At 47.5% G+C, this 57,671-nt stretch carries 61 protein-coding genes (2 of these 61 running past the window's edge); 49 read left to right on the forward strand and 12 right to left on the reverse strand.

What is annotated here, in order from left to right; all coding sequences use genetic code 11:
* The 3 genes from AC3RCI_RS11510 to AC3RCI_RS11520 form a co-directional block, all read left to right on the forward strand.
* Positions 1-366, forward strand: the 3' portion of a protein-coding gene (locus AC3RCI_RS11510; protein WP_492472410.1) for a hypothetical protein. It extends 288 nt beyond the left edge of the window; the window shows 366 of its 654 coding nt (coding positions 289-654); its start codon lies off the left edge, out of view; it ends in the stop codon at positions 364-366.
* A 37-nt stretch (positions 367-403) separates the two neighbouring features.
* On the forward strand, positions 404-1,423 hold the full coding sequence (locus AC3RCI_RS11515; RefSeq protein WP_154893558.1) for an acrylyl-CoA reductase family protein: 1,020 nt from the start codon (positions 404-406) through the stop codon (positions 1,421-1,423).
* 77 nt (positions 1,424-1,500) lie between these two features.
* Positions 1,501-2,058 carry a hypothetical protein gene (locus tag AC3RCI_RS11520; protein WP_492529021.1) on the forward strand — a complete coding sequence of 186 codons (558 nt, stop codon included), beginning with the start codon at positions 1,501-1,503 and terminating at the stop codon, positions 2,056-2,058.
* Between the two features lie 97 nt (positions 2,059-2,155).
* Here AC3RCI_RS11520 and AC3RCI_RS11525 read toward each other — a convergent pair whose 3' ends face one another.
* Entirely contained in the window at positions 2,156-2,674 is a 519-nt protein-coding gene (locus tag AC3RCI_RS11525) for a MogA/MoaB family molybdenum cofactor biosynthesis protein (protein WP_095287682.1), read from the reverse strand.
* 170 nt (positions 2,675-2,844) lie between these two features.
* Between AC3RCI_RS11525 and AC3RCI_RS11530 the strand changes: the two genes are divergently transcribed.
* From AC3RCI_RS11530 to AC3RCI_RS11560, 7 genes are all read left to right on the forward strand, one after another.
* On the forward strand, positions 2,845-3,903 hold the full coding sequence (locus tag AC3RCI_RS11530; protein WP_492529023.1) for a CobW family GTP-binding protein: 1,059 nt from the start codon (positions 2,845-2,847) through the stop codon (positions 3,901-3,903).
* Positions 3,904-3,970: 67 nt separating this feature from the next.
* Complete coding sequence (locus AC3RCI_RS11535) at positions 3,971-4,306, forward strand: four-helix bundle copper-binding protein (RefSeq protein WP_095287680.1); 336 nt, start codon at positions 3,971-3,973, stop codon at positions 4,304-4,306.
* 623 nt (positions 4,307-4,929) lie between these two features.
* A complete protein-coding gene (gene argS / locus AC3RCI_RS11540; RefSeq protein ID WP_492529025.1) occupies positions 4,930-6,657 on the forward strand; it encodes an arginine--tRNA ligase in 1,728 nt (575 codons plus the stop codon).
* A gap of 6 nt (positions 6,658-6,663) precedes the next feature.
* Positions 6,664-7,731, forward strand: a complete 1,068-nt coding sequence (locus tag AC3RCI_RS11545; RefSeq protein WP_492529027.1) for an ATP-binding cassette domain-containing protein — start codon at positions 6,664-6,666, stop codon at positions 7,729-7,731.
* The gene (locus AC3RCI_RS11550) at positions 7,728-8,438 is read left to right on the forward strand and encodes a hypothetical protein (RefSeq protein ID WP_492529029.1); all 711 of its coding nucleotides are present in this window, start codon (positions 7,728-7,730) and stop codon (positions 8,436-8,438) included. The genes AC3RCI_RS11545 and AC3RCI_RS11550 overlap by 4 nt, the downstream gene beginning before the upstream one ends.
* A 100-nt stretch (positions 8,439-8,538) precedes the next feature.
* Positions 8,539-9,093, forward strand: coding sequence for a hypothetical protein (locus AC3RCI_RS11555; RefSeq protein WP_492529031.1), 555 nt, complete (start codon positions 8,539-8,541; stop codon positions 9,091-9,093).
* On the forward strand, positions 9,086-9,733 hold the full coding sequence (locus AC3RCI_RS11560) for a YdcF family protein (protein WP_492472403.1): 648 nt from the start codon (positions 9,086-9,088) through the stop codon (positions 9,731-9,733). The genes AC3RCI_RS11555 and AC3RCI_RS11560 overlap by 8 nt, the downstream gene beginning before the upstream one ends.
* 51 nt (positions 9,734-9,784) lie before the next feature.
* Here the strand turns inward: AC3RCI_RS11560 and AC3RCI_RS11565 are convergent, their stop codons facing one another.
* The 5 genes from AC3RCI_RS11565 to AC3RCI_RS11585 form a co-directional block, all read right to left on the reverse strand.
* A complete protein-coding gene (locus tag AC3RCI_RS11565; protein ID WP_186811973.1) occupies positions 9,785-9,958 on the reverse strand; it encodes a hypothetical protein in 174 nt (57 codons plus the stop codon).
* Between the two features lie 17 nt (positions 9,959-9,975).
* The gene (locus AC3RCI_RS11570; protein WP_154893551.1) at positions 9,976-10,776 is read right to left on the reverse strand and encodes a DUF4097 family beta strand repeat-containing protein; all 801 of its coding nucleotides are present in this window, start codon (positions 10,774-10,776) and stop codon (positions 9,976-9,978) included.
* Complete coding sequence (locus AC3RCI_RS11575) at positions 10,773-11,468, reverse strand: TetR/AcrR family transcriptional regulator (RefSeq protein WP_336779676.1); 696 nt, start codon at positions 11,466-11,468, stop codon at positions 10,773-10,775. The genes AC3RCI_RS11570 and AC3RCI_RS11575 overlap by 4 nt, the downstream gene beginning before the upstream one ends.
* A 229-nt stretch (positions 11,469-11,697) precedes the next feature.
* Complete coding sequence (locus AC3RCI_RS11580) at positions 11,698-13,788, reverse strand: ABC transporter ATP-binding protein (protein WP_492529033.1); 2,091 nt, start codon at positions 13,786-13,788, stop codon at positions 11,698-11,700.
* 12 nt (positions 13,789-13,800) lie between these two features.
* Positions 13,801-15,546, reverse strand: a complete 1,746-nt coding sequence (locus AC3RCI_RS11585; protein ID WP_154893548.1) for an ABC transporter ATP-binding protein — start codon at positions 15,544-15,546, stop codon at positions 13,801-13,803.
* 494 nt (positions 15,547-16,040) lie between these two features.
* Between AC3RCI_RS11585 and AC3RCI_RS11590 the strand changes: the two genes are divergently transcribed.
* A complete protein-coding gene (locus AC3RCI_RS11590) occupies positions 16,041-16,337 on the forward strand; it encodes a HesB/YadR/YfhF family protein (protein WP_095358555.1) in 297 nt (98 codons plus the stop codon).
* A gap of 125 nt (positions 16,338-16,462) precedes the next feature.
* Positions 16,463-16,912, forward strand: a complete 450-nt coding sequence (locus AC3RCI_RS11595; protein ID WP_492529035.1) for an NUDIX domain-containing protein — start codon at positions 16,463-16,465, stop codon at positions 16,910-16,912.
* Positions 16,913-16,995: 83 nt separating this feature from the next.
* On the opposite strand, the gene AC3RCI_RS11600 is transcribed toward AC3RCI_RS11595, so the two are convergent.
* The 3 genes from AC3RCI_RS11600 to AC3RCI_RS11610 all read right to left on the reverse strand — a co-directional run bounded on the left by AC3RCI_RS11600 (position 16,996) and on the right by AC3RCI_RS11610 (position 19,139).
* Entirely contained in the window at positions 16,996-17,508 is a 513-nt protein-coding gene (locus tag AC3RCI_RS11600; protein ID WP_095287670.1) for an ADP-heptose synthase, read from the reverse strand.
* A 183-nt stretch (positions 17,509-17,691) separates the two neighbouring features.
* On the reverse strand, positions 17,692-18,135 hold the full coding sequence (locus AC3RCI_RS11605; RefSeq protein WP_095287669.1) for a DUF441 domain-containing protein: 444 nt from the start codon (positions 18,133-18,135) through the stop codon (positions 17,692-17,694).
* A gap of 5 nt (positions 18,136-18,140) precedes the next feature.
* Complete coding sequence (locus tag AC3RCI_RS11610; RefSeq protein ID WP_095287668.1) at positions 18,141-19,139, reverse strand: YpdA family putative bacillithiol disulfide reductase; 999 nt, start codon at positions 19,137-19,139, stop codon at positions 18,141-18,143.
* A 170-nt stretch (positions 19,140-19,309) separates the two neighbouring features.
* Between AC3RCI_RS11610 and AC3RCI_RS11615 the strand changes: the two genes are divergently transcribed.
* The 6 genes from AC3RCI_RS11615 (at position 19,310) to AC3RCI_RS11640 (ending at position 24,495) form a co-directional block, all read left to right on the forward strand.
* A complete protein-coding gene (locus AC3RCI_RS11615) occupies positions 19,310-19,903 on the forward strand; it encodes a DUF2087 domain-containing protein (RefSeq protein WP_095358552.1) in 594 nt (197 codons plus the stop codon).
* A 512-nt stretch (positions 19,904-20,415) separates the two neighbouring features.
* Positions 20,416-21,507 carry a ribosome small subunit-dependent GTPase A gene (gene rsgA, locus AC3RCI_RS11620; RefSeq protein WP_492529037.1) on the forward strand — a complete coding sequence of 364 codons (1,092 nt, stop codon included), beginning with the start codon at positions 20,416-20,418 and terminating at the stop codon, positions 21,505-21,507.
* A 55-nt stretch (positions 21,508-21,562) separates the two neighbouring features.
* The gene (locus AC3RCI_RS11625) at positions 21,563-21,901 is read left to right on the forward strand and encodes a L,D-transpeptidase family protein (RefSeq protein ID WP_154893546.1); all 339 of its coding nucleotides are present in this window, start codon (positions 21,563-21,565) and stop codon (positions 21,899-21,901) included.
* Between the two features lie 114 nt (positions 21,902-22,015).
* Complete coding sequence (locus tag AC3RCI_RS11630) at positions 22,016-22,561, forward strand: GNAT family N-acetyltransferase (RefSeq protein WP_492472398.1); 546 nt, start codon at positions 22,016-22,018, stop codon at positions 22,559-22,561.
* Positions 22,562-22,664: 103 nt separating this feature from the next.
* Positions 22,665-24,140, forward strand: coding sequence for an aldehyde dehydrogenase family protein (locus tag AC3RCI_RS11635; protein WP_492529039.1), 1,476 nt, complete (start codon positions 22,665-22,667; stop codon positions 24,138-24,140).
* Between the two features lie 202 nt (positions 24,141-24,342).
* Positions 24,343-24,495: a hypothetical protein gene (locus tag AC3RCI_RS11640; RefSeq protein ID WP_170948036.1), complete on the forward strand. Its 153-nt coding sequence runs from the start codon at positions 24,343-24,345 to the stop codon at positions 24,493-24,495.
* Between the two features lie 99 nt (positions 24,496-24,594).
* Here the strand turns inward: AC3RCI_RS11640 and AC3RCI_RS11645 are convergent, their stop codons facing one another.
* Positions 24,595-24,834: a hypothetical protein gene (locus AC3RCI_RS11645; protein ID WP_095287663.1), complete on the reverse strand. Its 240-nt coding sequence runs from the start codon at positions 24,832-24,834 to the stop codon at positions 24,595-24,597.
* Positions 24,835-25,255: 421 nt separating this feature from the next.
* Here AC3RCI_RS11645 and AC3RCI_RS11650 point away from each other — a divergent pair, with 421 nt between their 5' ends.
* The 11 genes from AC3RCI_RS11650 to AC3RCI_RS11700 all read left to right on the forward strand — a co-directional run bounded on the left by AC3RCI_RS11650 (position 25,256) and on the right by AC3RCI_RS11700 (position 39,884).
* Positions 25,256-25,576, forward strand: a complete 321-nt coding sequence (locus AC3RCI_RS11650; protein WP_062326145.1) for a hypothetical protein — start codon at positions 25,256-25,258, stop codon at positions 25,574-25,576.
* Positions 25,577-25,631: 55 nt separating this feature from the next.
* On the forward strand, positions 25,632-29,636 hold the full coding sequence (gene essC / locus AC3RCI_RS11655) for a type VII secretion protein EssC (protein WP_492529041.1): 4,005 nt from the start codon (positions 25,632-25,634) through the stop codon (positions 29,634-29,636).
* A 16-nt stretch (positions 29,637-29,652) separates the two neighbouring features.
* A complete protein-coding gene (locus tag AC3RCI_RS11660) occupies positions 29,653-30,483 on the forward strand; it encodes a hypothetical protein (protein WP_492529043.1) in 831 nt (276 codons plus the stop codon).
* A gap of 6 nt (positions 30,484-30,489) precedes the next feature.
* Positions 30,490-31,038 carry a WXG100 family type VII secretion target gene (locus AC3RCI_RS11665; protein WP_095287660.1) on the forward strand — a complete coding sequence of 183 codons (549 nt, stop codon included), beginning with the start codon at positions 30,490-30,492 and terminating at the stop codon, positions 31,036-31,038.
* A gap of 197 nt (positions 31,039-31,235) precedes the next feature.
* Positions 31,236-31,511 (forward strand): WXG100 family type VII secretion target, encoded by a 276-nt coding sequence (locus AC3RCI_RS11670; protein WP_017689071.1) that lies wholly within the window; start codon positions 31,236-31,238, stop codon positions 31,509-31,511.
* A gap of 156 nt (positions 31,512-31,667) precedes the next feature.
* Positions 31,668-33,761 carry a protein kinase family protein gene (locus tag AC3RCI_RS11675; RefSeq protein ID WP_492529045.1) on the forward strand — a complete coding sequence of 698 codons (2,094 nt, stop codon included), beginning with the start codon at positions 31,668-31,670 and terminating at the stop codon, positions 33,759-33,761.
* A 33-nt stretch (positions 33,762-33,794) separates the two neighbouring features.
* A complete protein-coding gene (locus tag AC3RCI_RS11680; RefSeq protein WP_095287658.1) occupies positions 33,795-34,547 on the forward strand; it encodes a vWA domain-containing protein in 753 nt (250 codons plus the stop codon).
* 20 nt (positions 34,548-34,567) lie between these two features.
* Entirely contained in the window at positions 34,568-35,398 is an 831-nt protein-coding gene (locus tag AC3RCI_RS11685; RefSeq protein ID WP_492472463.1) for a protein phosphatase 2C domain-containing protein, read from the forward strand.
* 209 nt (positions 35,399-35,607) lie between these two features.
* Positions 35,608-36,414, forward strand: coding sequence for an SDR family oxidoreductase (locus AC3RCI_RS11690; protein WP_095287656.1), 807 nt, complete (start codon positions 35,608-35,610; stop codon positions 36,412-36,414).
* A gap of 114 nt (positions 36,415-36,528) precedes the next feature.
* The gene (gene hrpB, locus AC3RCI_RS11695; protein WP_492529047.1) at positions 36,529-39,048 is read left to right on the forward strand and encodes an ATP-dependent helicase HrpB; all 2,520 of its coding nucleotides are present in this window, start codon (positions 36,529-36,531) and stop codon (positions 39,046-39,048) included.
* A 233-nt stretch (positions 39,049-39,281) separates the two neighbouring features.
* Complete coding sequence (locus tag AC3RCI_RS11700; protein ID WP_492472391.1) at positions 39,282-39,884, forward strand: general stress protein; 603 nt, start codon at positions 39,282-39,284, stop codon at positions 39,882-39,884.
* A 190-nt stretch (positions 39,885-40,074) separates the two neighbouring features.
* On the opposite strand, the gene AC3RCI_RS11705 is transcribed toward AC3RCI_RS11700, so the two are convergent.
* Complete coding sequence (locus AC3RCI_RS11705) at positions 40,075-40,479, reverse strand: YidH family protein (RefSeq protein ID WP_127536190.1); 405 nt, start codon at positions 40,477-40,479, stop codon at positions 40,075-40,077.
* A 63-nt stretch (positions 40,480-40,542) separates the two neighbouring features.
* Here AC3RCI_RS11705 and AC3RCI_RS11710 point away from each other — a divergent pair, with 63 nt between their 5' ends.
* From AC3RCI_RS11710 to AC3RCI_RS11730, 5 genes are all read left to right on the forward strand, one after another.
* Positions 40,543-41,691: an acyltransferase gene (locus tag AC3RCI_RS11710; protein ID WP_492472390.1), complete on the forward strand. Its 1,149-nt coding sequence runs from the start codon at positions 40,543-40,545 to the stop codon at positions 41,689-41,691.
* Positions 41,692-41,998: 307 nt separating this feature from the next.
* Entirely contained in the window at positions 41,999-42,373 is a 375-nt protein-coding gene (locus AC3RCI_RS11715; protein ID WP_095287651.1) for a replication termination protein, read from the forward strand.
* A 2-nt stretch (positions 42,374-42,375) separates the two neighbouring features.
* Positions 42,376-43,380, forward strand: coding sequence for a Gfo/Idh/MocA family protein (locus AC3RCI_RS11720; RefSeq protein WP_492529049.1), 1,005 nt, complete (start codon positions 42,376-42,378; stop codon positions 43,378-43,380).
* A 177-nt stretch (positions 43,381-43,557) separates the two neighbouring features.
* Positions 43,558-44,835 carry an MFS transporter gene (locus AC3RCI_RS11725; protein WP_492529051.1) on the forward strand — a complete coding sequence of 426 codons (1,278 nt, stop codon included), beginning with the start codon at positions 43,558-43,560 and terminating at the stop codon, positions 44,833-44,835.
* Between the two features lie 108 nt (positions 44,836-44,943).
* On the forward strand, positions 44,944-45,588 hold the full coding sequence (locus AC3RCI_RS11730) for a helix-turn-helix domain-containing protein (protein ID WP_492472387.1): 645 nt from the start codon (positions 44,944-44,946) through the stop codon (positions 45,586-45,588).
* A gap of 133 nt (positions 45,589-45,721) precedes the next feature.
* On the opposite strand, the gene AC3RCI_RS11735 is transcribed toward AC3RCI_RS11730, so the two are convergent.
* On the reverse strand, positions 45,722-46,288 hold the full coding sequence (locus AC3RCI_RS11735) for a TraR/DksA C4-type zinc finger protein (RefSeq protein WP_153978078.1): 567 nt from the start codon (positions 46,286-46,288) through the stop codon (positions 45,722-45,724).
* Positions 46,289-46,542: 254 nt separating this feature from the next.
* Here AC3RCI_RS11735 and AC3RCI_RS11740 point away from each other — a divergent pair, with 254 nt between their 5' ends.
* From AC3RCI_RS11740 to AC3RCI_RS11810, 15 genes are all read left to right on the forward strand, one after another.
* Positions 46,543-46,920 (forward strand): DivIVA domain-containing protein, encoded by a 378-nt coding sequence (locus AC3RCI_RS11740; RefSeq protein WP_095287646.1) that lies wholly within the window; start codon positions 46,543-46,545, stop codon positions 46,918-46,920.
* 41 nt (positions 46,921-46,961) lie between these two features.
* Entirely contained in the window at positions 46,962-47,396 is a 435-nt protein-coding gene (locus AC3RCI_RS11745; protein WP_336779689.1) for an Rrf2 family transcriptional regulator, read from the forward strand.
* A gap of 33 nt (positions 47,397-47,429) precedes the next feature.
* On the forward strand, positions 47,430-47,927 hold the full coding sequence (locus AC3RCI_RS11750) for a metallophosphoesterase family protein (RefSeq protein ID WP_127536183.1): 498 nt from the start codon (positions 47,430-47,432) through the stop codon (positions 47,925-47,927).
* Between the two features lie 267 nt (positions 47,928-48,194).
* Positions 48,195-49,085, forward strand: a complete 891-nt coding sequence (locus AC3RCI_RS11755; RefSeq protein ID WP_492529053.1) for a sugar phosphate isomerase/epimerase family protein — start codon at positions 48,195-48,197, stop codon at positions 49,083-49,085.
* Complete coding sequence (locus AC3RCI_RS11760) at positions 49,082-50,254, forward strand: Gfo/Idh/MocA family protein (RefSeq protein WP_492529055.1); 1,173 nt, start codon at positions 49,082-49,084, stop codon at positions 50,252-50,254. The genes AC3RCI_RS11755 and AC3RCI_RS11760 overlap by 4 nt, the downstream gene beginning before the upstream one ends.
* A gap of 66 nt (positions 50,255-50,320) precedes the next feature.
* Positions 50,321-51,403, forward strand: a complete 1,083-nt coding sequence (locus AC3RCI_RS11765; protein WP_492529876.1) for a Gfo/Idh/MocA family protein — start codon at positions 50,321-50,323, stop codon at positions 51,401-51,403.
* Positions 51,404-51,714: 311 nt separating this feature from the next.
* Positions 51,715-51,966 carry a hypothetical protein gene (locus AC3RCI_RS11770; RefSeq protein WP_492529057.1) on the forward strand — a complete coding sequence of 84 codons (252 nt, stop codon included), beginning with the start codon at positions 51,715-51,717 and terminating at the stop codon, positions 51,964-51,966.
* Between the two features lie 34 nt (positions 51,967-52,000).
* Complete coding sequence (locus AC3RCI_RS11775; protein ID WP_492529059.1) at positions 52,001-52,498, forward strand: GNAT family N-acetyltransferase; 498 nt, start codon at positions 52,001-52,003, stop codon at positions 52,496-52,498.
* 243 nt (positions 52,499-52,741) lie between these two features.
* Positions 52,742-53,305: a GNAT family N-acetyltransferase gene (locus AC3RCI_RS11780; protein WP_492529878.1), complete on the forward strand. Its 564-nt coding sequence runs from the start codon at positions 52,742-52,744 to the stop codon at positions 53,303-53,305.
* Between the two features lie 67 nt (positions 53,306-53,372).
* Complete coding sequence (locus tag AC3RCI_RS11785; RefSeq protein ID WP_492529061.1) at positions 53,373-53,945, forward strand: rRNA adenine N-6-methyltransferase family protein; 573 nt, start codon at positions 53,373-53,375, stop codon at positions 53,943-53,945.
* A 236-nt stretch (positions 53,946-54,181) separates the two neighbouring features.
* On the forward strand, positions 54,182-54,607 hold the full coding sequence (locus AC3RCI_RS11790) for a GNAT family N-acetyltransferase (RefSeq protein WP_492529063.1): 426 nt from the start codon (positions 54,182-54,184) through the stop codon (positions 54,605-54,607).
* 56 nt (positions 54,608-54,663) lie between these two features.
* On the forward strand, positions 54,664-55,545 hold the full coding sequence (locus tag AC3RCI_RS11795) for a class I SAM-dependent methyltransferase (RefSeq protein WP_492529880.1): 882 nt from the start codon (positions 54,664-54,666) through the stop codon (positions 55,543-55,545).
* Positions 55,546-55,563: 18 nt separating this feature from the next.
* The gene (locus AC3RCI_RS11800; protein ID WP_492529065.1) at positions 55,564-56,058 is read left to right on the forward strand and encodes a P-loop NTPase family protein; all 495 of its coding nucleotides are present in this window, start codon (positions 55,564-55,566) and stop codon (positions 56,056-56,058) included.
* A 50-nt stretch (positions 56,059-56,108) separates the two neighbouring features.
* The gene (locus AC3RCI_RS11805) at positions 56,109-56,654 is read left to right on the forward strand and encodes a GNAT family N-acetyltransferase (protein WP_492529067.1); all 546 of its coding nucleotides are present in this window, start codon (positions 56,109-56,111) and stop codon (positions 56,652-56,654) included.
* Between the two features lie 398 nt (positions 56,655-57,052).
* A protein-coding gene (locus tag AC3RCI_RS11810; protein ID WP_246058076.1) for a phosphate/phosphite/phosphonate ABC transporter substrate-binding protein crosses the window boundary here: on the forward strand, positions 57,053-57,671 show its 5' portion. Its footprint extends 302 nt past the window's final position; only the first 619 of its 921 coding nucleotides appear in the window; it begins with the start codon at positions 57,053-57,055; the stop codon falls past the right edge of the window.

Here is a 57,671-nt window from a genome sequence, read left to right on the forward strand (position 1 = left end):
TGGTCTTCACCAAAGCGGAGTAGACGGGGAACGGAACATCTTCATTTTGGCTATCGCCGCAGCTCGATAATTGGGCGGATTGCAGGACACAAACTGACTCATGGTATACTTTTATTGTTGACGGTGGGTACGGCATGCTACGGATTCATTCAAGGCCATCCGGCTGTATATATGGAAGCATTCAGGCAATCTTCCTTTGTACATATTATGACGATTGATTTTGTTGTGCTGACACTGTTGTCCGTTATTGCAATCTATAGGGATGCCGTGTTCAGTCGCAGATCGCGTATATGGGCGTTAACAGGGTTCGTGCCCCTGATTGGACCACTCGTGTATTTGGTAGTGGATAGAAGAAGTGCAGCTTAAGATCAGAAAAATCAAAAATCATAAGGAGAGGATTTACATGGAGAATACGTTTCCGGCATATGTCATCCGAAGTCAAGAACAAGGCGGAGTTAAGGCATCTGTAGAACAGTTGAAAAAAGAAGATCTACCGAATGGAGATGTGACTGTACAAGTACAGTACTCCAGTGTCAATTATAAGGACGGACTCGCTACAATCGAAAAAGGGGGAGTTGTTCGTGAATATCCCATGGTACCTGGGATCGACCTGGCAGGTATGGTAGAAGAGTCCGTAAGTGGACGATTTGCTCCGGGGGACCGGGTGATCAGCACAGGTTTTGAGCCAGGGGTGTCCCATTTTGGAGGCTACAGCAGATACGCTCGTTTACGGAGCGAGTGGCTGGTTCCGCTGCCACCGGGTCTCAGCGAGAAGGAAGCGATGGCAATCGGTACAGCTGGTTTTACGGCAGCTATGTCGGTTGATGCTTTACTTCAGGCAGGGGTTACACCAGACATGGGCAAGATTTTGGTTACGGGGGCAACCGGCGGCGTTGGGAGTATGGCCGTGGCCATTTTGGCGAAGCTTGGCTTTGAAGTAACGGCTAGTACTGGGAAAAAGAAAGAGCAGGAGAAGTTGCTTATAGATCTGGGCGCCTCACACGTTATTACACGCGAAGAAGCTGACGCCCCGGCCAAAGGGGCGATGGGCAAACAGCTGTGGGCAGGGGTTGTTGATCCTGCCGCAGGCCCTGCACTGGCCGAACGCCTCAAGCAGGTTCAATATGGAGGTGCAGTTGCCGTATCCGGATTGACTGCTGGATCCCGGTTTGAATCTACCGTTTTTCCGTTTATCATGCGGGGCATTCAGTTAATCGGGATTGATTCAGTGTATTGTCCAATGGAGAGACGGGAACGCTTGTGGAACCTCCTTGGCGGGGATTGGAAGCCGGATCGCGCGCTGGAGCTGGGCATTCAGGAGATCACCTGGGCACAGCTGCCACACACGCTGGAGAACATTTTGCAGGGTGGCGCGGTCGGTCGTACTGTGGTAAATACGATGGCAGACATACCAACCGAATAAGATTCTATTCACCTAGACATGCTAATCCTACCTAAGATTGCCACGAAGCAAGAAGTGGTGTGAAAGGAAGGAAACGTATGCGTGTTGGAAGAAAAGGAACGCAGTGGGTATTAGGACGAGGTTCGAGGTCCTTGTTTGCTGGAGTTATGATCGTAATATGCCTGGGATCACTTGTTGCTTGTTCAAATGAATCTGCTCAGCAGGAGCGAAAGGTGTACAGCGGGCAAGCGACGGAAGAGGGCAATATGAGAGCCAAGAGTCAGGGACACGGCTTAAATGGCCCACTGATACAGGAACTGGATAAAGCTTTTGCCGCCAAAGACATCAAGTTAATGAACAACATGTCCGCAGATGATGGCGAAGGTGGAATCTCCTATATGTACCTGCTGAATGGCAGCGGCCGACATATTGTAAAGGTTCACATTTTTGGTGATCCGGACATACGAACCGCACGAATGAAAGAAATGTACGGTATTTCTGACGAGCAGGCAGTGATTGAAAATGCACTTGGCCAAACAACGGTTCGGAGCAAAGGGTATGTGTCACTTGTATACACCGCTTCAGGTGGGGAGAAGGACATTTATGGAGAAAAGGTAACCCAGGTGTTCCAGCATGTGCTGAATCAGTTGAACTGATCCCAGAGGCAGGAAGCAGCAGCATCGTTAAAACTATTTGTTCATTCATGGGATGAATTAAATAAATGAATAGAAAACGACAAACCCGTCTGATGATTCAGACGGGTTTGTATATTTCACGCATCACATGCCGCAGCTCTGGAATAATGATTTTTTCCATTGCCAGCTTGACTGCACCTTTGGAGCCCGGCATGGAGAAAACAGCTGTTCGTCCAATCGTTCCCGCTACGGCTCTGCTCAGAATCGCAGCTGAACCGATATCCTCTGTGTAACTGAGGAAACGAAAGATTTCACCAAAGCCGGGCAGTTCCTTGTCAAGCAGAGAGGATACGGCTTCATACGTTGTATCTCTGGGAGCGATCCCGGTACCCCCACTGAGCAGGACGGCTTCAATATCATCCCGTACGGCTGCATCCTGCAGAATGGTGCGGATACGCTCGGTTTCGTCTGGCGTAATGATATATTCGGCAATTTCATATCCTGCCTCGGTCAGCAGTTGATGCATGAGTTGTCCGCTGGTATCCGTGTCCTTGGTGCGGGTATCGGATACGGTGACAATCATGCAAGAGACCTTGTCCGGTGCTTCTTGACGATGTTGTTCCACTGAGTTGGTCATGAGACATCCTCCTAATCCATATTTTCTCATAGCATAGACCATTCGTCAGTTTCAGGCAATGCGCCGGAGAGAATTGCTCCGTATTGCACATTGAATGCAGGATGGTGTACACTCGCTAAATATAGAATTAGAATGATTTATACAATGGTCAGCCAGAGAGGTGTATAGCAATGAGCGTAACGAGTGAAAAAGAAAAGTCGATACCAGTATATATATTGTCAGGTTTTTTGGGGAGCGGAAAAACGACGCTTCTTGTGCAATTGATTGAACATTGGCAGCAAGCAGGCTTGCGTCCTGCAGTAGTCATGAACGAGCTCGGTGAGGTAAACCTCGATGGTCAGGTGGTAGATGCTGAAGTACCCATGACCGAAATGCTCGGGGGCTGCATCTGTTGTACGGTTCGAGGCGACTTGGGTCTTCAGCTTGCTGATCTTGTACAGGAGGAGTCGCCGGATGTCATTGTCATTGAAGCGACGGGAGCGGCCAACCCAATGGAAATTCTGGATGCCGTGACGGAGACGTCCTTGTATATGCGTCTTGAGCTGAAAAGTCTCATTACCGTTGTGGATGCAGCACATCTGTCAGGCTTGTACCAAGAGCAGAAGGGGCAGACGTTCAAGCTGATGCAGGAGCAGATTCGCTGTGCCTCGGTACTGATTCTGAACAAAACAGACCGAGTCGGTGAACAGGAAATAAGTGATCTGAGGCAGCTGCTCACGAAGTGGAACGGTTTTGCCCCGGTTATTCAAGCCGTGAGATGTGAAGTCGACATGGATATGCTGCTTCAGAGTGGGGATGGAGTGCATGCCTATCAGGCTGCAGCTGAATCGGATCATCAAGAGGCTGCGACAGAGCACGTCCATACTGAGGCATGTTCAAAGCATGGTTGTGGTCATAGTCATGAACATCATCATGAACATCACTCCCCGCACGCATCACATGAGCATGTTATGGTGTATACGCATTATTTTAACCAGCCGGTGAACAGCGAAGCTTTTGAGCGGTTTATAGCTGGATTGCCGCGGGATGTTTACCGAGCCAAGGGTATTCTCTCCTTTAGTGATACAGCTAGCCGTTTCTGGTTTCAGTATGCGTATCGGGAATCGGACTATATGAAAATCAAACCTCAGGGAGACGTGCCCAATGTGGCTGTGTTCATAGGTGAGCATTTTGACCAGGCTGTCATTCGCCATCAATTGCTGGAAATGGAATCCATAAATCAGGCTTGATGATTCAAGGTTCCTCCGAACTGGGTATTAAGAAGCATAGCAAACTTTGCCTGGGAGGTAACTTTAAATGACACAACAACAATATCAACAATGTATTGATGCTTGCCTGGAGTGCATGAATGCTTGCAATGTATGTTACATATCCAGCTTGAAAGAATACGATCTGGCGATGCTACGGGACTGTATCCGACTGGACCGCGAATGTGCCGAAATCTGTGGATTCGCTGCTCAAGCTATGACGCGTGGAAGTGATTTCATCGCTGAAATTTGCGAACTTTGCGTAAAAGCTTGCGAAGCATGTGCAGCGGAATGCAGCAAACATGAACACGATCACTGTCAGGCATGCGCTGAAGCTTGCCGTAAATGTGCAGAAGCTTGCCGTTTGATGGCAGCAGTAGCTTAAATAGATGCATGAATGAGCGGCCAAATGGATTTAAATAGGATTGGCGCAATCCCCTCTTGAAATTAACGCAGAGTACATCAAACCAGATGTGCGGATACGTTGCAATCAGGAGGGGATTTTTGCGATGACGAGCACTTGAAAGCATGCACCTCAAATGGGATGCCTACAGAACAGGTTAATAGAAGCGGGGCTGCCTTCATCGGGGAATGTTAATTTTCTACAGGTTGCCAAAGTCAGAAGCGATATGTATAATGATGGCAATGAATTGAAACGATGAATATCCGTGATCGGGAGAGTAACCAGAATCATGCTTAACAGCGAGCCGGAGCAGGTGGAAGCCGGTATGACATGACCTGTGTGAACCGCACCCGTGAGATGGTTATCCGAAGTGATGCTTTTTTGGAGTGAAAGACGAAGCATCTTCATGAGGGTAATCCGGCATGCGGCCGTTATTCGCACCAAGCGGAGCAGCTTCGGGCGCCATATGACATGTGGCAGTACGAGGTTGTTCACCTAGAGTGGTACCGCGGGAACTGTCAGATCAGCTCTCGTCTCTTTTATAGAGACGAGAGCTTTTTTATTTTTATATTTTGTTAATCCATATCAGCAAAGGAGTGTTTATTATGTTAATGAAACAAGCGGCAGCACATCTTGCTCCTCTTACGGGGCTGGAGGAAGAAGAGGTTCTCAAGCTTTTGGAAATCCCGCCACAACCGGAGCTGGGGGATGCAGCATTCCCTTGCTTTGTACTCGCCAAATCACGCAAGAAAGCACCTGCAGCGATAGCTGCGGAGATCGCCGGCGAACTGAAGACAGCAGACTTTACAGCTGTAGCAGCAGGGCCTTATGTCAATATCCAGTTTAACCGGGAAAAGTGGTTCTCGGCATTACTGGAATGGGTGGGCCAACCTTCGTTCGGTAAGCTCAAGATCGGCAAGGATGCACGTGTATTAATTGATATGTCATCTCCCAACATCGCGAAACCGTTCGGAATTGGACATCTTCGTTCAACGGTTATTGGTGCAGCGCTATATCGGTTATACAGTGAAGCGGGATATGTCCCGGTGAGTGTTAATCATCTTGGAGATTGGGGAACCCAGTTTGGGAAACAAATTGCTGCCTACAAACGCTGGGGTAACGATGAAGCGCTTCAGGCAGAACCTATCCGCACCTCCCTTGAACTTTATGTACGGTTCCACGACGAAGCGGAGAATGACCCAACCCTGGAGATCGAAGCCCGTGAGTGGTTCCGCAAACTGGAGCAGGGAGATGAAGAGGCCAGACGGTTATGGACGTTCTTTGTTGAGGTGAGCATGAAGGAATTTGACCGGATGTATGAACGTCTGAATGTGCAGTTTGACCATACTCTCGGCGAGAGCTTTTACAATGACAAGATGGGAGCCGTTGTGGAAGATCTCAAAACCAAGGGTTTGCTGGAAGAGAGCGACGGAGCGTTAGTCGTGCGTTTGGAGGAAGAAAATATGCCGCCTTGCCTGATAATCAAAAAGGACGGAACAACCATCTATCCGACACGGGATTTGGCCACAGCCGTTTATCGTCATGATGTGATGAAGGCAGATAAGCTGTTATATGTCGTTGGGGGAGAGCAAAAGCTGCATTTCAAACAGGTATTTGCCGTACTGTCCCGGATGGGATATGAGTGGGCTGCGAACTGTGAGCATATTCCGTTCGGGTTGATGCGCTTTGAAGGACGGAAGATGTCCACCCGGCGCGGTAAAGTCGTCTTTTTGCAGGAAGTGCTGGATGAAGCGGTTGCTCGGGCTTTACAGATCATTGAAGAGAAGAATCCCCATCTGGACAACGCGCAGGACGTTGCGGAAGCCGTAGGTGTAGGGGCGATTGTTTTTGGTGATTTGCGCAATAACCGGCTGAACGATGTGGATTTCTCTTTGGAAAGTGCGGTCAGTTTCGAAGGGGAGACAGGGCCTTATGTGCAGTACACCTATGCTCGGATCAACAGTGTACTTGCCAAGGTCAAGGACACGAACATTAGTAGTGAGAATGGCCAAGCGACTAGCTCGAATGATCCAAAGATCAATACTGGCGCAAGTCACACAGCAACCGTTGGAGACGCCTCTTGGACGCTGCTTAAGTTATTGGCTGATTATCCGCAATATCTTGAAAAAGCCGTTGAGCGCAATGAACCTTCGGTGATTGCCAAGTATGCAATTGATCTGGCTCAGGCATTCAACCGTTTCTATCACGCTGAACGGATCGCTGATGCCCCCGCTGAAGTACGGCCGTTCCGGGTGAGTCTAACCAAGTGCACAGCTGAACGTATTGTCCGCAGTCTCTATTTGCTCGGCGTCCGGGCACCTGAGCGGATGTGATGTCCTGTGAAATGGGGGAAGCGTAAAACTGGCTGTGAAGCAGATGGTACTAAACTTGATGAAGCAGGCAAGCTGCCCGAAGGGATCTCGCTTCAGCATGTGAGTAAACGTCTCGGAGGCGTATCCATATTGAGTGGGATTAATTTACATGTGGAAGCTGGAGAATGCGCTGTGTTGGTGGGCAGAAATGGTTCAGGTAAAAGCACCTTGCTGCGCACCTTGGCCGGATTCCTGGTTCCTGATCATGGTGTGGTGTGTCAGACGATAAAAGAAAAGAAGATGTACGCACTCGACGGATTGCCACGTTTGCCATTCACTTCAGCCGAATATTTGTGGGAAATGGGCCGGATTCGTGGCATCCGACCTGCGCTGCTGCGACAACGTATAAACGAGCTGAGTGAGATCCTTTTTCTTGGGTCTGCGCTCGATCAGAAATTATCCCTGTTATCCAAAGGAACGCTTCAAAAGGTCAACTTGATTCAAGCGATGCTGCCAGGTCCAGATGGGCTCATGCTGCTGGATGAGCCATTATCCGGCCTGGACCTTCCTGCCCAGGAGGCGGTCGTAACCCTGCTGCAGCAATGGAAAAAGGAAGGTACCTCCATTGTGACAGCTTGTCATGAACCGCTATTTATTGAGCGAATGGCCGATCAGGTCTATGTGCTTCAAAATGGTCGTGTATTACGGCATTGGAAACGCGATGATCTAAAAGAGTTGGGAGAGCCCATTGTCCAAATCCAGAGTTTAATGAAAGGATCGAATAAGGAGCTGCTAAATACATATTCGAAACTTGTTGAACAGGAAGGTGTTTTACAGATCCATCGTCATGGGGAGATGCAGGATCGCAACGAAGCAGTATGGGACTGGAAAGTTGAACGAAGTACCACGGATCATGTGATCCATGAAATTATTGCGGCTGGTGGTTCGATTGTGTCTGTTTTGCAAGAGGAAAGCCGAGTACATATGGAGCGTTTGCTGGAAGGTCATCATCCGGCCGATCATCGGAAGAAAAGCGCCACCGTACCTGCTTCCTCCCATTCTCGGTTGGACACGATGGAAGGAGAAGCTACATGATTCATCTAACCCGGTATTTGCTCAGACAGTACATCCGTTCACAGAAGTATTTTGCACCCGTGATGATGTACATCATCGCCATGCTCCTAATCTACTCATATCAGCCGAACCCGGTGGCGGACAGTTATAGTGTTACGGCCATGCTTCTATTTTTTGGGTCTGCCTGGCTGGGATTGACCGTAATGAACGCAGAGCCAGCAGGGCAAATTCAATTGCTTGTTCTGCATGCAGGGAATAGACGAAAAGTTATCCTAGGCCAATTATGGTGCACCTCGTTGATGCAATGTGCGCTTGTGGTGATCACCGTGCTGTATCCTGTGATGTTTGGTATGTTTGAGAGACCGCCGAGTGGCGGAGAGTGGATGATGGCGTGGTCGGGACATTTGGCATTATCTCTACTGGGTTTAGCTGTAAGCCTGTTCTTTCAAAAATCGTATATTCCCCGGCTTAGTCGCAGTCTCCCTGGATTGATTGTTATGCTGCTTCTTTCATTTGTTCAGGGTTCACTCGCAAGTCATTTGCCAGACTGGCTGCAATGGTTAAGCAAAGTCCTGCCCCCAGCTTTCTATCTTGTGCGTGAAATGATGTTATTTGAAGAAGCGAAGTGGGTAACTGTCTTATTGCCAATCCTCTGGGCTGTAATATACGCATTCGTCCTGTTCTCCGTTCATATATGGCTGGCTGAAAGAAGGGATTTGCGGAGTTAGAAGCCGTTAATCCCTACGACTTGAATGTTGCTCTTTCTTTAGTTACGATAGAGGAACATAAAACGGGAAATGGGTACGGGAATGAAAGGGGCGCTCGCTTTTGCAAAACTCAGACATGCAGCATGGTGACATGCTGGATAGCGAACACTCCAGAGAATTGTTTGCATACTATGGATTAGCTGTTTACTATGGACAGGCTCTTGAGCAGCAGCTCGTCAATCTGATCCTGTTGATGAAAATGTCTCAAGGCAAAGTTGTATCCGATGAAGACCTGGAAGATCTGTATGAGCGGAAAATGAGCAGTTCACTTGGGCAGCTTATTCATGAGGTTAAGCATCACTTTACGTTTTCAAATGAAGAAACCCGTCAATTGAATGAATTGTGGAAGCAGCGGAACAGCATTGTGCACCATTACTTCAAGGAACGAATCCACGAAACCTTTAGTCCTGAGGGACGATCGCGCATGATCAAGGAACTGGAGGATTTCAAAGACCGTGCTCAGGAGCTGGAGATCAGCCTACAACAATACACGGGCGCCTGGATTGCACAGCTAGGATTAAATGCTGAGTCGGCTGCGGCGCTGCGGCGACTTGAACATATGCATTCTGAGAGCTCGCATGCCCAAAGCATGGAAGAGGAGAATCAGCTTGATTGAAGGCAAGGTAGGGGAACGAAAACGGAAAAGAAGAGGAAAGCGAAGCTGGCTGGTCATTGCCATTACATCCTTGGTGCTGATAGGAATTCTCTGGGCCCTAGTTACGGCTTGGCTGATCACGGATTACACATCTGACCAATCGACCAGACAAAGTGATGCAGCTGTCATTCTTGGTGCTGCTGTGGACGGGGATCGTCCTTCACCTGTATTTCGAGAGCGAATTGAACACGCTATTGCATTATATCGTCAGGGTATAATACCCATACTCATCTTTACCGGTGGTTCTGGACGTGATGGGGAGCGCTCTGAGGCGGAAGTGGGAAGGGATTATGCAGTTGAACATGGTGTAGATCCAAGTGATATTCTGATCGAAACACAATCGAGAATCACAGAGGAGAACCTGGTTAACACCATTGCGATTGGAGATCAGGCAGGATACCAAAATTATACAATTATAAGTGATCCGCTGCATATGAAACGGGCCATGAAGCTGGCAAGCGAGCTAGGCATGGATGCTGTTCCATCTCCAACACAAACGACAGCCTATCAGACCTGGCGCAGCCAAATTCCATTTTTGGCACGAGAGACTGTGTTATACATGGGGTATACGGTAAAAGGATGGATAGACAATCTGCAGTAGCCTTCAGGCGAATTGTGGGTTGTCTTTTCTTTTTGCACAACTGGGCAGCTGCTATGTCCCCGGATAATTAATGGCTGCACTAACTAGCGCTGCTACGCCAAATCCGATAAACCACCAGGGCCAGCGCACGATATTGCCTTTGCGTCTGCTAAGAATTAAACAGATAATCCCCATCAATAATACGGCAGTAGCCAAGCTGCTGCCTACAATCCAGCCGATGCTCATGCGTAAATCCCTCCTGTTTATGATAGATGTGCTGAATATTTCCCGACGAGAAATGATCCGCCTCTAACTTTTACTTGAAATGGATACGTACCGTGACCATAAATACGTTGATCGCCGTGATTCTGTAAAACAAGATCACTTTTGAAGCGTCCTCCAGTTTCCTTGAAGTGTAGTTTGAATCCTTCGTCATTGTCCGGAATTTGGACGTCTATATGGCTGCTGGTAGAGACATGGTCCAACGAATGTAGCATAGAGGAAGACTGGATCGTAAGTGTTCTGCCAGTTGTTCGCGAATGAACATAAGTAAATTGTCCATGTAGATGGATGGGAGAAGAGGTCGCATGCAGCATGAGTTGATTGGAATGCAGGTTGACACCATCTATCCGACTGCCGATTGCACGCAAATGAAAGTGTCTTGTATGACCCGATAAGTTCAGCTTGCTTGATGTACAGCGACAATCCAGGTGCTGCGCATCGATGTTGTCAACAGTGATCCGTGTCCCGACGGTTTTCAGAGATATTCGTTTCATTGTGTGGGGAGGGAGAAGGATGCTCAGTGATGTGCGCTGAAAGTTTATGCCCAGCGGGAATGCATTTTTGCATCCGTCGATAATGTGAAGCGTGTTGTCACTAATCCTAGCCTCATAACACCGAGACAAAGGAAAGCGGACACTAGCCCGTTGGACAATGCGAATAAAATCATCCTTATCTGTACCAGTGGCAATATGCACACTACCATGCATCCAATTCAGATTGAGAAAATGAACAGGTGTCTCCAACTTCATTTCTTTACAAATGATAAGTCCATTACGTTTCAATCGTACGCCTCCTCATTTTTTGACCCCCCCTCATTCTCATCGTGTACAAATGCACCAATCTCCTCATGATGTGCCAGAATCCGTTTAATTAATTCATTGTTCACGATGTCTGCCCCAAGTGATCTCATGAGCGTCTGCAAAAAGTGGAGGCGCTGCTTCGTATCTGCGAAGGTGCGGCCAAAGATCGCAGGATTGATCCAGATGTTAACTAGCATCATAAATACTTCGGCCGTTGCCTCGGGATCAGCCGTGCTAATCGATCCATCCGCAATACCCTCTTTCAGGATGTCAGCAATAACGGGTGCGTCGAGTTGAACGGCCTGTTGGATGCCCCTGACAATAAAGAGTGGATTTTTGATCTGAGTTTGAAGAACTCGATCCAGGGAATGGGCCTGTGAATCAGAAAGAACCTGTTCCAGGATATGAACTAATTTTTCTCGTGCTGTGGCTGCATGGGTTTCAATCACCAATTGATCCAGCATGCGCGCCGAGTAGTCAAACTGTTGCTCCATAACTGCATTCAGGATTTCATCCTTGGATTTAAAGTGGTGATATATCGCGCCTTTGGACATACCGAGGGCATCAAGGATATCCTGAATACTCGTCTTCTCAAATCCTTTGTCAGTGAACAGTTGCGCAGCCACGGACAGAATGTGCTGAACGGTCTGTTCAGGGTGTTTGTTCCTAGCCATAGTAACCTCCTAACTCATGATACCGACCGTTGGTATGTATAATAAGGCTAAATAACCCGAATGTCAATAAGAGGAAATATAAAGTGCAATCTAACGAGAGCAGGAAATGCACTTCGCTTTGTTTACAATAGAAAAACGCCCTGTGCGCAGACCGGAAAGTCTGCGCACAGGGCGGGAATAAGAGAACTTTGGACATTGTATAGTCAATGAATGTCTAATGAATAAAGAGTTATAGATTACCTCCAGCCAAGGAAGGGGTTGTAGGAATAACCTGACCTGAGCTGCTGCTCTCATTTCCTCCGCCAACCGCTTGTGCGCCTTGTTGAAGCTGATACATCTGATAATATCGTCCTTGAAGTTCCATCAGTTCATCGTGAGCACCCTGTTCCACAATGCGACCGCGGTGCAGAACCAGAATCTGGTCAGCTGAACGAATCGTTGAGAGGCGGTGAGCGATGATGAATGTGGTCCGTCCTTTTTTGAGGACCTCCAGTGCATTTTGAATCAAGGCTTCCGTTTCGGTATCGATATTGGCCGTTGCCTCGTCGAGAATAAGAATAGCCGGATCGAAGGCGAGTGCTCGGGCGAAAGAAATCAATTGACGTTGTCCGGCAGATAGCGTACTTCCTTTTTCGATAACGGGTTCATCGAATCCCTGAGGCAGATGTGCCAGGATCCGTTCTGCTCCCACGTCACGAAGCGCCTGCTCGATCTGTGCGCGAGTGATACGTTCATCTCCAAGACTTACGTTAGACGCAATGGTGCCGGTGAACAGATATGGATCCTGAAGCACGATCCCCATATGCTGCCGAATCCACTGTTTCGGAAGCTCCTTGACGTTCTGACCGTCGATGGTAATCTTGCCTTTTTGCGGATCATAGAACCTGAATAACAGGTTAATAATTGAGCTTTTACCCGAACCGGTATGACCAACCAAGGCAACAGTTTGGCCCTGGGAGGCTTTGAACGAAATATTGTTCAGCACAAAGTCCTTTTTATATGCGAAGGATACATCGTCAAACACCACATTTCCCTTATACCTCGGCATCGAGCCATCGGTTACAGGTTCTCCCTGTTCGTCCATGAGCTCAAAGACACGTCCAGCGGATACGAGGGAGGAATCCAGGTTCGCCAGTTGGTTGACCATGCCGGTGATCGGCTGGAACAAACGGCCCAGAACATCAACGAATGCATACAGAACACCCAGTGAGATGATACTGGTTCCGCCCAGCACACTGGAACCGAAGTACCATAGAACAACGGCAAATGCGATATTCCGAAGTACATTTACCAGGTTGTGAGAAGTAAAGGCGTTTAAGTTCAGCATTTTGTTCTGATGTTTCATATAATCGTCGTTCAGATCTTCGAATTCCTGTTTGGTCTGCTTCTGGTGACGGAATACGCGAATAATGGACATCCCTTGGATGGATTCATTAATGATCGCATTGATCTCACTCAGCCGTGAACGAATAATGGTATTGTAACGGGTAGCGAATTTACGATAGAGCACAATCCACAGAATCAGCATCGGCACAACGAACAACGAGATCAGTCCGAGGCGGAAATCCAGCAGGAAGAGGGCGACATATACACCTGTAATCGTAATGATCCCTGAGAAAAAGTTCGATAGCACGGCAACGAACAGATCCTTAACGGCTTCCGTATCGTTTGTGACTCTAGAAACGACTTTACCTGCGGGAAGATTATCAAAAAAGTGCACAGGCAGCCTTTGAATATGGGCGTAGACATCATTACGAAGCCTTTGAATAACCTTATTTGCTGAGGATTGCAGCCAGTAGGTTTTACCAAACTCCATAATGACCGAGATCACGAGAAAGATCATGTAATACACAATTAATTGATAGATGCTTGGCATTTCAGGTTTGTAAAAAGCGAAGAGTTCACCAGCGGAAAGCGGCTCTGCCGAATATTGGCCGGTCACTTCACCCGCACGCGTAACCGTTAAAGTTCCATTCTCATATGAACGATCTCCATCGGGTGCAGTTACGGGTTCATTGACGAAATAAAAGCTTTTGCCAGCCTGCAGTACTCTGACTTCGGCACCTTTCACTTCATCGGCTTCGAATCTGCCTTCTCGTTTGTAATTCTTGCCGTTGTATGCAGCGGCTTCGGATGAAGCCTCCGTCTCATAGAACGGCTGTTCAATGGCTAGCAGATGATTGTCAATCATCGACTTGGCGATGAACGGACCGGCGAGCTCAGCGGCTACACCGATCGTTAACATGATTAATGCCGCAATAAAAGTACCTTTGGCTTTCAGGGCATATTGAAGCAGCCTTTTGCCTGTATTCGACTTCAAAACGTTGACCTCCTACGTGGACAGATTGGATTCCACCTGCTGCCGTTCATATTGTTCACGGTACCAGCCGTTCATGGCAAGCAGTTCCTGGTGGGTTCCTTCTTCCGTAATTTTCCCGTGCTCCAGTACGATGATCCGGTCTGCGTGTTCAATGGCGGACAGGCGGTGCGTTGAGATCAGCGTGGTTTTGCCCGAGCGTTTGTTGCGTATATTTTCAATGATTTTGGCTTCCGTTCTTGCATCGACTGCAGATAAGGCATCATCCAGGATCAGAATATCCGGATCGGCAATAAAGGCACGTGCCAGAGATACCCGCTGTTTCTGTCCCCCCGACAGGGCAATCCCCTTCTCACCAACAAGGGTATCCAGTCCATCGGATAATGTACCCAAATCTCCATCAAAGGCTGCGGTACGGATGGCTTCCATAATGACTTCATCACTTGCACCCGGCTTGCCGAATTGAATGTTCTGACGAACCGACTTGGAGAACAGCACCTGCTCCTGCGGAACGTAACCGATCCAGCTGTGTAAGTCATCCTTGGCGATCTCCTGAATCGGATGTCCGGATATGCTTAGTGTACCGGAACCGGCAGGGTATTCATGAAGCAGCTGTTTGAGCAGGGTGGACTTACCGCTTCCCGTACGTCCCACAACACCGAGTGTCTGCCCACGGCGAAGCGAGAAGCTGACATGGCTAAGATTATCGACAGTGGAGCTTGGATAGCGGAATGTCACATCCTGCATCGAAATCTCTTCAGGATTCGTAATATGTGCTGGCTGATCAACGTCCTGGACAGCAGGTTCTACAGATAACGTTTCGTTAACCCGGTCCAGTGAGGCGCTGCCACGCTGCATGAGGTTAATCAGTTCGCCAATGGCAAACATAGGCCAGATCATCATCCCCAGATACATGTTGAATGATACGAGATCTCCGAGGGTAATTTCATTGTGAAACACGAGATAAATCCCGTAGGCTAACGCAATTACATAACTGAGACCGACACACAGCCGAATCGTAGGTTCAAACAGTGCATCCATCTTGGCAACAGCCAGGTTTTTGCGATAAACGTCTTCGGTGACATCAGCAAACCGCTTCTGATCCAGACGTTCCTGAACATAAGCGCGAACGACACGAATACCCGCGATGGATTCAAGAACCTGATCATTCATATCCCCGAACGCATCTTGTGCCAAGGTATAACGTTGATGGACGGCTTTCCCGTAGATCATCATGGCAATGGCGATAAATGGCAATGGCAGAATTGCAGCAAGGGTTAGTTTCCAGCTCACCAGAAAACCCATCGCGAACAATACGGTAGCCAGAAAGGCAGTTGAATCCGTTAGTGTCAGCATGCCGAAGCCTGCTGTGGTAGCAATGGAACGAAGGTCGTTGGTCGCACGAGCCATCAGATCTCCCGTTCTGTTCTTCTCAAAGAAGGGCGGTGTCATCCGCAGCAGGTGATCCATGAAACGCGATCGCAACAAGCGTTCAACCAGATTCGCACCACCAAACAGTTTGTGCATCCATATGTACGTGGTCAGATAGATAATAACGACTGTTCCTAGAATAAGTAAAATGTAACGTGTGAGTGAGGCGCCAGTAATGGAACCGCGCACAATCTCGTCAATGGCATTGCCTAGCAGACGAGGGGGGAGCAGTTCGGCTACACCCACGAGAATGAGCAAAATGACACCAATCAGGTATCGTTTGCGTTCCAGCCGGAAGAACCAGGCCAGGTTTTTGAGTACAGAGAACAAGTGGTATCCCTTCCTTTCAAGTGTCAGTGAAATACGTTATCTACTCATGTGTACCGGTTTCTACCCACAAAAAAAGACATACCGCACGCAGGCGGTATGTCTTGGATATCAATCATACGGCGCATGGCTCCGAGAGCAGAGCCACCGCTGAACATAAGTATCGAAAGTGTGCGCAGCAGTTAACCTTATTCAGGATTACTGCAGTGCTGACTTAAGTACGGAATAACGATTTCGAGGGCGCTCCGGTATTTAATTGTGAGCTAAATAGACCATCCATATGAATGTTAAACACCGTAATCACCCTTTCTGTTTTGGAAATAAATTGAATGTGGATCTCGTATGTTTGCATCTTAACACCGCCTTTTGGGATCTGTCAAACTTTTTTCACAATTGCATGAGCAGCTCTTTTTGTTTAATTCTGTGGTGTAATGTTTGAACTCAAGCCCATCAAGCGATATGATGTAACATATATATAGAGAAGGAGCTGACATCAAATGAGTACCATACATGTATCTGACCGCGCTGCCCGCTGGTATAAAGAGGAACTAAACTTGAACGAAGGAGACAGCATCCGATTCTTCGCGCGTTATAGCTCCGGCGGAGGTCTCCACCCTGGTTTTTCACTGGGAATCGCTGTTGAGGAACCGCGTCACCCGGCTGAACAAACAGAAGTTTCGGGGATTCGCTTTTTTATGGAAGATCACGATTATTGGTACCTGAAAGGCCACAAGCTGCATGTCGATGTAGTGGAAGAAGGACAAGATATCGAATATCGTTATACTGAGGTCTAATCAGGGTTGTTCTCACGATACCTTCAGTTCGACCTGTGTAACGAGGTGAAGGAACTGAATTGAAATGTGTCTAAGCATGGATTGTACCGCTGGCTTCTGCCGGCTTCGAACAGGAGGGATAGGAATTGAATCCGCCAGCCCGAGATTTGGCCCAATATATTGCACATCGCTCCCATATTGTGGTGAAGGCTGCAGTTTGGGCTGAAAACGAACGAGGTGAATTGTTGTTGATCCAGCACGCCGAGCAAGGTCATTGGCGTATTCCCGTTGGACAGATGCGTCCTGGCGAAGCGATTGAAGATACAGCTCATCGGGAATTGTGGGAGGAGACGGGATGGACAGCAAACAGCATGACACTTGAAACACTGCATTCGGGTCCTGACCTGAGACAGCTGCATTCCAGCGGGGATGAAGATTATTACGTCATCGCCCTGTTTCGAGCCCGAATCATTCAGGATCGTCTGGTGGAATCACGAGTAAACAGCGAGGCAGGGTTGAAGTTTTTTGACCCGAGATCACTTCCGGTGCTGAACAGTCTAAGTCGTATGTTGCTTGAACGTAAAATATTGGATTAAACGGCAAGACCAAAGAAGCCTTTCCAACGGGAGAAGGCTTCTTTGGCCTATATCACATGCGCATACAGAACTCTTCAGATCAGCTAGACCTGATCGAGCGGTTCTTCGTCCATCGCAAAATCAAAGTCATCAATATCAAATACTTGCACAGGGGCCGATGACTCTATAATTCGTGCGATCAGTTCAACCTGATCCGTGAGAATTGGGATGCTCAGGCGCTGTGAAGTGAGCAGCAGCTCTGTCTCAATCGGATCGAAATACTCTCCATACTGTGCTGTATCCACCGCATTGATAATGGCGATGGACACCTGATCACCAAACAGGATGGACGGGCTTTTTGCCCAAGGGACGGATAGGGCACGTTCGATCTTCTTCTTATTCAGCGGTTCTTCAAAATAAGAAATGATCTCGTTAATTTTCGATTTTACATGCTGATCATCAGCAGGGTTATCCATCAAAGGATCCGGGCTGACCTGAAATTCATATAACTCCAAGACGGTGGTATAAGGAACAATATATTCAACAGGCGCGGGCGGCGCGAGCAATTGACCGTAAATAGCCACCATCACGGCTTCTGTAATAAACTGACGTGACATGGTACCTGAATCCTCCTGCGGCCATTAATAATTGCGAGGTGAATCAATTTGGTTATGCAAACGAATACAAATTAAATTGATTTCTCTGCTATGGACATGGATGCATGAATTGCATGAATAGTAGTATATCATACAACGGTGGGAAATACAGCCAGTCAGTAGAATGTCAAGTCCCAACTTTAATCAGGATTTGCCGAGCAGCAGGGACAGTATGCCTGCCGCAATCAGTGGTCCTACAGGGACTCCTTTGAATAAGGCAACCCCAAGTACGGTTCCAATAAGTAACCCAGCAACAACTGTTGGCTGCGTACTCATAAGCGTAGCGCCCCGTCCACCCAGATAAGCCACAAGTAAGCCCACACCTATGGCGAGCAGCGATTTCCAGTGAAGGAAAGACTCCCCAATCGTCTGCAGACTCATCTTGCCGCTGGCAAGGGGCGCCATGACCCCGATTGTCAAGATGATAATGCCAAGCGTAAGTCCGTATTTTTCAAGCCAGGGAAAGGCTTGGTTCACATTCAATACACGTAACAGGAGCAGAAATACCATAGCTACAGTCACAGGTGTATTGCTGCTGATAATACCAAGTGCTGCAAACACGAGCAACAGCAAAGAGGTCATATCCATGGATTTCAATTCCCTTCAGCCTGCCCGCGTTGCCGACTTACGATATGCTCCGCAATATATTTTCCATGCCAGCGACCGGATTCGATGAATACTTCATTGGCATTTCGTCCTGAGGCGATGACTCCGCCAACGTAAACTCCTGGTACGCTGCTTTCCATCGTTTCCACATTATACACAGGTTTGTCCAAGTCATCTGACATTTCAACACCGACGGAAGAAAGCAGTTTGCGGTCTGGACGGAAACCGGTCAAAGCCAGAACGAAGTCGTTATCAAGTTCACTTGTTGATCCATCTGCATGAAGCAGGCGAATGGAATCATCCAAAATCTCATTAACCCGTGCACCGAGATGGAGCGTAATACGGCCTTTCTGAACCATGCTCTCAAATAGAGGGCGTACCCATGGCTTGATATGCTCGGACAGACCCGTACCCCGATATACCATGTCAATGTGGGCGCCTACACGGACGAGTTCCATCGCTGCATCCACGGCGGAATTGCTGCCTCCGATGATTGCAACACGCGTACGTGTGTAGGGATGTGCTTCCCGGAAATAGTGAGTAACTTTATCTTTGTCTTCTCCCGGAATACCGAGGTAATTCGGGTGGTCGAAGTAACCTGTTGCAACAACGACATTGCGTCCCTGATGAACAATGCTTTCCCCGCGGCGGTTGACCGTATGTACTTCAAAGGTTGCATCGTCTCTACGTTTGATTTCGCGGGCTTCCTCATAATTATGAACACGCAGGCCGAAGTGTTCGGCTACTTTGCGATAATAGGCGAGTGCCTCGTAGCGGAAAGGTTTGTCGTTTGGCGAACTGAACGGGACATTTCCGATCTCGAGCAGTTCCGCTGTGCTAAAAAATTGCATATGGGTTGGATACAGATAGATGGATTGTACAATATTGTACTTCTCTACAATGACAGCTGACAGACCCAGCCGTTCACATTCGATGGCAGCAGATAGACCACAAGGTCCTCCACCAATGATAATTACATCTTCCATGTTCTTACTCCTCCTTCATTCAAGCAATATTATCCTACCGTAAATAGTCATGTAATGCCAGTTCACGCCAGGAATTGACGGAAGAAAATTCCGAATAACAGGTTTGACTTTATAGAGAGAAAAGATTAACATCAAATTAGATATTTATCTAAATGAAAGAGGCGACGCCTATGCAACTGGAGAAAATTGTGGCTTACCACAAAGCCTTGGCTGATCCTACTCGGCTTCGTATGCTGTTATTGCTGTCTGAGGGTGAACTGCACGGACAGGCACTTGCCGAGAAGCTGAATCTGTCACAGCCCACAGTTACTCATCATGCATCCAAGTTGAGAGAAGCAGCATTGATCAAGGAACGGAGAGAGAAAAATACGGTGTTTTTCTCTCTCAACCCATCCTTTATACGGGAGCATGCTCAAGCTTCCGTTGACTTTATTTTCAAAAGGGAGGAGGTAGCCGATATGAGTGATGTGAACGAAACGCTAAAAGCATCGGTCATGCGAAATTTCTTTTCCAAAGATGGACGCTTGCGTCAAATTCCGGCCCAGTACAAGAAGAAGCTGATCGTGCTTGGTCATCTGGTTGAACAGCTTGAATTCGGACGCAAGTATACGGAGAAAGAAATCAATGAATTTATACGTACGTACCATGAGGATTTTGCCACCATTCGCCGTGAGTTCATCATGCATCAATTTATGTATCGGGAAGATGGGATCTACGAGCTTAATCCGAAGGAAATGTGGACACGCTGGGATCAGGTAAAATAACGATTATCATATAAGATATGAAAGCAATGAAATTAAAACAGGCAGGCAATATATAATTAGGCTTGACAAAAGCAGAGTGCAGTGTGTAACATGTTGGATAAATCTACAAGGGAGGCGATGTTATATGACAAACCTAACGGCAGTATACGTTAATTTGAATATGGACAGCGTCTCCGGAACGGATCAAAGCATGTAAATGTATGTGGATTGGACAGGTATGTCCACATTCGCATAGAGTATAATTACATGTGCAGATGAAGTCACGGGTGGCGCACCCGTGGCTTTTTTTGATTACCGGAAAAGAAGGGTGTCCTGTATTGCATGCTGCAGGTTGTTAAACTTAACGTTCTGCGGATAGTGCTTATAGGAGAATCTCGATTCTGTTAACTACGAATTGCCACGGGTGGTTTATCACTCGTGGTTTATTTTATTTGCGTTTAATCCGATCTGGAGGGCTCGTTCACATCATGGGTAGGTAGTTATAAAAACATAATTTAGGAGGAAATTCTAATTTGAACAATCACTTGGAGAAGTATGGCTGGTCTGCTAAATGGCAGGAGTTTTGGCAGCAATCAGGAATAGAACAGCAAATGAGAAAACCTGCGCGAGTCATAGCTGACCACGGACAATTGCAGCGTCTTATTACAGCCGGTGGCGAATGCTGGGGAAGGGTATCGGGACGTATGCGTCATGACAACCTGGAGACTGGGACACTTCCTGCAGTAGGGGATTGGGTAGCAATTACGGGTGAGCCCGGAGAAGAGGCTACAATTCACAGTATTCTCTCAAGGAAGAGCCGTGTATCCAGGCAGGCTGCCGGGTCCGTAACGAAAGAGCAGCTGATTGCTGCAAACGTAGATACGTTGCTGATCGTCGCAGCGCTTAATCATGATTTCAATCTTAGACGGTTGGAGAGGTATATCATGATGGCTTGGAATGGAGGGGTTAGACCTGTCATCGTTTTGAGCAAGAGTGATCTGTGCACTGAAGTTGAGGAAAAAAGGGCTATGGTAGAAGGGATTGCCCCAGGCATTGAAGTACTGGCGCTGTCAGCTGCCCAGGATCATGGAAAAGCTTCACTTGAAACCTATCTGCAGCCAGGGACCACAGTAGCCTTGACGGGTTCTTCAGGAAGCGGCAAGTCTACTCTTGTCAACTGGATGATGGGACGGAATGTACAGCTTACCCAATCCGTCCGGGAGGACGATAGCCGTGGAAGACATACGACAACCCATCGGGAGATGTTCGTTTTGCCGCAAGGGGCTGTACTCATTGATACACCTGGTATGCGTGAGCTGAACCTGTGGGACGAGGGCAATGATGGACTTTCCCAGGCGTTTGGTGAAATAGAGCAACTTGCTGAAGCCTGCAGATTCGTGGACTGCAGTCATACACGTGAAGCGGGCTGTGCTGTTACCGAAGCCATTCAAAATGGGTCTCTGGAAGAAAAAAGGCTAAACAATTACCTGAAAATGCAGAAGGAATTGCAGTATCAGCAGCGGAAAGAAGCAGTTGCTTCCAAGCGGCGGACTGCTACAAGCAAACCTGCAAATTCACGTAAACCCAAACATGCCCGGAGAGTAAACGATTGGGAAGAGCACTAAATTAGGCGGGCATCCTTATGGCTTCAGCATAGAATAGGTCAGGAGGGATGTCATAATGCCGGATTACAGAATTATTGTAGATCTGTCGGATCACATGTTATATCTTCTGGATGGCAATCAGGTAATCAAGGGCTATCCTGTGGCAACAGGCAAGATGCTCACTCAGACTCCGAGCGGGGAATTTACCATTGTCAATAAACAAGCCAATCCGGGTGGACCCTTTGGTGTGCTGTGGATGGGGTTATCTCTACCTCATTATGGCATCCATGGGACGAATGAACCTTCGTCCATCGGCAAGTCTGTATCACATGGATGTATCCGTATGTACAATCCAGACGTGCTGGATCTCTCTTCAAAGGTATCTATAGGCACAAGAGTAACGATCCGGCCATAGTGCCAGATCGTTACTCTCTCCTAAATTGGACATTATGGATGGATTTGGAATATGGAATCATCACGCTTATAATAATGTACAATCGCTACAATCTGAGAGGTAGGTGAGTGCTCGTTGATACAGATCAGACAAGCCCGTGAAGGGGATGCAGAAGGAATTGCCCATGTACATACTGAGAGTTGGAAGACGACATATCGCAATATTATACCGGATGATTTTTTGGATCATTTGACTACGGAGACAAGAATATCCCAATGGGAGCAAACCATACGCTCTGACGAAAAAAATCAGATTCTGATGGTGGCTGAACAGCCGGACGGGAATATTGTCGGATTTGCCTGCGGAGGAAGGGAGCGCGAAGGTAAGCTGCCTTATGATGCAGAGTTATATGCCATTTATTTGCTGGAAGATGTACAACAAAAGGGAATTGGTCAGCAACTGGCCGTGCAAGTTGTTCGGTATCTTCATTCTCTGGACATGAAGCGTCTGTTGATCTGGGCATTGGAGCGAAATTCGGCATGCCGTTTTTATGAAAAGATGGGTGGAAGTCCTGTCCATACACAACCCATACGAATAGGAGGGCAAGATCTGATTGAGATAGCCTACGGCTGGGAGAAGCTGAATGATTTTGCCCGACAGGAGGCACCTCCATCCGAATAGTAGAGTCTGAGTGACGCGTTTGCGTAATCTTTAATCAGGTTAATGAAGTACTACACTTCTTATAGAAGAAGAACATCTAATCCTGATTAGGAGGCGCATCCAGATGACTTTAATGGAGAAAACATCTGCAACCTGGACCAAACAGTATATTAATGGCGATTGGGTAGAAGGCTCCGGTGAGAAAACGATGGAGAACATGAACCCTTATACGGGGGAAGTGATTGCAACCTGGCGTTCTTCCAGTAAGACGGACATAGATCGGGCATACGAAGCCGCCCAAAAAAGCTCATTGGAATGGAGAAAGTCCCTGCCAGGTATAAAAGAAGGCATATTGCGAAAAGTGTCATCCTTGATGACCGATCGCAAAGAAGAAATATTGAATCTGCTGATTACAGAATCGGGTAGCACGCGTATTAAGGCAGAATCGGAGTTTGCCGCAGCGAAACGTATCGTGGATGAAGCAGCTTCGTTTCCCTACAGAATGAAAGGTGAGCTGATTCCTTCAAACACACCAGGCAAAGAAAACCGAGTCATTCGCGAACCCAAGGGTGTGGTTGGAGTCATTGGACCATGGAACTTCCCGCTCCATTTGTGTCTTCGCTCCGTTGCTCCGGCCATTGCACTTGGAAATGGTGTAGTTATTAAGCCGGCATCGGACACGCCAATTACGGCAGGCTGGTTGATTGCGGATTTATTTCATCAAGCCGGATTACCTAAAGGTGTCCTGAATGTGGTTGCCGGAAGTGGTGGGGAAATAGGAGATTATTTTGTTGCTCATCCCATTCCCAAGGTAATTTCCTTTACAGGATCGACCAAAGTCGGGCAGGGGATCGGGAAGCTGGCAGGAGAACATTTGAAAGAAACAGCACTTGAGCTTGGCGGCAATAATGCAATGGTGGTACTCGAAGACGCAGACATTGAGCGAGCCGCCGAGGCTGCGGTTTTTGGCAAATTTCTTCATCAGGGGCAGATCTGCATGGCACTCAACCGGATCATCATACATGCCGATGTATATGACCAATTTGTTAAATCGTTCGTGGACAAAACGAAGCGCATACGGACAGGCGATCCCGCAGATTCAGAAACGATGGTAGGTCCCCTTATTCGTGAAAAAGAAGTACAGCGCTTGTTGGAATGGATCCAATCGGCTCAGGAAGAGGGGGCGCGTTTGCTTCATGGCGGATCAGGTAAGGGCAGTGTGTTGGAACCGACGGTGCTTGTGGATGTCAAACCTGAACAGGATATTGTCCAACAGGAACTGTTTGGTCCTGTGGCCGTCCTAATGCGTGCAGAGGACGAGCAAGATGCTGTCCGTCTGGCAAATGATACACCATACGGATTAAGTGGATCTGTATTTACGAGCAATCTGGAGAGGGGTTACCGGGTAGCCCAGAACATTGAATCCGGTATGGTGCATGTGAATGACCAATCTGTAAATGATGAGGCACATGTCATGTTTGGAGGCGAAAAGTCTTCCGGGATTGGCCGCTTTGGCGGCGATTGGGCCATCGAGAAATTCACACGTACCCGTTGGATCAGTCTGCAGCACCAATACCGGGATTTCCCTGGCATCAATTAAACAGATCGTTCGAGATAGATCGACAAGGAATGCGAAAGTCCGCTCCTGCCTTGAGGTGACGGGCTTTTGCACGTTTTTACATCATGATTTTGGACGTGAAGAAATCCGAGGAAAAAGCTGTTTGGGGCTCGTTCAATCTGGTTATTTATGGATACACGGGAGTACCGATCCGTAAATCCAAAGGTAAAGGGGCTTGAATTCCATGTCCATTGACCGTTTTATTCTGAGAAAATTGAACACTTGTCAGGAAGAGCATACACGTGCAAATCTGGTTCGGCTGTTTGTCATTCGTATCCGCAGAGCTGAGATCGCTGAGGAGCATGAGACTACTTATGCTGTCAGCAAAGTGCATTAAAATAGATAGAGGAATCTTGCCTTCATCAAAAAAAGGAAGCTTGTCTTCATGGACAGCTTCCTTTTTCCTTGCATATGCAACTTCTTTACCGACTCTGCTTTAATACAGCGACAAGGCTAGAGAGTCATTTTCACTGCGGCTGTGCAGAATGGCCTCACAACCGACAATCTCAATGCTAATCAAAGAGTGCAGACATTTTTGCAAAGCGCGTTTACCATTACTGATTTTATGCTCAAGGGCACTGCTGAGCAGTCTTAATGTCTTTTGCATAGGTTGTTTGTTTTCTTGATTGAAATATACAGGGATTGATTTGTTTTGAAAAGTTATTAGTGTTCTCACTAGAAATCACCTCACGAGAGTTATTTCATACTGGTTATATTAAATTCCAATGCTTAAAATTACCTTAAAATCAGCTTATGAAAACATAAAGGTGGGCAATGTTTGAAAAGTGTTCACAATTTGATTGTGGACGAAGGAATAGGAAGTCCCGAATACAGAATATTCTCTCCCATTTATATGGAAGAAAAAGAGGTGTTTTCGCATCCTCGCAATAATTAACGTGAATAATGCCTCAAAAGTTCTGAGTCCATTGGACGATATTTTAATAATTATGTGGGTCATATGTAACAAAAATACAGGATGTACATTGCAAACAGGGTGTTAATGTAAGAAAATAGGGTTGGAATAACGATTCATCTGTATTTTTTTGATTTAATTTGACATTAGGACAATTTACATATGAGACCATGGAGGGATTATGATGATTCTTACCGTGTATTCCGGCCGGGAGGAAGGTGAATGGTTCGACATTGAAGTCCCGGATGAGTGTACGATTGAACATTTAAAAACATTACTGGGGGTGCGGATCTTTGGACAGGCGCCTGGTGATGGTATCCAATACATCCTTGAAGCCAAATTTCCCGAAGGTCTGTGGTTCTCTCCGCAGAACTCGCAGCAGCTGATGGAAACGGGTCTGCGGCAAGGAAGCTGTGTACGGGTTCAGCGGGCATTCTCCACCACTACGGAAGAAGCGCCTGTATACGGAAGACGTTCGTTATTTCAGCAGGACAGCAACGAATGAGTCCACTTGACGTATACATTCATTATCGAACCAATTATAAGGAGGTCTTCTCTTCGTGAATGTGTTATATCAACGTTCTCCAAGAATGACACCGGTTCTTAAGGAAGAAAGGCTGGAAATTCTCAGACCTCCAACGGAGCCGAGCAAACCTACGTTTTCAATGATTTCTATTATAATACCGATCATGATGACGATGGTCAGTATTGGATTCTACGTATATATCAACATGACGGGCAAAATGGGCAACAGCAGCTATATGATGTTTCAGATGATGACCGTCATGATGATGCTTACGTCATATACGATTCCGTTCTTTGTGTATCTGAGTAACAAAAAGACGTATCGCAAAAAGATCGAAGAACGTAAGGCCATGTACCGAGCCCAACTGGATAAGCACCGTGAAGAGCTTAAGGAAGCTCAGGCCGAGCAGGTCAAGAGCCTGTACGAGATTCATGGAGATCCCAATGTTTGTCTGCAAGTCGTGAAGAATCGCAACAGCTCCTTATGGGAGCGTTCACCGGAAGATGACGATTTCTTACAGGTACGGATTGGTACGGGAGAAATTCCATTTCGAATTAAACTGCAGGTTCCACGAGTGGATGGTTATGAAAAAGATGAATTAATCGAGGCAGCTCATGAACTTGCAGCAGAATTTGAGACGGTATCCGATGCTTCCATTACGCTCCCGCTATTCCAATCGAAAGTGATGGGATTGGTGGGGAATCGGGAGGAAGTACTTGCTTCCCTGCGCGTCATCATTTCACAACTCACGGTGCGGCATTCGCCGGATGAATTGAAGATTGCTGCATTTTATGAAGAGAAAGAAGCGAAGGAATGGGACTGGCTGCGCTGGTTACCCCATATCTGGGATGAAGATCAGGGACAACGCTATATGGCCGACAGGCACAGCGGTGCGCATCAATTGGCGGACAGCTTGTTTTCCGTGTTAAACCGTCGTCGGAACAACAAAGAGGACCGATACAAAAAAAGTGTGCAGACTCCATGTTATGTGGTGGTTCTCTCGGACACACAGCTTATTGAAGAAGAGCCTCTTCTTCCATTATTGCTTGAATCTGCACAGGAGATCGATGTGTGTACCATTATTCTGGCGAACCGCAAGGAATCCCTACCGATGCATTGTCAATTGATCATGGAAGCGTCCAAAGGCAAGGGTGTGTACATCAAAAAAACGGAAGATGCTGACGTTGTACAGCAGACGTACACACCAGATGTGATATCAAAAGAGACCGCTGAGGCACTCTCGCGTTACATGTCTCCCATTCGGCTGAAGCGATCTTCCGCTTCGGACATCCCGCAAATCCTTCCGTTATTTGATATGCTTGGCACCTCACGTGTTGAAGACCTGGATGTAATCACCCGCTGGGGCCAGACACGATATCCGGATACGCTGCCTGTACCCATGGGCGTGCGCGCAGGTGGCAAGAAAATTGCCATCAACTTGCATGATAAAATTGAACGTCAGGGTCACGGCCCACACGGATTGATCGCAGGTACCACGGGTTCAGGTAAAAGTGAGGTCATTCAGTCTATTGTGGCCTCCCTGGCTGCCGAGTTCCATCCCCATGACCTGGCCTTTATGTTGATTGACTATAAAGGAGGCGGGATGTCCAATACGTTCGTAGGCCTGCCTCACGTGGTGGGTACGATCACCAACCTGGATGGTAATTTGATTGAACGGGCCAATATCTCGCTTCGGGCCGAATTGGTCAGAAGGCAGAAGATATTGAATGATGCCGGTAACCTTCAGCACATTGATGAATATTACAAGATTTTACGTTCCAGACATGAACAGCCATTACCTCATTTGGTCATTATTATTGATGAGTTTGCCCAATTGAAACGAGACCAGCCGGAATTCATGGACGAGTTGATTAGTATTGCGGCTATTGGCCGAACACTGGGTGTCCATCTGATTCTGGCAACTCAAAAGCCGGCAGGCGTAGTGGATGACAAAATATGGAGTAACTCCCGTTTCCGCATCTGTCTTCGTGTACAGAGCGAGGGAGACAGCCGGGATATGATCAAAATCCCTAATGCAGCATGGATTACCAAGCCGGGCCGCGGATATTTCCAGGTCGGCAGTGATGAGGTATTTGAGGAAATGCAGTTTGCCTGGAGTGGTGCACCTTATAACCAGCAGGAGGACACATCAACTGTACTGCCTGTCATGGAAGTGCGTCTTAACGGTAAGAGAGAACCACTTTTGACTGGCGAACGCAGGGCAGTCCTCAAAGGCGAAGATGTTCCTAAACAACTACAGGTCTTCATCGATTATGTGGCACAGTCTGCCGCAGATGCAGGAATCAAAAGATTGCCTGGTCCATGGCTGCCACCTCTTCCAGAGACGCTGGAATGGGACAGTCTGACGGATTGGCAGGATGAAGAGCACAGAGAGCTGCTGCTTGACGGCGGAGCCAGTGGCTTGAAGCCGGTGGTTGGTCTGCTTGACGATCTGCCTAACCAGCGTCAGATGCCACTTGCACTCCCTGTAGATCAAGGGCATTTGATTGTGTACGGCATGCCTGGTTTGGGTAAAACGACGTTTGTCCAGACTTTGCTGATGTCACTCGCACGTTCTCGTCGTACGGATCCATGGCATGGATACATTATCGATATGGGACGGATGATGAAGGACTTTACAGGACTGCCGCAGATCGGTGGCGTTCTGATGGCCGAAGAGGAGGATCGGATCAAGCGTCTATTCCGGTATATTCTGAAGCTGTCAGCACAGCGCAAGGATATGATCTCGGAGGCAGGGGTTAAAACGATTTCGGCTTATCGTCGTACAGCACATGCAGCTGTTCCACAGATTGTTGTTGTAATTGATGGTTATCTATCATTCCGCAATGCTTACCCAGAAGAGAATGAACTGCTGGAAACGATTCTTCGTGAAGGTGGAAGTCTTGGAATTACGTTCATTCTGACTGCGAATCGGGTGACAGATGTCTTCGAGAAGTTCAGAAGCAACATACCAAACGCGGTCTCCTTTGAACTATCCGATCCAAGTGACTATTATTATGCAGTTGGACGGCCTTCCAAGGCACCAAGCCAGCTTCCACCAGGCAGAGGTCTTGTAAAAGGACAGGTACCACCATTAATGTTCCAGGCGGCTTTGCCATCGTCCGGTGAGGATGAAGGGAAACGTTCGTCTGCTCTCCGCGGGTTGATCGCAGAGATTCGGGATAGCTGGACAGGAGAAGAGGCTCCGCAGATTGCTCCGCTTCCTGAAGAAGTGAAGCTCAAGGATTTACTTGTAAATACGGGGCCATTTGCCCAAGCAGGAGAATTTTCGACGGTCAATGTTCCTGTAGGCTTGTTGACAGATGATCTCGAGCCTTTCTTGCTGAACCTGCGTGAAGGTCCGCATTTTATGGTCACAAGTCCCATGGAGGGCGGGAAAACAACATTTTTGTTGACATGGATGTTATCTCTGGCGTATCATGCTTCTCCTGAAGATGTGCAAATATATACGGTAGATATGAGATATGGTACCGGAGGACTGGGAGAGATCAGCAGTTTGCCCCATGTCCGCGGACATGTGTCTCGTGAAGAACAGCTTGCGCCTGTGATCCAACAGTTGTACGATGAAGTTCTAAAAAGAGGCGAGTTAAAGGGTGGACCGGAGATCGTGCTTGTCATCGATGATGCGGATACTCTGTCCAAACAGTTGAATGATTTTAATGTGAAAGATCAATTGGGCGCGATTGTTCGTCAAGGACGGGATCGCGGGATACATGTCATACTTTCGGGTGTTCCAGCTGATTTCCCAACGTTTGGTTCAGACTGGGTAAGTGATGTGAAGGCTTCCCAGAGTGGATTGTTGTTCGGGACTTTAGACCCTAACGATCTCTCGTTCTTCCGTATTCCTTATACCGAATCTGGAGGCAGCTCAGGTGGGCTGAAGGTACTGCCACCAGGTCAAGGTTATTATGTTAAACGCAAATATTCCAGGGTTAAAGGTGCAGTTCCTTGTGATGACACCTGGAAAATGACAGATTGGATTTCTGAAATTCGTGACCGATGGCATGTTGTAGTTTGAGGGGAGGTGGCTCATAATGTTGACGGTTCATGATTCCAAGCAAAAGGTAGTCACTTTGCAAATAAAAGAACTTTTTTTCCTGGCCGGGATTCTCGGTTCAGACCGATTGCTTGGCGTTGAAGACCCCTTCCGCGGTTACATGGCAGAAGACATCGCTGTGGAATGGGAGCACGTCAAAACTTCTCTGCTCGAAAAGGGATATTTGATTCAGGATCAGGACAGCAATGAGCTGATCATGACACCGACCGTTTTCTCCAGAGTAGCCATTGCTGGATTGTCAGACAGGGCTTGCTGGATTCGCTACACATCCAGTGGCACTTCGTATGAAAGTTATATCCATTGCACGGACGAACGGGTCGTTGAAGTTTCCCGTGTTGCTGATGAACCGGACTCCTTCCGGTTATCCGATCTCGGGAACGTTCGTGAAGCGATTGACTTCCTGATTCAAAGGATGAAATGGAGTGGCCATTCACCTGCGGAGAAGCCGGCATTGATGTGCTCCAAGAAAAAATTCTATGATGTTATGAACGAGCTAAGCAACAAAGAAGAATCTGCAGTTGCTGATGAACTGGCACAGGAGACGAACGATCCGGAAGGTTCGCTGGCTCTTGCACGTTGTCTGGTTAACAAAGAATCAGATGGTGAACTGCGATTGCTTGTATGGAACGGAGAAGGTTGGAAGTCACAGTCAGCAGCATTCGCTGCTAGCTCTGTATCCAACTGGTTGTTCCGCATGAGTACAGCCGCTTCAGATGATTGGCTTGTAGCGGCGCTGACGACGAGAGAACAGTTTCACGAGATGCTGCTGGACTGGCTTAAACAGCCTGCAGGGGAAGAGGAAAGGTGATGGTAAATGCGCATTCGTGTGGAACCGGATGTGCTTCGGGCACTGAGCAGGCAGATTCAGTATGCGGCGGAGCAAATACAGCAAAAGATGACAGTGTTGGAACAGGCAATCCATTCGCTGGAGTGGGATATTGAGGCCCGGGCTGCGGTGATGAGTGAATGGAGTCACAGCAAGCGACTTGGCGAAGATGCGGTGCGTCGTTTTATGGACTTAAGCGTGCAATTGGGACGCAAAGCCTTGTTATTCCAGCAGGCAGACATGGAGTATCGTACAGTGCTGAGTCATGTGAACACAGCCTATGGCAATGCGGTCAATATGCTTAACGTTCTAGAAAACAATCGTGTAGGGGAAATCATGCCTACACACGCCGCAGCTGCTGCTGTAGTATCCGATCCCCTTTCCGCGGTGGCGGCAGTATACCGGGTGCAGGATGCTGCGCCGCCCGACGGTTCTCCGGCTACATTGATCCAGGCGATGCAGCCTGAACCTGTAGCGTGGAGATTCACAGATCCCACCTTTCGGGGGAGAAGAGGAACCGAACCTGTGGTATCCTGATTAGGCAGTTTACAGAAGTGCAAATTAAGGACAGCAGAAAGTGAATTATTTATGTAAATAGTCTGTTAGGGGAAGTTTCAATCACCAAAAATGGGGTAAATAGGATTAGGTCCTTCGGCTTTTGTCCGATCGATCCTGGTATAGTACAATTTGAACAAGCAAAAATTTAATTGCACAAACCAAGGAGGAATTTACACATGGCAGGACGCATTTTAGTTACCCCAGAACAACTTGATCAGGTTTCCAACCAATTCAAACAAAGCGGTGAGCAAAGTCAGCAAATCGTTTCTACATTGACTCAATCCATCACAAGCATGGAAGGACAATGGGAAGGTATGACGAAACAACGCTTCTTCCAGGAGTTCCAGGAAGCAAGCAAACAAATGCAATCATTCGTTCAAACGCTGAACAGCATCAGCGCGGAACTGACGGCTATTGCCAACAAATTCCGTACAGCTGACCAAGCTCGCTAAACTGCTTTACATAGATCAGGCCGATGTCATGTCTGACCCGGCACTGAATCGTACGCAGGCAGCAAGCTGAAGATGTATAACTACAGCAAAAACCGGGCGTTTTACGACTCCCGGTTTTTGCTGCACTATGACAGAATGACAGAGAGAGGGATGAGCATGTCTTTTCAACCGAATCCCGGGGATGAAGTGGTGATCAATGACATTGCCTATACCATTGGGCAGCACCCGGCTGCGCCCGGTCTGGCATACGCCCAAGCCGGAAGGCAAGGGATCGTTTACCAGTTAATACCCCGAAATGGTTCAATAAGTGGGGCCAAAGCACTAAAAGTATTTTTCCCTAAATTCCGTATCCCGGCTATGGTCTATCAGTCTGAGCATATGGAGCCTTATAGTGAACTGCCAGGTTTGCAGGTATGCAAGCGTGATGTGCTCACTCCGGAAAGAAACGGAGCGCTCATTGGTGAACATCCCGATTTGTTGTACGCGGTTTTGATGCCGTGGGTGCAGGGTCTGACCTGGTTTGACGTAATCAGTGATCAGAAACAGCTGACTGCAGAAGAAAGTCTGAAGTTGGCTAGAGCACTAGCAGGGACTGGTTCGGCCATGGAGCAACGAGGACTTGCTCATTGTGATTTGTCCGCACCCAATGTGATGATTCCGTTTTTTTCCGAAGTGGAAAACCTGGGAGCCCCATCCGCGGTTGAACTTGTCGATGTAGAGCAGATGTACGGTTCTAAAATGGATCGTCCAGATGCTCTACTTGCCGGTTCACCTGGTTATGCAGCTCACCGGGCAGTACACAGTGGTCTGTGGAGCTCATATGCCGATCGTTTTGCTGGTGCAGTTATTATCGCCGAGATGCTGAGCTGGTCTGATTCGACCATTGTGGAGAAGGCATGGGGAGAAAGTTATTTTGACCAGCATGAAATGCAAACGGTGAGTGAACGATATTTTGCTATGCGGGATTCACTCCAGAATCGATGGGGTTCCAAAATATCCGATCTGTTCATCCGTGCCTGGGAGAGTCACGATCTGAGCAGCTGCCCCACATTTGGTGAATGGTTTGTTGCCCTGGCAGCAGCTAATGCCAGTCAGGCGGAAGCGGCCGGAGTGAAGGAACCTGAGGACCAAGCAGCAGATGCGGCAAATGGTGAAGCGGCGAGCCAGACAGTCACAAGTGCACCGGATACTGGCGTAGCAGATTCGAAGTCAGCTAATGGACCTCATTCGTCCACGTCGATACCTGAAGTTCCTCCTGGACAGGAAGCTGTGGTAAACAGACTCTTCCTGCAGGCCCGAGCTCTTGAGGATGAAGATAAGCCTGCAGCAGCCCTCGAAGTATACCGTTCGCTGTATCATTTCATTCCGGCTAACAGTGCGATGCAGATGGAAGTTGAGGCTGCCATCAACGGGCTGGATGCTAAACTGAATCCCAAGGAAGAAGCCGCACAGCCTGTCCGCGTTCCTTTTTACAGATCCAAAAAGTTCATGATCTCTTCCGCTGTTCTTGTTGTATTGCTGGCCGGTACCGTGCCGACTGTCAAAATTTTGGCTGATCAGGCCGAAGTCAAGCAGCAGGAGGAACAAGAAGCAGCAAGACTGGCGGAGATCAAGGCTGCCGAAGAAGCAGAAGTCGCAAAAGCTGCTGCGCTGAAGCAGGAGGAAGAAGAGAAGAAGAAGCAGGAAGCCGAAGCGGCGAAGCTTGAAGCCGAGGAAAAGCAAAAATTGGCTGAAGCACAGAAAAAGGAAGAAGAACGGAAAGTTCTGCAGGCGAAATACGATAAACAGGCAAAATACGAGGCTTATCTCGCAAAGCAGGAACAGCAGAAGAAAGAAGCCGCCAAGAAGGCGCTGCAGGAGAAGTATGACAAGCAGGCAAAGTATGAAGCCTATCTGGTCTGGAAGAAAGAGCATGATGCTCAAGTAGCGAAGCAGGAAGCGGAGCGCAAGGCAGCGGCTGAAGCACAGCTCAAACTGGAAGCGCAAAAAGCAGCCGAGGAAGCTGCTCGCAAGGCTGCACTCAAGAAAAAACGTGCTCAGAACGTGGTTACGCTGATTGCTCACTATAACAAGGCGTATAATGCGCAAATAGGTAACAAGACCGAAAACGCATTGTCTTATGCCCGTGATTTTAAAAATTTGTATAACACGGATGCCTCATATTTCAAAGGGGTAGGAAAAGTCGCAGCGCGAATGAGTGCAATTAATAAATTTTTGAGCAATAACAACTATAATCTTCCCAACTTGTAAATTATGTGAACGACGGAGGTGGCTCAGGCCCAGATGAACTATACAATACAAGCATCCCAGCGTACACCCGCACTTATTATTTATCTCATTGATATCAGTGCCTCCATGAATATGGTTCTGGAAAACCGCAGACGGATTGATGTCGTCTATGATGCCTTGGCCCTGGCCATACGCCAGATGGTGTTTCGCTCAACCAAAGGGAATCGATTGACACCTCGCTATCGGATTGCCATCCTTGCATACAGCGACGACGTCTATGACTTGTTGAATGGAATCAAGGGAATCGACGAAATTGCAGCGGTTGGTTCGCTGCCAGACCTGACACCTAAACGTTTCTCGGATTCGGCCAAAGCCTTTCTGCAGGCAGAGAAGATTCTGCAGGCTGAAATACCGAACATGCAGGATTGCCCTGCGCCGCTCGTCTGTCATATGACGGATGGAGTGGCTACCGGCGAAGACCCGGAACCGATTGCCAAACGAATTATGGGCATGAGTGTGCCTGATGGCAATGTACTCGTCGAAAATATTTTTATATCCGATCACCTATTGGAGGGTCCTATCCCTGAACCGAGAAGATGGAAAGGGATATCGCCGGAAACCGTACTTAAGGATGAGCATGGAGAGAAGCTGCGCAATATGTCTTCGGTTCTGCCTGAAAGTTACCGTGAAATGCTTGTCGAGGCGGACTATTTGCTCGCACCCGGTGCATTGATGATGCTGCCAGGCACATGTGCAGAACTGGTGTCCATCGGGTTTCAGATGTCTGCTGCTACGCCTGTGAGATAGGAGGGGATTATTTGAGAACGATGCGATTGGCAGCATTGCCTGCTGGTGAGAGAGGAAGCCAAGGAAAGCAGCGTCGTGGAATCTTTCGTTATGTTAGCGCACAGACCGGAGAACAGCCACTTACTCGTTATCAGGGTGCTTTTAAGTGTCGCTATGGCTATGGAAGAGCTGCAGAGACGGTTCATCAGGGGGATTCGGGTCAAGACTTTGCTGCCGTTCGCATGGACGGAAATGTATGTACGTTCGTCATGTGTGATGGTGTAGGCATGAGTTACCTTGGTGATTTTGCCGCGCGTTTTCTGGGCAATGCGCTCCTCGAGTGGTTGGAAACAACCTCTAATCCTACGGCAGAAGCGATGGAGCATCTGCTTCAAGAACTGACGGTTCCCGCATCCGAGCAGCTGAAGAAAATTCAGCCATTGGACAACTCGCCCCTGCTTTTACGCGAAGTGTTAATGGAGAAGCGAAGCAGAGGAAGCCAGGCGATGTATGTGTGTGGTCGAATTGAGCTGTCCCGCGGTATGGGGAAAAGTCGTATCTGGATGGCTTGGCAAGGGGATTCACGCATACGTCTATGGCGCAATGGTCAGGAACAATCTGGAGCTTTTCAGAACCACTGCCGGACGAATGAACGCTGGTCAACCCTGGAAGGGCCAGTTGGAGGCAAGCCTCATATTTATGAGGCGAAGCTATCCAATGAACCAAGTCGTCTGCAGCTGTACACAGATGGTTTGAATGATCTGGATGCCATACAGGCATATATCCCGGATGAACACATTCAGGTACTGCTGGATGCTGCACATACCGGCGGGCTTGAAGATGATGCCGCTTTCATTGAGCTGGAATGGTAGATGTACAACTTTCGAAAAGTCATCCGTCTTGAGTTTACTTAATTAGCGGTAAAAATCAGCTGAGAAAAAACTTGTCGTTATTGATTTAAAAGGCGCTCTTTTTGGGTAATCTTGTGAAGAATCTACTTAGTTAGCATGCTGCATCATGCTGATACACAAGTCTTGGATGTACATTCTTACATAATTGCTGAGAAGGAGTGGAATGGAGCATGACACAACATAACGACAAGTCTCGGTTTGCAAACAAAATAGCTATCATTACTGGAGCCGGTTCCGGCATTGGTAAGGCAACGGCATTAAAATTGGCGAATGAAGGTGCTCACGTTGCGTTATTTGATCTTGTGAATGATCGGATCTCTCAGACGGAAGCCGAAATTAATGCCGTACATCCAGGTGCTGCACGCGCGTTCGATGTGGATATCTCCGATCCGGCCCGGGTGGAAAAAGCGGTGCTGGAAACGGTGGAGCTGTTCGGCGGTTTGGACATTGTGTTTGCCAATGCAGGCATTAATGGTGTCTCGGCCCCAATTGAGGAAATTCAGGTGGAGGATTGGCAGCGGATCATTACGACCAATCTGGATGGCACCTTCTTTACAATCAAGTACGCTCTTCCACATCTGAAGAAGCGCGGCGGGGGAAGCATTGTTATTACAAGTTCCATTAATGGTAACCAACGATTCACCAGCTTTGGGATGTCGGCATACAGTACATCGAAAGCGGGACAGGTTGCCTTTTCGAAGATGGCTGCACTGGAATTGGCCAGGTTCAAAATCCGGGTTAATGTCATATGTCCGGGAGCCATCGCAACCAATATTGATCAAAGCACCGTAAAAACGGATGAATTGCACCAAATCGTTATTCCAATGGAATTCCCGGAAGGGGAGCAGCCGCTTGCAGATGGCCCTGGACAGCCGGAGCATGTGGCCAATCTTGTCGCCTTCCTAGCATCGTCTGAATCCAAACACATTACGGGTGCAGAGATTGTCATTGATGGCGCCGAATCGTTGCTGCGTTAATACATCTGATCCAAAGTAGTCGTTCCTCTGGGACGGCTTTTTTTGTTATAATGCTAACATTCACTTTGGATTGATTATATATTGCATGGTGCCTTATGAATTAGGAGCGATAATATGAATATAGAATTACCGATACAACAGGTTTTGCCTGAGCTGAAACAGCTATTTCGAGAGCAGGATACGGGTGTGCTTATTGCAGAGCCGGGGGCAGGTAAAACAACCGTAGTACCTCTATCCCTATTAGAGGAACCATGGCTAAATGGGCGTAAAATCATAATGCTGGAGCCCCGCAGACTTGCGGCGCGCTCAGCCGCGGCGCGGATGGCCACTGCTCTGAATGAAAACGTGGGACAGACGGTGGGGTACCGTGTCCGCATGGACACTCGGGTCAGTCAGGCAACGCGGATCGAAGTTGTCACAGAAGGGGTACTTACACGCATGCTTCAGCAGGATCAGGGGCTTGAAGATACAGCCATGATTATCTTTGATGAGTTTCACGAGCGTCATCTGCACGGGGATCTTGGTTTGGCTCTGGCTCTGGAGTCACGGGCGATGCTGCGTCCGGATCTGAAGGTTCTGGTTATGTCGGCAACGCTGGACCCTGACCCAATCTGTACACTGCTTGGCGAGGGGACCCGTGCGATTGATTGTCCGGGACGCACGTTTCCAGTGGAAACCCGTTATGTATCAAAACCCGCTTCTGCTGTGCTGGAGGAGTTCACGGCTCAAGCGGTTGTAAAAGCTCTGGCACAGCAGGAAGGGGACGTACTGGTCTTTCTTCCAGGAGCCAGAGAGATTCACCGAACAGAACGGGAACTGTCGAAGCTTAATCTTTCTTCTCATGTCGAGGTGCATTCCCTGTATGGCAGCATGCCGATTGAACGTCAGGATGAGGCTGTGCGCCCAGCTGCGGAAGGAAATCGTAAGGTCGTACTGTCCACCTCCATAGCGGAATCAAGCCTTACGCTTCCGGGTGTCAGAGTGGTTGTCGATGCCGGACTGAGTCGTGCATCCGTATTTTCCCCGCGCACAGGCATGAGTCGGCTTGTTACCCAGCCGGTGTCCAAGGCTTCAGCCGATCAGCGGCGGGGTCGTGCAGGGCGAATTGCACCAGGGGTGTGCTATAGATTGTGGAGCGAAGAGGTTCATGACGGTCTGCCGGAGACAGCCAGACCGGAGATGGCCTCCGCGGACCTCGCACCGCTGGCGCTGGAGCTTGCCGCCTGGGGTGTCCAGTCCCCTGCAGAACTGCAGTGGCTGGACATCCCGCCGGCCGCGGCCTACGGCCAGGCACAGGCGCTGCTGCGCCAGCTGGGCGGACTGGATGACGCAGGCCGCATCACGCCCTTCGGGCGGCGGATGAACACGCTTGGCGTGCATCCGCGCCTGGCCAGCATGCTGCTCCGCGCGGCGGAGCTTGGGCTGGCCAGCTACGCCAGCATGCTGGCGGCACTGCTGCAGGAGCCTGCCGGCCTCCGCAGCAGTGGCAGTGCAGGCGCGGGCACTGACCTGCGCCCGCGCGTGGAAGCGCTGCTGATGGCGAACAGCAGCGGTACGCCGCAAGCGGCAGCGGCGGTCGCAGACATCGCTGCCGTACGACGCATCCTCCAGGAGAGCCGACAGCTGCGCACGGCTCTCGGCCCGGCGCCGGAGGATCCGGAACGGCCGGACGAGGACAGCTGCGGACTGCTGCTGTCCTTCGCCTATCCCGACCGGATCGGGCAGCGCCGGGAGGACGGCCGCTACCTGCTGAGCAGCGGCCGCGGGGTACGGCTCAGCCAGGCGGAGTCGCTGAGCCGTTCAGCCTATCTGGTCGCTGCCGAGGCGGACGACCAGGGCGCGGATGCACGCATTCTGCTGGCTGCACCGGTGGGTGAGCAGCTCTTGCTGGACTACAGTGCTGATCTCATAGAGGAGGATGTGCAGATTGCATGGGATCGCAGCACACGAAGTGTGCGGGCTCATCGAAGGCTGCGAATTGGAGCAATCCTGATGAAGGAGAGCAGTATCGCACAGCCTCCGGAAGATCTGGTGCTGGAGGCGCTGCTAAGCGGAATCCGCATAGAAGGTCAGGATTGTCTGCCTTGGACCAAATCATCCAGGCAGCTGGCGGACAGATTGCGTTTTCTGCATCGTCATCTGCCGGGGTGGCCGGATCTCGCAGCGGATCATGTATCAGCGGAACTCGAAGATCAACTCAGCCCTTTTTTGGCAGGAATGCGTTCAGCTTCGGATCTGAAGAAACTGTCCATGCAGGACGTTTTACTTAGCGGATTGAGCTGGGAACAACGGCAGCAGTTGGACCGGGAGGCGCCAACTCATATTCAGGTTCCCAGCGGATCACGCATTCCGGTTGATTATAGCCGACCTGAAGATCCTACACTCGCGGTACGACTTCAGGAAATGTTCGGGCAGCAGGATACACCGCGTATTGCTGGAGGTCGGGTGCCGTTAACCTTGCATCTGCTGTCCCCTGCGCACCGGCCTGTTCAGGTGACCCGGGATTTGACAAACTTTTGGCGGGAGACTTATTTCGAGGTGAAAAAAGACCTGAAAGGCCGATATCCAAAGCATTACTGGCCAGACAATCCATTGGAGGCCATAGCGACCAATCGGGCGAAGCCGCGCAGCTAGAGCATTAAGACTTTTTTTCGCTCACCAATGCATATACAAAAGCTTGGATATTGATCTGGCTTTTCAGAGAAACCCTTTGATGAGTATGACTTCATAAGCTTATGTTTTATCAGCGAATAAAGCTGTATTTATTCGTATTTGCGCACGATATAATGGCTGGAAGCGTTTGAAAGAGAATGGTACGGGTAATAACATAGCGAAGCGAACTCTTAAATAATTAGGAGGAATTCACTATGCAGAAGAAAATCGTAGGTGTTTTTGATACAGAACGTGAGGCATCTCAAGCCATAGAGGGCTTGAAAGCGCAAGGATTCAATTCAGACGAGATTTCGGTAGTGACGCAGGATCGGGACGAGTTGAAGGCCATCCGGGAAGAGACGGGAACCAAAGCGCCGGAAGGTGTGGCAGCAGGTGCAGCCACAGGTGGCGTATTAGGTGGCGTAGCCGGGCTGTTGGCTGGTATCGGGGCTCTGGCCATTCCAGGTATAGGTCCGATTTTGGCGGCGGGTCCGATCGCAGCAGCGTTTACGGGAGCGGCAGTAGGTGCCGGTGCAGGAGGTTTGGTCGGTGGACTTGTCGGATTGGGTATTCCCGAAGAGGACGCCAGACAGTATGAGGAATATGTACAAAACGGCAAAATCCTTCTCCTGGTTGACTCCACCGATCGCGATTCGGATGTCTATGATGTATTTAGCAATACCAGCTATCTGAATCGTGATCGATACGCAGCCCATGATACAGATGTGCCAGCAGAGCGTACGGATCTTGACATGGAAGAGCGGAGACTGGAAGCTCAGAATAAAGCAGCACGATTTGGAAACAACACGTTCCTGTAAGCTTGAAAGGTTCAGGCTAGTACACTTGATTTTTCTACAAGGTTAAACAGGAAGTACACATATAATTCATGATTTTGTCAATGTGAGCCGTCAGGCGCTCAAAAGCCGGTTTCCTTCGGGGAAGCCGGCTTTTGTCCCTGTAATTCCACCTGGAATAATGATGCAGTGTTGACTGTGTGTAAAGGTAAGTCTAAGGAGCAGGGAATAACAATACATAGAGCAGAACAGCAAGTGCCAGGCCAATGACCAACAGTGTAAGCGTCAGGAAGCGAATCAATCGGGTTGAGGCTTGAAATGTTTGCTGATTAATTTGCCTGCGTTTGCGGTGATACGAAGCAGCAGAACACAGAATGATGGCTATGCCGCTGACGAGTGAGATCACTCCGGTTATAATGGCGGCAATGTGTGCAATCTGGTCATAAGAGGAAGAATTGAATCCCAATCCGGCAGCCAGGAATCCGATACCGGCCATGGCTATTCCGGTACGAACCCAGGCCAAAAACGTTCGCTCATTGGCCATATGCTGTTGTACATATTTGGAGTCAATTGTGGGGGTATCTAGTTCGGAATCAGCGATAGGAATCCCTCCGTTCATCTTTTATACGATTATCATTGTACTTACTTTTTACGGTAAAACCAAGAAAGGCGGCTGAACGTTATGCCACGTAAAGAAAGAATTGCTGAAATTGAAAGTTTAAGGGGGATTGCCTTTGCAGCTGTTGTACTCCAGCATTCCATTGCCCATTTTTCTCTGGTTCCGGAAGCTGGCCTGGAAGATGGGGTTCTGCTTGCAATCCTGCTGATGGCTTCCAAATTTGCCGTCCCATTATTTATTTTCATCACAGGCATGGTTTTGTTTTATAACACAGGAGAACAGCTGAAATACGGACGTTTCATGCAGAAACGATTAACGGATGTCATCGCACCATATGTCGTGTGGTCTCTGGTGTATTTCACCTTGACACCACAGGGGTGGGCCGGCATTGGCTGGCAGGATCTCCCTGAGATTGGTTTGAAGCTGCTTACCGGCAAGACCACATCTCATTTTTGGTACATTATCATGCTAATTCAATTTTATTTGCTGTTTCCCTTGTTTCTAAAGGCCGTACGATATGTATATAACCGCTATGATTCACATGGACGCCTGATTGCTGTCCTGATTACAGGAGCTGCATACCTCTTGTTAGCCGATCAATTGGGGAATATTGCACGAGTCATGGAGCGACTCCATATTCCAGTACTGACCGATCTATTTACAACCTATGCCGACCGCAATTTCCTGTATTTCTTCTTTTATTTTGTACTAGGTGCTGCTGCCGGATTATCTGTTGAAAGCTGGAACAAGTGGATTCATCGGCTGCGCTGGGTATATTGGACGGTGTTTATAACCATGGGTCTTCGGTTTACATATCTATTAATGCTGGAATTTCAAAAGCCGGAAGGCATTCAGATCACATTTTATACCGTTAGCTTGATCAGGCCGGATATGGCTCTCTTTCTAATCGCGTCGATCATGGTCATGTATCAGCTCGCAGGCAAACTGCATAATCAACTGGCCGTGGGCTGGCTTGGATGGATCGGCAGCGTTTCTTATGGCGGTTATCTCATGCATATGCTCATGCTGCGCTACAGTTATATTCCAGATGAATATGTTTACGTTGCATGGGGCCTAAATCCGACTGTACGAATGATTCTGACATGGGTACTTGCTTTAGCTCTATCCTGTGTGCTCACTTGGTGCATTTCGCGTGTAAGCTGGGGAAAATGGATCGTGGGCACAGTACCGAAGGACAATTTCAGAAAGTGAAAGAGGCAATGAATGAAAAATTCACAATAGAAGTCATCTTCTTGAGGGTAGTGATCTATAGTTGTGGATGCAAGACAGCAGTTGCTTTTGTCGAACTGAAACTTAATTGGATTTTCGTCTTAAAAAATCATTATATGAAAAATTCATAATAATAACCCTAATAGCGTTCTACCACACGATTCTGCGTATCTATCCTGTGCTTTTTTCTCACCTGCTGCTTATCCGGGAAAAACGGAGAATGATGGCAGAAACCGAACACAAGTTTTATAATATGAAGTAGAGCGGTAGAGGATAGGGGGGAACAAGCATGGCTTTTATGATCGCCCAGCGGGCATTTATCAAGCTGTATCTCATTACCATGGTTGAACAGCACAGAGGATATGGTTACGAAATGCTGGAGGCCATGAAGCAGGAATTTAAAGATTACGGTTATGTTCCGCCTCAGAGTGAGGTATATCGGGCATTGCATGAACTGGTACAGCAGGGTGTATTTTATCGGACGAAGAAGTTGAAGGGCAGCGATCCCAAAGTGGATTTTCAGGAAATCGTTTTATATCACTTTACGGATGATGGAGCGGAAAAAGCCGAATTGTACAAAAAGCAGGTCAAGGCAGACCTAGACCGTTGTCTAGGCATGCTGCACAAGGCAGAAGAGGACAATTACGGGACGAAAGGAAGATGAGCATGAATAAGCAGCTACAGTGGGGAGTACTCGGTACTTCCACCATTGCCAAGAATGCGGTAATTCCGGCAATCCAGCAATCCGAACGGGGAGAAGTGCTTGCTATTGCGAGTCGAAGCAAGGAGAAGGCTGAAGCGCTCGCCGAAGAATTGGACATTGCTAGATGCTATGGAAGTTACGAAGAGCTCATTGCGGATCCGGATATTGAAGCCGTATATATCCCGTTGCCTAACCATATGCACAAGGAATGGACGATCAAAGCAGCTCAGGCCGGAAAGCATGTATTATGCGAGAAGCCAGCTGCACTGAATGCGGACGAGTCTGCCGAAATGATTCAGGTATGCAAGGAGCACGACGTTCTATTTGCAGAGGCGATCATGTATCGATATCATCCCAAGCATCGGCGTGTTCAGGAGATTATCGCGAGTGGAGAGATTGGTGCTGTTCGTGCCATCCATGGCAACTTCACATGTAATACCGCGGATGATAAGGATAATGTAAGGTTCAAACGGAAAATGGGTGGAGGCTCGCTCTTTGACCTTGGTGTATATCCCATTTCCGCAGCACGGATGTACCTGGGCCAGGAACCCGAAGCAGTTACGGTACATGCTCTTTTTTCCGATGAACATGATGGAGTGGATATGATGGCTTCGGGGCTCGTGGAATTTCCGGGATCCGTGGCGTTAACGTTTGATTGCGGCATGTGGGCTTCCGGGAGGGCGGAGATGGAGATCCTCGGAACAGACGGACGAATTGAATTGCCAAAAGTCTTCGGCTGGGAAAATAGTGATATCCCACCGCAAATTATCGTTCACACGGATTCGGTCAGTCGGGAAGAGCGGGTATCCGTATCCAATTCTTATGTTCTGCAGGCGGAAACTTTTGCAGCAGCTGTGCTAGATGGAACACCACTGCCGTTTACTCCGGATAATACGATAGCGAATATGCGGGTGATTGATGCCTGTTTGCAATCGGCAAGGACACGGCAGCGCGTTTTGTTGATTTAAAAAAACGATTAGAAAAATGAGTAAACCAGACTCCATCCTTCAGGATGGAGTTTTTTAGTGTAAACTCAATCGACTAAACGTTAAAAAAATTTTCACGAAGGGGTTGATTTCCAGAAATTCTCCGTTAAAATAATATTAACATTAAAATTATTTTAACGTTGAAGGGCGGAATGGATAATGAGCGAAGGCACAGCGGTAAATAAGCAAGGGATTGGTGAGCTAATACGAGTTAAACCTTATATGCAGTTTATGCTGGGGAAGATGGTAGCGAGGTTTGGTGATTCCATTGACTCCATTGCATATAGCTGGATGGTGTACATGTTGACAGGTTCCAAACTATTGATGGGTACGCTGCTCGCAGTCAACTTTCTGCCGAATATTCTGCTCGGCCTTTTTGCAGGAGCGGTCGTGGATCGCATGTCTCCCAAGACGGTCATCGTTCTGACGAATTCGGGCCGGGGACTGCTTGTAGGTATAACTGCTCTGTTATTTGGTTTGGGAGAACTGCACGTATGGCATTTGTTCGTCGTCACGATTCTGAATTCGTTGCTTGAATGCTTCTCATCACCTGCCGAAATGTCCAGTGTACCGCGATTGCTGCCGCAATCGATGCTGCTTTCCGGCAATGCTATGTCGTCGTCGGCTACTCGACTGGCTGAACTTGCCGGGCTTGCCGTAGCAGGTGCGCTCATTGCAACTGTCGGAATGACGTGGACGATTTTGATGGATGCTGGCCTATTTGCATTAAGTGCTGTGCTAATGAGCCGGGTTGTCTATCCATCCGATCCCGGTACGGAAGAAGTATCCGCGGAGAAGTCATCTTCCACAGATACTCCCAGAAGTTTGCTTTCTGAAATGGTCGAAGCCTTTCATTTCATGCGCAAACACGCCCTGCTGCTGATTACCTCCATTTTATTTGCCTTCGTTAACTTCTGCCTGATGCCCTTCAATGTTCTCCGAACTCCATATGTTATCGATATTCTGCAAGCTGGAGCATGGGGTTTAAGTTTGCTTAGCGGGTTAATGGTGGGAGGCATGGTGCTGAGTGGATTGTGGATGACTCACAGAGGCAGCAGCTATCGGAAGAGTGTATTGATTATTAGTGGAATCATCATGCTGGGTCTTAGTTATGCCATGACCGCGCTTCCTGCGTATATGTCAACTTATCAACTACCGCTTGCAGCTATGTTTTGCCTAATGATGGGGCTCGGCATACCATTAGCTACAACACCTCTTGCCTCATATCTAATGGAGGTTACGCCAGCCGGTATGCTCGGCAGGGTGTCTGCACTACAAAGTATGCTCTGTGTAAGTGCTGTACCGCTTGGAAGTCTGGTTGCGGGTGCTGCAGCAGAAGTGCTGTCCACGCCTGTCTTATTTATTGCTTTTGGCATTTTGCTTGCCATGTCAGCCATAGGGCTCCTGCTCAGCAAAACATTCCGGCGTTGTTTATAGCCTAATTCCTGTATCTTTCTGTAAGACCTGTTTTGACCGGGGACCGGACTGAACGGTATAATATGCATATATAAGGACAACAGGTACCCCGGAAATGAGGATACAGGTATGCAGCAGAAAGTACTGTCAACGATCGAGGAGATCAAGATCTACTCCGACCCGTATCGGATCCAGATCCTGAATATGTTTAATAAACAGGGAAGGCCTTCTACCGTGAAAGAAATAGCTGATAAGCTGGGAGAAGTGCCCGCGAAAGTACATTATCACGTGAAAAAGCTGGAGAAGATCGGTTTGCTTACCATCGTATCCACACGAGAGATTAATGGAATCATTGCCAAATACTACGAACCCTTTCAGGGAGAAATTCATCTTCGTCATGAAGATGAGGACCACTCGCCGCTGAAGCAGGTTTTTCGTTCAGAGACGCTTAAACTGTTAAATGAAATGTACGAACAGAGCCGCCAGATGTTTATGAAACAGGCGGAGCATGGTGAGAACATGTTTGGACAAATCTCGGACATGACGTTATATGCGAGCCGTGAGGAAGTAGAGAAGCTGTACAGGGATATCACGAAAATGTGTGAGCCTTATACGAAGCGGAATGAACAGAAGGAAGATCAGGAGGTTTTTCAGCTGTTTACCACGTTGTCCCAACATGTGGATGAACCGACTGGAGCACAGAAAAGTAAAGTCCCACCTCATCAGCCGGGAGATCAGAGTTCCGATTCGAATGACAATGCAAAGGAAAGTTGATCTAGGGAGACCGATGCGACAACAAAGAAAAGGCCGCCTGAAGGCGGCTTTTTGATGTGTGATGAGGACCAATGATGACTGCTCAACCGTACCTTATATTCATGGAGAGAGAGGCCGGCAATCATTGTCAGAACTACATGTTCTCATCGTAGTCTCGAACTTCACGTTTGGCTGCGGTAGCTGGCGAATTGGATGTACCGTAATCCTCAACAGCTTCCCAGGCTTCGGCATGATCAAACTTGCCGGCATTCCGCTGTCTGACCTCACCGGCACCACTTGGGGGCATGGTCATCACCTGCTCTTCCACAGGGCGGTCATTGCTGAGCTCACGGTTCGGTGTATCGTCAATACAGTAGGCCGTGTATGGAATGGCCTGAAGCCTCTCAAACGGAATATCCTGTCCACAAGTGACACATGTTCCGTAAGTTCCTTTTTCCATACGCTCCAGGGCATCGATCACCTGGTTAAATTCATCTGTTAATGTATCGTCTACGGCCAGATCACGACTGCGTTCAAACGTCTCCGTCCCCGCATCAGCCGGGTGGTTATCGTATGATGACAGCTCGCCTGTAGAATCTTTGAGCGACGCAGTTGGAGCACCATCTTCCATGTTGGATTCAAAATGACGCTGCAGATTATCCCGCTGCTCCAGAAGGGCGCTCTTAAGTTCCTGAAGTTGATCTTTGGTTAATGTACTCATAACGACATGCTCCTTTCCCGCTTTAGGGGTGTGTAGTCTGTCCTTACCCGATTTTGGCGGTTTACAATCATTTTTGCGTCTTTGAAGAGGCGTTTGATTTTATATCTGGCCGATAATGTGTTATAAAAAATAGAGAGAGAAACTGCCGCGATTTCCCCGTGAAGTCGTATTGCACCGTGCTCCTTGAAGAGACGGTCCCGGCTGCTTTTGAACATACGTCGATAGACGTTTTTCTTATAATGGAGGTTGTCAAGATGGATGAACATATGAAACGAAGATTGGATAAACAGAGACAATTGTTTAAACAACTGGGCGTACAGCTCGATGCCTTATCAATTCATGAAAAACAATTCAATTATAAGCTCCGTGGCTATGATCCGGATGAAGTCGATGCATATCTTGACCTGGTCATCAAGGATTACGAACGCTTTTATGCCAATATTGCTGATCTGATGGATAAATGGCAGGAGCAGCAGCTCACCATTCGGGATCTTAAGTCGACGGCCAGACCCGTGGATGATCCGACGAAAATCGATCGCAAACAGCTGGATGATATTGTGAAGCAGCTGGAATACAGCGTGCGGCAGTTGAAAATCAAGGCACGTCCGGAACAGAGTCTGTTCCCTGAATAGATTGAAGCACCAGGATTATATTACGTTAAAGGTGGTTAATCATGAGTACACATTTTTCGGTCAGTGTGCATTGTTTGTTGTTGTTGTCCTTCAGCGCGCCTGAACGAATCACTTCCGCAATGATTGCAGGAAGCGTCAACACCAACCCTGTTGTCGTACGACGTATTTTGGGCGGACTGAAAAAGGCAGGTCTGGTCGATTCCTCTCCCGGAACGAGAGGTTTTTATCTCGCCAAGCCGGCTAGTGAAATTACCTTGGCCATGATCTATCAGGCTGCCAAGGACGAAGGTCCGCTATTTCCGATTCATGGCAATTGCAACCCCAATTGTGATGTTGGTCTTCGCATAGACAGTCTGCTGACGAATCTGTATCAGGTGGCAGAGGCAAAAGTCGAACAGTTCTTCGCATCCATTACGCTTGAAGATATGGAACGTTCCTGCTCACAGATGGAGACTGTGCCTCCTTCTGCTGATTAGGGTATCGTCTGAACCAGGGAGGTGTGCTTGGATATGAAAATAATCGTGATCTCGGATACGCATTTGCCCAAAAGAGCTAAGCAGCTGCCGGAGCCATTGCTCCAAGCTCTGCCGGAGGCTGACCTCATATTACATGCAGGCGACTGGTCGGATTGGAGTGTATACAAGCTGTTAAGCGAGTATGCTCCCGTTGCAGGCGTAGCAGGCAATACGGATCCGCCGGAAATTGGCAAGAAGCTGGGCTTTTCCCGCATCGTGGAGGCGGACGGTTTGCGTCTAGGTCTGGTTCATGGCCACCAGGGATCGAAAACGACTGAGCAGAATGCCATTCATACATTTGCCGGTCAGCAGGTAGATGCCATCATATTTGGCCACTCGCACATTCCCTTGATGCATACCGTCAACGATGTGCTAATATTCAATCCGGGTTCACCGACGGATCGGCGCCGCCAGCCGCAGTATTCGTTTGGAATCATGACGACTCGTCTTGGAAAATTGCATGCTGAGCATGTGTTTTTTGATCGAAAATAAGTAACGACTAAATTAATGAAATAACTTATGACATCCCCATTCAGAATGAACATCTGAACAGGGATGTTTTTTGCGTAGGAATATACCCTGGAGAAGTATGGTGACATCCACCGCAGCCAAGTTACAGTTATCCCTGAATGGGGAATGTTGCCTCACGTTTATCTCTAATTCATCTGTTGGAGCAGAACACTATTTGTGCATATGCAGGAATGATACAATTCGTTTATCCAATAAATTTGAATACGTTTACATAAGGAGATGACCAAGATGAAACTGTCTGTATTTACTGTAGCGACGCCTGACCTGAACGCAGAAGAACTGGCTGCAGCGGCAGCATCAGCAGGTATCGACGGAATCGAGTGGAGGTTCCGCGGAATACCGGAAGACGCACGTACGGAGGAACCATCTTTTTGGAGGCATAATCGGAGTTCAATCGATCCGGCCAAATGGGAGGAACAGGTCCCTGATTTTCGTGAAGCCACTGCAAAACACGGTCGACGTTCCATTGCACTAGTACCGTATCTGAGCTGTGGAGATCTTCAAGCGACCGAGCAGGCGTTTCAGGCAGCTGCTGATCTGGGTGCGTCCATGATGCGTGTAGGTGTGCCGGGATATGACCGTAAAACCAGTTATCCGGAGCTGTACAGCAGAGCAGTTAGGTATTTATCCGAAGTGCAGGAGATGGCTCAGCAGTATCACGTCAAAGCCGTGGTAGAGACGCATCACCAAACGATCGCTCCAACCGCTTCACTGGCCTACCGACTGGTGCAGTCGCTGGATGCCCAGCATGTTGGCGTGTTGTATGATCCAGGCAACATGGTACACGAAGGATATGAAAATTATCGAATGGGACTGGAACTATTGGGTCCTTACCTTGCCCACGTCCATGTGAAGAATGCAGCTTGGTACAAGGAGGAACAAAGCGGAGAGAGTGCAGGGAGTTCTGTATCCGCGAAATGGAGATGTCATTGGTCACCGTTGACTGAAGGTATCGTGGATTGGATGCAAGTGTTCCGTGACCTGAAATCAGTGGGATATGACGGATACTACGGTATTGAAGATTTCAGTGGAGAGTTTAATTCTCAGGCGATGTTACAGCATTTTGCTAAGGTATTTGGCGAAATTGAGCGTCGTGTGGAAGAGGAGGTACAGGTATGAGTTTGATTCGAGTAGCCGTCATTGGTATTGGAAACATGGGTGCCGCACATGCCAGAACGCTGATTGCCGGAGATGTGCCTGGTGCGGAGTTGGTAGCCGTATGTGATGTCCGAAAGGAAATGGAGAGTTGGGTGGCCAGTAATTTCCCGGCTTCGGTCAGTTACTGGCAGGATGCAGAGCAGATGATGGCATCCGGCACCATTGATGCGGTCATTATTGCAACACCTCATTATGATCACCCCGAACAGGCCATTCAGGCTTTTCAACATGGTCTGCATGTCATGATCGAGAAACCAGCCGGTGTTTACACCAAACAGGTGCGCAAGATGAACGAAGCTGCTGCAGCCAGCGGCAAGGTGTTTTCCATGATGTACAATCAGCGGACGAATCCTCTGTATATCAAACTGAGAGATCTTATTGCTTCAGGAGAACTGGGGGAAGTAAGACGCACGAACTGGATCATCACGAATTGGTACCGATCCCAGAGTTACTATGACTCCGGCGGTTGGCGGGCAACCTGGGTAGGTGAAGGAGGTGGCGTGCTGATCAATCAGGATCCTCACCAGCTTGATTTGTGGCAGTGGACCATCGGCATGATGCCTGTACGAATGCGTGCATTTTGTTCGTTCGGAAAGTACCGGGATATTGAAGTGGAAGACGATGTGACAGCTTATGTGGAGTACGCAAACGGAGCAACAGGCGTATTCGTAACTACTACGGGTGAAGCTCCCGGTACCAACCGATTCGAGGTTAACGGAGACCGCGGTAAAATCGTGATTGAAGATGGTCAGCTGACATTCTGGCGCCTTCGGGAGTCCGAGCCAGAATTCAATAAACGGTTTACCGGAGGTTTTGGACAGCCGGAATGCTGGAAGTGTGAAGTTCCGATTACGGGTACTGAATCCGGCCACCCAGGACTGATTCGTAACTGGATTGACGCCATCCGAACAGGTGCCACGCTCATTGCTCCAGGAGAAGAAGGTATACACGGATTAACCTTGTCTAATGCGATGCTTCTCTCGACCTGGACGGACAATTGGGTTGAGCTGCCCATCGATGAAGAGTTATTTTATGAACATTTGCAGGAGCGTATTGCCAGCTCGAACACCAAGAAAGACAAAAGTTCCAGCAGCAGCCAGCCTGCGGATCTGACGCAAACATTTAAGTAGGCCTGTTATATCAAGCATTGTACTTGAATCGAATGAAAAGGTGGAGATAACGTGGCTAAAGATGGAATGTTTTATGCACCCAAAAGTGTGAAAAAAGAGGTTGTATGCGGTCCTGGTGAGTTTACTATTGCTGCCGTAGCACTCGATCATGGGCACATCTATGGTATGGTTGGAGGTTTGTTGGAGGCAGGGGCAACGCTCAAATGGGTGTATGATCCGGATCCTGCCAAAGTGGAGGCATTTCGCAAACAGTTTCCACAAGCACAGGCCGCAGCTTCGGAAGAACAAGTGCTGGCAGATGATCAGGTGCAGTTGGTGGCCGGAGCCGCCATTACTTCGGAACGTGCGCCACTAGGCATGAGGGTTTTGGCGTCAGGCAAGGATTATTTTACGGACAAAGCCCCATTCACTACATTGGACCAATTATCTAGAGCAAGGGAAGAAGTTAAACGGACCGGGAAGAAATACATGGTTTATTATAGTGAGCGCCTGCATGTCGAAAGTGCAATCTATGCCGGGCAGCTGATTGAGCAAGGAGCCATCGGTAAGGTTGTGCAAGTGATGGGCACAGGACCGCATCGATTGAATGCTCCAGGACGGCCTGAGTGGTTTTTCCAGCATGATAAATATGGCGGCATCCTCTGTGACATTGGAAGTCATCAGATTGAACAGTTTCTCACGTTCGCTTCATGCACGGATGCGGAAGTGGCGTTCAGCCGGGTGCATAACTTCCATCATCCACAATTCCCTGAACTGGAGGACTTCGGCGAAGCGTCTCTCATTGGAAACAATGGGGCTTCCGGTTACTTCCGGGTAGACTGGTTCACACCGGACGGTCTCGGGACATGGGGAGATGGGCGTACTGTCATCTTGGGAACTGACGGGTACATTGAATTGCGGAAATATATCGACGTCGCGAGAGAGCCGATGGGGGATCAGGTCTATCTGGTTAACCATGAAGGTGAATACCGTTACAGTGTCAAAGGACAGGTCGGCTATCCGTTCTTCGGAGATCTCATCCGGGATTGTCTGGAGCGGACGGAGACAGCTATGACACAGGAACATGCATTTAAAGCTGCAGAGCTTTGCCTGATTGCGCAGCATAAAGCCATGAGTGAAAGAGTTGTCTGGAGCACCGGCGCGAAGTAAACGTTATTCAAGTGAATCAATAGTTCATGAGTTATTTTCAATGTGGAGAGGGCAGCCTGCAGCCAGGTTGCCTTTTTTTATTAGATGGCTTCGCAAATGGCATTATATGGGTTATCATGGATGAAGTTGGTGAGTTGAAATAATAGTAAATATGATTACATAGATTTGAAGGATATTTTTTAGAATTGAGAATCGGTGGTAAATCAATCACAAGGGGGGATTTTTATGAAATTTATCGTCTCTGCAAGTGTAATCGTCCTTAATGAAAATAACGAGATTATGTCGAATTTGCTGAATAGGAGAGCTAACTTATGAGTAATACGAATAAGATACTAGGTGCGGCGCTGATGTTGGGAAGTGTAGGCTTGGCAACCATAGAGCGAATCTCCGTAAAGTTATCTGCAGCGATTGTGGAAGCAGGTTATGCGTCCGGTGGCAATCCAAGAGAGATCGTATCAATGAATGACAATGGTTCAGGCTTGCTTGTTTACTTCCTGTTTTTTATCGGATTTGTGCTGCTCGTTTCCGGCTTTCCGGGAAGTTATCGGAGGAGAGATAAATAGGTGTCAAAATGTGAATTGGAAGAAGGGTGACCACATGATTACATATCGATTTGTTACGAATGAGGATATCCCTCATATCCAAACCATTGCTCGTGATACGTGGATGTTCACTTATGGGGACATATACTCCAAAGATTACATTCATAACTTTCTAAGTGTTGCTTATTCGACTGAGAACTTAAGTCGTTCTGTAGAGAGAGACCAGCAAAGTTCCAAACGAAAGTTTTTGATAGCAGAATATAACAACATCATCGCCGGATTTGCCCAAACAACTCAAGTTCATGAAGAAGAGTATGAATTAACCCGAATCTATATATGGCCAGAATATCACAAGCTGGGAATTGGAACAGGCTTCATTCGGAGATATATTCAGGTGTTAGCACCGATAAAGCAACTGTTTGCCTGGGTAGCGAAAGACAATGATATAGGAAGAGGGTTCTATGAGAAGTGTGGATTTAAAGAAACAGAAGAGAAGGTTGAACTAATCGGAGGAAATACCAAAAAACAGCTTAAATATGAAATGGAATTATAGATGTTAAAGCTGGATTCTCATGAACGTAATAGAGTTACAGACAATGAAGTAATGAAATGGATTAAAAAGAAGGGTGATTAATATTGTTAGATTATACGAACACCACTACACAATTAACTGAACACAACCTGGATACCGTCGTTATACCCGTAGGTGCAACAGAGCAGTTCGGCCCTTATCTGATTTACTGATAGGCATAGGACTAATACATCGAAAAAGAATAGGAGTTAAAACTCTATGATCATTAGTGAAACCATGGTGTTAAATCATAAAGTTCTAATAAGGGAGATAGAGCCCGAAGATATCCCTGAGCTTTACGAGCTGATATATGAAGAGGAACAACCGGAATGGAAAAAGTGGGACGCTCCTTATTTTCCATTGGAGCATGTCAGTTATACTGTTTTTCAAGAATATACGAGTAAGGAAATGCTAAAAGACATTGAGCCCTCTCACAGAATGATTATTCAAATTAATGATGAGATCGTGGGCACAGTGAATTATTATTGGGAGCACAAACCGTCCAATTGGATGGAAGTGGGGATCGTCATATATAAACCTGAGTATTGGAATGGTGGATATGGAACGGCTGTTTTGAAGATGTGGATCGACTATTTGTTCAATAAGCTACCTATAGTCCGAGTAGGATTAACAACTTGGTCAGGAAATGAAAGAATGATGAAGGTCGCAGAGAAACTGGGTATGCAGCTGGAAGGAAGACTTCGGAAGTGCCGCCTCTACAATAATACATACTATGATTCGATCCGTATGGGATTATTAAGAGAGGAATGGATGACCCAACAATTTTGATTATACTTGCCATTCACTTCAGTTCATTTAGATGAATACTAAATTAGAACCGTAGGAGGTTATTGAATTGGAGAATAAAGAGACGTTTAATTCAATTGCAAATGAATATGAAAAATATAGACCTACCTACCCAAATGAAATGTATAACGATATATTTGATTATTCAAATCTGGATAGAGAAGATAAAATTCTGGAGATTGGTTGTGGGACAGGCCAAGCCACGGGAGGAATGATCGAAAGAGATTACAAACAAATTACCTGTATTGAATATGGTGACAGATTGGCCCAGTTCACTGCAGAGAAATTTAAATCCTACGAAACGATCAAGGTGATTCATAGCTCGTTTGAAGAATGGAGCGGTGAAGGGGGTCCTTTCAAGTTAGCCATTTCAGGCACAGCATTTCATTTTATCGAACCCAAGTTTGGTTATCGTAAAGTATGGGAACTTCTTGAGAGTTCGGGTTCCATTGCCTTTTTTGGACCATACATGTGCCCATGTTTGATGAGCTCCATAACGAAATACGATCTCACTATAAAGAACTTGCACCACATTTGGACGATTCAACGTTCCAAACCCCCGAAGAAACCATCGAAGAAAGAAGAGCAATCACGGAAGAGACAGGAATCTTCACCAATGTAATGGTGCGAGAATATACTGAAATTCTTACATATTCAAGCGGCGACTACGTTGCATTACTTAACACGAATTCGAAGCATAGACAGCTTCCCTATAAACCAAAAGATATCTTATTAAATAAGATTAAAAATTCAATTGATAGATCAGGCGGAACCATTTATAAAGAACACAGAGTGGCATTATTTTTAGGGAGAAAATTTTCGTAGGAAGAACGAAACATATCCGGAGGAGATGGGTCAATGGATTTCGTATATGGAGAATATCTTATTAGTGATAACCAAGAAAAGATCGACCTTCCTACGGTAAAAAGCTTTCTTGCAAGAAGCTACTGGGCGAACAGGCGCTCAGAAGAAATCATTGAGAAATCCATCAGTGCTTCCATATGTTATGGAATCTACAAAGCGGAGATCCAAGTGGGATTTGCGAGGGTGGTAACCGATGAGGCTACCATGTTCTGGCTTTGTGATGTTTTTATCCATGAGGATTATCGGGGACAGGGCCTGGGGAAGAAACTCATTGAAGTAATTACACAGTCGGACCGCTTCAAAAATGTAATGGGACTACTCGGAACATTAGATGCACATGAACTATACGAACAGTATCAATTCCATAGAAACCAGGATCGATTCATGGTAAGACTTCCAGATGATTTGAGGGAACGGTAAATAACGATATATCAGTAGATCTATAAAAAACGTACAAAGGGAGGGAGCATGGAATGATGTCTGAATACTATTGGGACAACAAAATTGAATATCTGAGGTATACGCGGGGGCTCTATTATAATGATGATTACCTGCAATTTCTTGTACAGTGCGTGTGGAAAATCACCAATCCTGTAAGCATTATTGATTATGGTTGCGGGTTCGGATATCTAGGTCTTAAACTCCTTCCATTGTTGCCTGAAGGTTCAAGCTATACGGGGGTGGACAAGGGGGAGGAATTGATAAAAGAAGCGAGAGAGATGTTCTCAAACGTTCCATTTCAGACTGAGTTTATATCAGGGGACATAGAACAATTAGACGTAGAAGAGAAGTATGACATTGCCGTGAGTCATGCTTTTTTATTACATATGAATAACTCAGAAGTGATCCTACAGAAGATGATTGATAGTGTGAAGGATCAAGGAAAGGTCATCTGTTTCGAACCACATTGGATTGGTAATATGGCGAACTGTCATCTGGATGGTGTTGAACAAAGCCAAATAGTGAAGTTAGGCGTCCTGCAAAAGCTATTTGAGAACGACTACAGACGTACAGGTAAGGATGGGAACATTGGGATAAGGTTGCCTATACGAATGAGTCAATTGGGTTTACAGAACGTGGAGTGCAGGATGAGTGATAAGGTTAACTTTTTGGATCAGAACATGGATATGGACAGCAAAAGCGCTTTGTTTGGTTCATTGAGAGAAGAAGGTTTTGGCCAGGAACCTGATGATTCCGATGAGAGCTTAGACAACTTAGTGAATAGAGAATTACAGCCAGAGGAAGCACGCGAGCAATATGAAGCTGAATTAACGTTTTCCAAGAGATTCAATCAGGAGTCCTGGCTAACGTATGCACCAAGTATGAAAATTTCGTTCGGAACGGTCCAAAGAGCGTAATTCGTAGGAGAGATTTAAATGAAAAAGATTTTAATCCTGGGTATTGTGGCAAGTGGCAAAACGACATTGGCTAAGGAAATCTCTCAAAAAATAAATATACCGTGGTATGAGCTGGATACGATCGTCCATCATGAGACACCTCATGGTAGAAATAAACGTACACCGGATGAGCAAATTGCGGTGATTCAGGACATTGACCGTCACGGAGCATGGATATTTGAAGGAACGGATCGGGCATCTTACCGATGCTTATGGGACATGGCAGATACCATTATCTTTTTGGATACACCCTTGTGGAAACGGAACATGAGAATTTTCTTGCGATTTATCAAACAAAATCTAGGAATTGAAAAGAGTCATTACACATCTGATGTACAGATGTTAAAAATGATGTACAAATGGACAAGGGATTTTGAGAGAAACCGGGTGGATTTTGAAAAAAGATTGCATCCATATCATCACAAACTGATCATCTTAACGGATAACAAAAAACATGAGTTTCTCCACTCATAACTTTTATGAAGGAAATAAAAAGCGAAGCATCGCGGAAAGAGAGAGCCCTCATGCAGTATGATGACATTCAACAAACGTTGACTACGGAGCGGCTGTGCCTGAGATTGTTCGACGAATCCGATGCTGCCGCTGTAGCTGAGCTGTGTAACAACTACAATATTTATAAAAGCACGCTTACGTTACCATACCCTTACACATTGGACTGTGCGTTATCCTGGATTCAGCATCACCGACATAATTTCGAGAAAGGGAAACACTATGAATTTGCGATTTGCAATAGGGCAGCAGGAACACTATATGGTGCGATAGCCTTATCTTGTGATCATCGGTATGATCATGGCGAAATTGCTTATTGGATCGGTGAGGCGTATTGGGGAAAGGGTTATGCGACAGAATCTTCACAAGCGATGTTGCACTTTGCCTTTCATGTGAAAAAATATCATAAAGTATATGGGCGACACTTTGCTTCTAATCCGGCATCTGGAAAAGTCCTTCAAAAGATTGGCATGACCCAGGAAGGTATATTGATTGATCATGTGAAGAAAGAAGGCCAATACGAAAACCTGATCTATTATGGAATTGTAAAAAGAGAATAGGACTAATCGCAGCTTATGATTCTCAGGATTGTAAATAGCAGATATAAGCTTCACAGCTTTATTTCCAAATAATTTAAAGGATGAGCAGACAATGACGGGCTTGTGTAGCCGTTCATTTTCTGCTTCTTTTTTAGGTTTCGGAAATAAATCCATCCCTCCTATATGAGTAAATCGATACTTCTCTTTCCATTCAGAAACTAACAAATATCCTCCCTGAAGATAGTTGTTTATCACATCATTTGGTGTATTTATTTAATTTCAGGACTACTAATACCCTTGAATGTTTTACAAATCCGATGATTTACCAAATCATTCTTCTTACATTCAACTTGTATCCTACTTGTGTACCAGAGGAATATCCGGTATGGAATCAACCACATTTCAGGAGGGTATACATTGTGAAAAATAGTAAACGCAAAAGTTATCAAAGCTTGATCCTCTCGCTTGTATTTATGCTTGTCATCCTGTCGGGATGCGGGGCCTCAGCTAGCTCAAGTTCGAGTGAAGGTGGAATGCCCGAAGTCATCCGAATCGGTATTATGCCAAGCGAAGAGGGCGAGATGAACCGTTCCCAGGAACAGCTAGCAACAGATATTACAGAAGCAACCGGTATCCCTGCTGAAATTTTTGTAGCTGAAGATTATAACATGGTCATCGAAGCCCTGCGTGCAGGCAAAATCGAAATTGGACTGATCGGACCGTTTGGTTACATCATCGCTACGGAACGAGCCAATGCCAAGCTGCTTGTCCGTTCCGAAAGTGATCAACAATCGAATACGGTCATCCTCGTTCGTAATGACTCTCCATATCAAAGTGTACAGGACCTTAAAGGGAAAGATTTTTTGTTTGCTGATCCGGCATCAACTTCCGGCAATTTGTACCCACGTGCCACATTGATGAAAGAGCTGGGTCTTTCCAATAAGGAGCTGGATTCCTTTTTCGGCAGTGTAGCGTTCTCTGGTGGACATGACAAATCACTGCTTGCACTGGCAAACGGCAATGCGGATGCGATTGGTA

It is taken from the genome of Paenibacillus sp. MT124 (assembly GCF_058792755.1).

Excerpts from the sequence above, each read along its gene's own strand:
- AC3RCI_RS11515 (WP_154893558.1), top strand. The coding sequence starts at position 404 with ATGGAGAATACGTTTCCGGCATATGTCATCCGAAGTCAAGAACAAGGC.
- AC3RCI_RS11520 (WP_492529021.1), top strand. The coding sequence starts at position 1,501 with ATGCGTGTTGGAAGAAAAGGAACGCAGTGGGTATTAGGACGAGGTTCG.
- AC3RCI_RS11525 (WP_095287682.1), bottom strand. The coding sequence starts at position 2,674 with ATGACCAACTCAGTGGAACAACATCGTCAAGAAGCACCGGACAAGGTC.
- AC3RCI_RS11530 (WP_492529023.1), top strand. The coding sequence starts at position 2,845 with ATGAGCGTAACGAGTGAAAAAGAAAAGTCGATACCAGTATATATATTG.
- AC3RCI_RS11535 (WP_095287680.1), top strand. The coding sequence starts at position 3,971 with ATGACACAACAACAATATCAACAATGTATTGATGCTTGCCTGGAGTGC.
- argS (WP_492529025.1), top strand. The coding sequence starts at position 4,930 with ATGTTAATGAAACAAGCGGCAGCACATCTTGCTCCTCTTACGGGGCTG.
- AC3RCI_RS11550 (WP_492529029.1), top strand. The coding sequence starts at position 7,728 with ATGATTCATCTAACCCGGTATTTGCTCAGACAGTACATCCGTTCACAG.
- AC3RCI_RS11565 (WP_186811973.1), bottom strand. The coding sequence starts at position 9,958 with ATGAGCATCGGCTGGATTGTAGGCAGCAGCTTGGCTACTGCCGTATTA.
- AC3RCI_RS11575 (WP_336779676.1), bottom strand. The coding sequence starts at position 11,468 with ATGGCTAGGAACAAACACCCTGAACAGACCGTTCAGCACATTCTGTCC.
- AC3RCI_RS11590 (WP_095358555.1), top strand. The coding sequence starts at position 16,041 with ATGAGTACCATACATGTATCTGACCGCGCTGCCCGCTGGTATAAAGAG.
- AC3RCI_RS11600 (WP_095287670.1), bottom strand. The coding sequence starts at position 17,508 with ATGTCACGTCAGTTTATTACAGAAGCCGTGATGGTGGCTATTTACGGT.
- AC3RCI_RS11605 (WP_095287669.1), bottom strand. The coding sequence starts at position 18,135 with ATGGATATGACCTCTTTGCTGTTGCTCGTGTTTGCAGCACTTGGTATT.
- AC3RCI_RS11610 (WP_095287668.1), bottom strand. The coding sequence starts at position 19,139 with ATGGAAGATGTAATTATCATTGGTGGAGGACCTTGTGGTCTATCTGCT.
- AC3RCI_RS11615 (WP_095358552.1), top strand. The coding sequence starts at position 19,310 with ATGCAACTGGAGAAAATTGTGGCTTACCACAAAGCCTTGGCTGATCCT.
- AC3RCI_RS11625 (WP_154893546.1), top strand. The coding sequence starts at position 21,563 with ATGCCGGATTACAGAATTATTGTAGATCTGTCGGATCACATGTTATAT.
- AC3RCI_RS11635 (WP_492529039.1), top strand. The coding sequence starts at position 22,665 with ATGACTTTAATGGAGAAAACATCTGCAACCTGGACCAAACAGTATATT.
- AC3RCI_RS11640 (WP_170948036.1), top strand. The coding sequence starts at position 24,343 with ATGTCCATTGACCGTTTTATTCTGAGAAAATTGAACACTTGTCAGGAA.
- AC3RCI_RS11650 (WP_062326145.1), top strand. The coding sequence starts at position 25,256 with ATGATTCTTACCGTGTATTCCGGCCGGGAGGAAGGTGAATGGTTCGAC.
- AC3RCI_RS11660 (WP_492529043.1), top strand. The coding sequence starts at position 29,653 with ATGTTGACGGTTCATGATTCCAAGCAAAAGGTAGTCACTTTGCAAATA.
- AC3RCI_RS11665 (WP_095287660.1), top strand. The coding sequence starts at position 30,490 with ATGCGCATTCGTGTGGAACCGGATGTGCTTCGGGCACTGAGCAGGCAG.
- AC3RCI_RS11670 (WP_017689071.1), top strand. The coding sequence starts at position 31,236 with ATGGCAGGACGCATTTTAGTTACCCCAGAACAACTTGATCAGGTTTCC.
- AC3RCI_RS11675 (WP_492529045.1), top strand. The coding sequence starts at position 31,668 with ATGTCTTTTCAACCGAATCCCGGGGATGAAGTGGTGATCAATGACATT.
- AC3RCI_RS11680 (WP_095287658.1), top strand. The coding sequence starts at position 33,795 with ATGAACTATACAATACAAGCATCCCAGCGTACACCCGCACTTATTATT.
- AC3RCI_RS11685 (WP_492472463.1), top strand. The coding sequence starts at position 34,568 with ATGCGATTGGCAGCATTGCCTGCTGGTGAGAGAGGAAGCCAAGGAAAG.
- AC3RCI_RS11690 (WP_095287656.1), top strand. The coding sequence starts at position 35,608 with ATGACACAACATAACGACAAGTCTCGGTTTGCAAACAAAATAGCTATC.
- hrpB (WP_492529047.1), top strand. The coding sequence starts at position 36,529 with ATGAATATAGAATTACCGATACAACAGGTTTTGCCTGAGCTGAAACAG.
- AC3RCI_RS11700 (WP_492472391.1), top strand. The coding sequence starts at position 39,282 with ATGCAGAAGAAAATCGTAGGTGTTTTTGATACAGAACGTGAGGCATCT.
- AC3RCI_RS11705 (WP_127536190.1), bottom strand. The coding sequence starts at position 40,479 with ATGAACGGAGGGATTCCTATCGCTGATTCCGAACTAGATACCCCCACA.
- AC3RCI_RS11710 (WP_492472390.1), top strand. The coding sequence starts at position 40,543 with ATGCCACGTAAAGAAAGAATTGCTGAAATTGAAAGTTTAAGGGGGATT.
- AC3RCI_RS11715 (WP_095287651.1), top strand. The coding sequence starts at position 41,999 with ATGGCTTTTATGATCGCCCAGCGGGCATTTATCAAGCTGTATCTCATT.
- AC3RCI_RS11720 (WP_492529049.1), top strand. The coding sequence starts at position 42,376 with ATGAATAAGCAGCTACAGTGGGGAGTACTCGGTACTTCCACCATTGCC.
- AC3RCI_RS11725 (WP_492529051.1), top strand. The coding sequence starts at position 43,558 with ATGAGCGAAGGCACAGCGGTAAATAAGCAAGGGATTGGTGAGCTAATA.
- AC3RCI_RS11730 (WP_492472387.1), top strand. The coding sequence starts at position 44,944 with ATGCAGCAGAAAGTACTGTCAACGATCGAGGAGATCAAGATCTACTCC.
- AC3RCI_RS11735 (WP_153978078.1), bottom strand. The coding sequence starts at position 46,288 with ATGAGTACATTAACCAAAGATCAACTTCAGGAACTTAAGAGCGCCCTT.
- AC3RCI_RS11740 (WP_095287646.1), top strand. The coding sequence starts at position 46,543 with ATGGATGAACATATGAAACGAAGATTGGATAAACAGAGACAATTGTTT.
- AC3RCI_RS11745 (WP_336779689.1), top strand. The coding sequence starts at position 46,962 with ATGAGTACACATTTTTCGGTCAGTGTGCATTGTTTGTTGTTGTTGTCC.
- AC3RCI_RS11750 (WP_127536183.1), top strand. The coding sequence starts at position 47,430 with ATGAAAATAATCGTGATCTCGGATACGCATTTGCCCAAAAGAGCTAAG.
- AC3RCI_RS11755 (WP_492529053.1), top strand. The coding sequence starts at position 48,195 with ATGAAACTGTCTGTATTTACTGTAGCGACGCCTGACCTGAACGCAGAA.
- AC3RCI_RS11760 (WP_492529055.1), top strand. The coding sequence starts at position 49,082 with ATGAGTTTGATTCGAGTAGCCGTCATTGGTATTGGAAACATGGGTGCC.
- AC3RCI_RS11765 (WP_492529876.1), top strand. The coding sequence starts at position 50,321 with ATGTTTTATGCACCCAAAAGTGTGAAAAAAGAGGTTGTATGCGGTCCT.
- AC3RCI_RS11770 (WP_492529057.1), top strand. The coding sequence starts at position 51,715 with ATGAGTAATACGAATAAGATACTAGGTGCGGCGCTGATGTTGGGAAGT.
- AC3RCI_RS11775 (WP_492529059.1), top strand. The coding sequence starts at position 52,001 with ATGATTACATATCGATTTGTTACGAATGAGGATATCCCTCATATCCAA.
- AC3RCI_RS11790 (WP_492529063.1), top strand. The coding sequence starts at position 54,182 with ATGGATTTCGTATATGGAGAATATCTTATTAGTGATAACCAAGAAAAG.
- AC3RCI_RS11795 (WP_492529880.1), top strand. The coding sequence starts at position 54,664 with ATGTCTGAATACTATTGGGACAACAAAATTGAATATCTGAGGTATACG.
- AC3RCI_RS11800 (WP_492529065.1), top strand. The coding sequence starts at position 55,564 with ATGAAAAAGATTTTAATCCTGGGTATTGTGGCAAGTGGCAAAACGACA.
- AC3RCI_RS11805 (WP_492529067.1), top strand. The coding sequence starts at position 56,109 with ATGCAGTATGATGACATTCAACAAACGTTGACTACGGAGCGGCTGTGC.